Here is a 57,671-nt window from a genome sequence, read left to right on the forward strand (position 1 = left end):
AGAGCCTACGTTCAGAGTCAGTCAACGCCAGATTGATCTTTAAAGCCCTGCGGGCTTTTCGCCTTATATCCCCGCCCGCACTGGGCGAGGGTTTACGGCGTTTTTCGCTAACTGGCTTAGGTTACTTTTAGCTTCATGCATATTTGCTTGGACAGTCATAATGAGATTCCTATACTTGGCTAGATTAGCTAGGTATAACAAAAAACGCCGGTATAACCGGCGATTTTTTGCTACATAGAAAATGATGTTTTTAGCGCTATTGCAGAGCCATTACTCATTTTCTCTCTTCTTCTTTTTCCCACGCATCAGATTCAGTGTTTCTACTGCCATTGAGAAGAACATCGCAAAGTAGATATAACCTTTAGGTATGTGCACCTGTACGCTTTCCAGAATAAGGGTAAAGCCCACAAGGATCAGGAATGACAGCGCCAGCATTTTTACTGAGGGGTGACGGTCAACGAATTCGCCGATAGGACGAGCTGCCAACATCATGACAGCGACTGCTATGATAATCGCTGCCATCATAATAAACAGATGGTCGGACAGACCAACGGCGGTGATGACGGAATCCAGGCTGAAAATAATATCCAACAGCATAATTTGGATAATAGCGCCTAAGAAAGAGTGAACAGGGCGTTTTAAGCCTTCTTCATTGCCTCCTTCAATGGCTTCGTGAATCTCTTTACTGGCTTTCCATATCAGGAACAGGCCGCCAAAGAATAAGATTAGGTCCCGGGCAGAAACATCATGTTCAAAAACCGTTAGTATCGGGTAGGTCAGCCGGATAACCCAGGCAATGGATGCCAGCAGTCCCAGGCGCATTAGCATTGCGCCCATCAGCCCGATTTTGCGTGCTTTATTTTGTTGATGAGGAGGGAGTTTTGCCACAACAAGTGACAAAAAGATAATGTTATCAATCCCTAAAACGATTTCCAGAATTGTCAGGGTGGCAAGTGCCATCCAAGCATGAGGATCAACAATCCATTCTAACATTGCTTATTAAAACCTTAAGGTAAAGATTTAATTATACGCTTGATTGAATGCAAGGTAAGCATTTCAATGAAAAAACCAGTCGGAGATCAACGTTAAATCAGGAAATGGCGGGCTAGTAGCGGGGCCGTAAAATTCTTCCTCAGATAGAACCCCCGGGGCAGAGTCATAATAGGCTGTCCGTGTGTTCCGATGGCTTCTGTTAATGCTTTGCTGTTGGCTGCTTTAGGGCGTAACTGTAATACTTCACCATGACGGGCCGTAACGCTCTCTACTTTGCCAAGTACGATAAGATCCATCAATTCCTCCCAGTCATGACGCAGTAACTCTTCTTCTTCTTTATTGGGGCTCCATAACAAGGGGGAACCCACCCGGCGTTTAGCTAAAGGAATTTCCCGTTCACCTTCAACGGGTATCCATAGCACCCGCGATAATTTGCGCCTGACGTGACAGCTTTCCCAGGTAATACCACTGTTTCCTGTCAATGGCGCAACGCAGACAAATGTTGTTTCCAATGGATAACCCCTTCTGTCTATAGGAATAGTTTTAAGTTCAACACCGATATGCTCGAAATCCTGCTCTGGTTTACTGCCGGCACTGGCGCCGAGATAATATTCTAACAACATGCCTACCCAGCCTTTATCCCGTTTCAGATTAGGAGGGATGGGTAAATCTGCTTTTTCCGCCAATTCTCCCATTGATAAACCCGCCAGGCGTTGGGCGCATTCAAACAATTGTTGTTCATTATCCGGTGGAAGAGGAGGGGAAAAAAGTGTGTTCATTTGGGATATCCGCTTTTTAGGTTAAAAAATAGCCTTGCTCTCTGTGAATAATAAATTTAGGTTTTACGTAATAACTAATAAAGTGATAATAGCATGATATACAAACATTTTTTATTGCTGTTTCAAGTATTGTAAGATTGAGTGACTCTGTTGTTCACCTATTGCTGGTAATAATGAACAGGATCTTACACCATGTTATCCACAGTTTTATGGGATAAGTAGGCAAAAATGAGATCACTGGTTTGATTTACAGATTTGACTAACACTTTTTTCTACAAAAAACCTGTTTTTTGCTTAACTAAAAAGCATAACGTGTGGATAACATTGTTGTTGGTTGTTTTTTGTTCTCCTCAACTGATGTTGTTCATTATGGCGGTGATGGATGTTTGAAATAACGGGATAAATAGCGGCTATTTCAATGAAAAATAAATACTATTTCATTTTTTGTTTATAGATTGATAATTCATAACATAAAGCTATACTCGAATTACCCCTGCCTTTTTCACATAGATATCCACAGAAAAAGTGAATAAAAGTGGGTTTGTACACCTGTGTATGTTCATAACTCTGGCTTTTTCTGTGAATTACCCCTTATTAGCCAGCCTCTGGGAATCCTCTTCCTTTAGGAAGAGGGGTAGTCAAATGGGTTAAACCAGGCAGATTTGAAATCAAACCAGCCAAAGGTGTTCATTTTGACTCCTCGCATACTTCGCTGGCCTTGTAACTCAAGCCAGTGGTGGAACAGCGGATAGAGCCAATGTTCATCAACTATTTTCTCGCACCACTCTTCAAGCGATAATTCTTGTCGTCGCCATTGTGATACTTCTTTATTCAAGTTATCACCGAGGCATTTTTTCAATAATGGTATCTCATACAATGTAGCAAATAGCGAAAATTCCAGAGGATTATAAAAATTGGCGGTAGAAAGCCAGAGGTCGCTTTCGGCGTCGCCATTGAACCATGTGTCATAATCCACAATATTAATTTTCAATTCGACACCACATTTGGTCAGTATGGTCTGAAGGATCTGACTGATTGTGTGGTATTCGTGATGTTGATGATAAAGAGTGACGGTCAGATGAGTAATGTCCTCTGGTTTGCTCAACTCGAGTATAAGCTTACTGTGATGCCAGCGCAGTAACAGACCATATGCGGGTGACCAGTGGCGTTGATAAAAAGGGTCGCAATGCGCTAACAGATTTATTGGTGTTAACAGACTACATAGCCATTGGCGAACATCTTCTCGCCTGCATTGAGCCGAACGGCGGTCATGCAGCAGGAAATAACAACCTTCTTCCATCCTGCTTTCTAACGAATTATTACCCGCGCTGTCACTTTCCAGATGCAGGGTTGTACAAACCAGTTTCTCGGATAATTCTGGCAGAATCCATATATTCACCTCATCAATCAGCGCCCGAAAACCAAAGTAATTATCAAAGGCACGAATTTGTAGTTTCTGTGAGCTGTTTTTTATTACCTGGTAAGGACCGGTTCCTACTGGCGTACGAGAGAAGTTTGGTAGTTGCTGCCACTCTTGAGGCAAAATCATGGCGTGTGGGCTGCCAATCAATAAAGGGAGCCAGTGATCAGGTTCTGAAAGAAAAATATCAATCACATGTGGCGTGGGGGTGGTGACTTTGTCAATATGGGAGAAAAGAGGTAGATGGCGTAACCTTTGTATCGAAGTAATGACATCCTCCATCTGTAATTCTCTGCCGTGGTGAAAATGGATGGCCGGTCGCAGATAAAAGCGCCAATGATTTGGAGATAGTTGTTGCCAGTGATGAGCTAAATCAGCTTCTGGTTCCCCATTTTCCTCATTTATACGCGTCAGACTATTAAATATCTGCCTGACCAGATGAATTTCAGAACGGCGTAAAGGTGAGCCAGGTAACAGGTTAGGGAAAGGGCGATAGTAGAGTATCCGCAGTAAGTTTTTTCCTTGGCGGAAACGGCGTTCAATCTGGGATAGCACCATCTGACGAACGGTATTTTTATCGCCAACCAGCTGAACCAATTTCTCAATGTTCTGTTGCTCAAGCAGCTCTTCAGCCCGTTGTTGCTGGAGTTTCCTCCCATCTTGCAGGAAATTCAGTTGAGAACGTTTCCCCCGACCGGACTCTGCCTGCCACTGTAACCAGCCAGCTTTCTGCATGTTGTTGAGCAGTGAACGGATATGGCGCTTTGAACAGTGCAATACATTTGCTAGCTCTTGTAACGTTGTTTCAGCCTCTTTTCCTTGATGATGTTGCCATAATCGGATGAATTGTTGTTGTAAGCGTGGGCTGGGCATAAAAGAGGAACTCCGTAGTATTATTGATCAATTTTTGTTTCCTTATATTAAGCCGATAATTATCACTATTGAAAGTAGCTCAATAGGCCAGAACGAAATCTGGCTTCTCCCCCAATTTTCTTGAGTAATGGTGATTTGCCAGCCAGTAAGAAAGCTTACTGGCTTTTTTTCTTATTGTATATTGTGTGTACTGTTATTCTATACAGTCTCTTTTCTACGTATCAGCTTAAAATGAATCATAATCTGGTATTGATAGAGATTTGTCCAGCTACAGTTGCAGTTCTTGCCGGGTAATTTCTTTAATATGCTAGGCTAGCCTCTATTTCTGGGGGGACGCCGTAACGCTTATAAGCGTGTTTTTTGATGTACAGAGCCTTGTTGTACGCGAAACGTACCGCACCGAACTGGACGTTAAGAGACTCCGCCTGCTCAGCCCTAAAGCCCTTTGGGATTTCAGGTTGTTGACCAACCCATTTAAAAACATCCCCAAATACATAAGCAGAATGCCACACACCTGCTGGATTGGGGATGTAATACCATTAAAAAACTGAAAGTACTTTTGTTGACATAAAAAAGAGTATTTCCATCCTTATCGCCACTTTCTGGCATTTAATACATCGAATTCCCCATTATCAAGATTAAATAACTCGATCTTGATCGCATTTAATACTATCCATTCAGACAGGCAATTAATCACGCATTAGAATAGTTTTATTATGTCATTATTAAATTGTTAATATTTTCTATGGAAAGATGACCGTTTTATCACCGAAGCCAGATTAACTTAAGAAAAGAGAAAGTACGATGGATCAACGCAGCACCCCGGTGGTCAGGGCCACGAGTTATCTTTTAATTTACCTGACCGCCGTTTATCCCCTTCATCCGGCTATAGCTGCCGGAATAACGCCGGATAATCACCAAACGCAGGTACAACATCAGGGTAATGTCCCGGTGGTGAATATCGCCACACCGAATAACGCGGGAATATCTCACAACACCTATCAAGAATTTAACGTTGCCACTCAGGGCGCCGTGCTTAATAACGCCACTCAAGCAGCCCAATCACAACTGGCCGGGCAACTTAACGCCAACCCTAATCTGAAAGGCAACGCGGCGGAACTGATTATCAATGAAGTCACCGGCAACGGGAGCTCTGAGCTGCAAGGCCAGTTGGAAATTGTCGGCAATAAAGCCAACGTAATGATTGCCAACCCCAACGGTATTACCTGTGATGGTTGTGGTTTTATCAATACTGCCGGCGCCACCCTAACCACCGGGAAACCCCAGTTTGACAAACAGGGTGCGCTGGACGCGTTGGAAGTTAAACAAGGTCTGATTACCATTGGCGGCAAAGGCTTGGATGGTAAGGCGACGGATTATGTCGATATCCTCAGCCGGGCGACGGAATTAAACGGCAAGATTCAGGCCAACACCCTCTCGCTGACGCAGGGTGCCAACCGCATCAACCGGAAAGACGGCACGGTCAATCCTATCACCGGAGAAGGCGCTAAACCGCAATTAGCCGTTGATACCAAAGCATTAGGCGGCATGTATGCCAATAAAATCCGGCTGGTTGCCACTGAAGCGGGTGTCGGGGTTAATCTCACCCACCTGACCACAGCGCAGGACGCTATCAGCTTAACCGCTGAGGGTAAAATTATCCTGGGGGAGGTGCATGCCAAGACAGACATTAATATCAACAGCAAAGCCATTGAAACGGCGGCACAAAGCCATGTGCAAGCGGGCCAACATCTGATATTGACCACCGAAACATTGCGGAATCAAGGTCAAATCCGTGCGGGCGGGGATGTCACCCTTAAAGCGACTCAACTTGATAACGTAAACCCGACTAAGCAAAGCCACCCTATTATTACTGCGGGTAAAAACAACACCATTACTGCTAACGAGATAAATAATGTTGGCGAGTTAAGCGCGGGACAAAATCTCACCCTGACAGGCAAAAATTTTTCAACCAAAGCGATAAAAGACGGTCAGGATAATATCATCGGTAAACTGAGTGCTGGTGGGGATCTGACAGCGACATTTCAAGATGCATTTCGTTTTGATTTAGATAAAGAACATGTTAAAGCGGGAAAGAACACCACTGATCTGGCGTTAATCACCGGGAAAAACATTGCTCTAACTGCCCGAGATTTAGTGAATCGTGCGTCAATGAGGGCAGAACAAAACTTAACCGTTGACGCTGAAACAATCTATTTAGGTCAGGGGAATTTAAAAGCCGGGAACCATGTCCTGCTGGATGGCCGGTCACATCTTAATATGAAGGGCTACGATATTGCCGGTCGTGATGTGACCTTGCTTGCCAGCCGGGGACTGCTGTCTGTTGTCTCTGGAGACGACTATACCCCGGAAGGAATAAGGGTATTAACCACGCTTTCTGCTGATAACCTATTACGTATTATCGCCGAAGGTCCTATTAATATCGCCGATACCCTGATTAACCGGGCGAAAAATATCTTTTTGGCAACCAATGATAAGCTTGAGATTTATGCCTCGGGTGATTTAATTGATGAACAGAGTCCACTTAATGACAGCGCTAAACAAGCATTCATTAATCAGCGTCTGCGCCAGCTTAGCCAATTGCAAGCGGATGAAAATATTGAGATCCATGCAGGAAAGATTGTCGATCTGAGAAGCATTTCCTTGACGGCAGGGAAGGATATCACGCTGACCAGTGGCGGCACGCTTGATGTGAGTAAAATCACAGCAGAGGACCCCTATGAATATGAAGATGAACACGGAACGGGTTATGAGAAGCATTATGAATATGAAAATGCCGATGACGAGGAAGACGAACAATCTTACCCACAATTTCAATTACCCATAGCGAGCAGTATCATCACTGCCGGCAATAATTTAACCCTTAATGCTGGTGGTGACATTATTGATACTGAGGCAACTTTGTCGGCAAAAGGGACGACTGCTATCACCAAAAACAACGCAGAGTTGCATTCACCGGCAGGGCGGTATAACGCAGTGGAAGGGAAATATACGCCCGTCACTTCTGCGCTGATTGCACGTGCGTTAAGTCATGCTCCTCAACTGACCCTAAACGCCTCAGAAGTAGAAGTAGAAGGAGAAAGAGAAGGAGAAAGAGAAGTACCGGGGATTACATTGGCGGATAAACAAACCCGCCTCACCGCGAAAAACAATCTCCCGATTATCCATATTGCGGCCCCGAATGCCCGGGGCGTTTCACATAACCAGTATCAGGAATTTAATGTTGGTACATCGGGACTGGTATTGAATAACGCGACCCACGAGACTCAGTCTCTGCTGGCGGGGAAAATTGGCGCGAATCTGAACTTCACCGGTCAATCGGCTGAACTGATTATCAATGAAGTGGTGGGGACCTTAGCCTCAAATCTGCAAGGGCTGTTGGAAGTGGTGGGGCAAAAAGCCCCGGTTTTCATCGTCAACCCGAATGGCATGACCTGCAATGGCTGTAGCTTTGTGAATACCCCGGCGGTCACCTTATCCACCGGTAAACCGGTGTTTGATAAAGAGGGCGCGTTAGCGGCTCTGGAAGTGAAAAAAGGCCTCATCACCCTGGGCGAAAAGGGACTGGATGCCACGGCGCAAGATTCTCTCGATATCCTCAGCCGGGCCACTCAGCTTAACGGTACACTCCAGGCGAAGAACCTGGCATTGATACAAGGCCCCAATCAGGTTGATTTACAGCGTGGCGCCCTTGTCCCTATTGCAAAGGAAGGTTATACCCTCTGGAAAGTGATAGATACCGGGTTATTGGGGGGTATGTCTGCCAATAAAATCCGTCTGGTGAGTACCGAGCCGGACAAGGAAGTTAACCTGACCAACCTGACGGCAACGCAAGGCGACATCAATTTAACTGCGGATGGCAAGGTGACGCTGGGGGATGTACAGGCCAAAACGGATATCACCGTTAACGGTAAAGACATTGACATGGCGAAACAGAGTCATATGCAAGCCGGTCAACATCTGATATTGACAACCGATACATTGCAGAGTTGGGGACGAATTCGTGCCGACGGTGATGTCACCATTAAAGCGAAAACCTTGTCTTTAAATGGGGGAAATGTCACCGCCGGGAACCAGGTTCTGCTACAGGGAAAGAACAGTTTTACGGTGCGTGGCACGGATATCTCAGGTCATGACATGACCTTAATCTCCCGCGGTGGTGGTATTTCTGTTTCATCTGGAGGAGATAATTCCACTGCGGCAGGTACACAGGCACTATCTACTATTTCTGCGGCTAATACGCTGCGTATTCTGTCTGAACAGGGAATATCGCTTTCAAATACGTTAATTAACCGGGCAAAAAATATCTTTTTAGCGGGTAATCGTTGGGTTGATACTAATCAGCATTTGGCCGCGGATGAGAATATTGAACTCCATACTGGGGCAGGGGTAAATCTGAGGGGGATTTCCCTGACCGCCGGGAAAGATATTACCCTGACCAGTGATGGCTCGATTAATATTGGCAAGGTCACCGCTGGCAACAATTTAGCGCTGATTGCCCGCAGCAATATAACGGAGACAACATTATCGGCAGAAGGGACGACCGCAGTTGCCCAAAATAGCGACGCGTTGCACTTAGTCGACGGGAGATATACTCCGGTGACTTCTGCGTTGATTGACCTCGCATTAGGTAATGCCCCTCAACTGACCCTCACTATTCCAGAAATAGCCGGTGGCATACCCGGAATTCAACTGGCGGATAAACGCGCGCGGATTGCCGTGAGAAATAACCTGCCTATTATCCAGATTGCGGCACCGAATTCCTGGGGTGTTTCACATAACCGTTATCGGGAGTTTAACGTTGGGGCTGCCGGGCTGGTGTTCAATAATGCTACCGATGCTACCCAATCCGTACTGGCGGGACAAATTGGGGCAAACCCGCACTTCAACGGTCAATCGGCTGAGTTGATTATTCATGAAGTGGTGGGGACGTTAGCCTCAAATCTACAGGGCCTGTTGGAAGTCGTGGGGCAAAAAGCCTCTGTCTTCATCGCTAACCCGAATGGCATAACCTGCAATGGCTGTGGCTTTATCAATACCCCGGCAGTCACCTTATCGACCGGGAAACCGGTATTTGATAAAGACGGCGCGTTAGCGGCTTTAGACGTGAAAAAAGGCGCCATAACCTTTAATAAAAAGGGGCTGGATGCCACGGCGCAGGACGCTGTCGATATTATCAGCCGGGCTACAATACTTAACGGCAAAGTGCAGGCAAAAAACCTGACACTGACACAAGGGCCCAATTGGGTTGATGTCAAACACGGGACCCTGATTCCGATGACAGGAGACGGTTTTGCTCCCTGGAAAGCGATTAATACCGGGTTATTGGGGGGCATGTCTGCCAATAAAATCCGTCTGGTGAGTACCGAGCCGGGCAAGGAAGTTAACCTGACCAACCTGACGGCAACGCAAGGTGACATTAGTCTGACGGCGGATGGCAAGGTGACTCTGGGCAATATACAGGCCAAAACGGATATCACTGTTAGCAGTCAGGGCATTAAAACGACGGAACAGAGTCACGTGCAGGCCGGGAAAGATATCACGCTGGCCGCGAACACGCTGAACAACACCGGTCAGATTATCGCAGACGGTGACATGCGGTTATTTATCGATCATTTATATAATCAGAATAAGGGTCTGATTCAGGCAAATAATCATCTTTGGTTGCAAAAAGACGTGAGCGGTAACCTAAGCACTGAAATTAACAACACTTCTGCGACGCTGAAAACCCATCATGGCGATATCATCATTCGCACCAAAGCATTAAATAATGCCTGGGATGCCAACGTCGCTGCGGGAATGAACGCTTATATCAATGCGACAAAGCTGGATAACAGTCAAAGCCAGTTTCATGCGAAGAAAAATCTCATCTTAACCGGTCACGACTTTAACAACGGGATGGACGGTAAACTTTCAGCCGCGCTGAATGTGGTGGCTGACTTTATTCATCAATTCAGCGGGAGCGCGCTAATCTCAGCTAAAAATATTCTGCTTCATGCCGGTGACATTACCGGCATGGGGCACCTCGAGGCGGAAAATGACCTGTCAGTCATTGCTGAACGTAAAATTTATGTTAACAACAGCACATTGGCGGCAAAGAAACATCTGACCCTGATGGCGGGCAAAGGTATTGCCGTCCATCAAATCGGGCTGACAGGGGAAAATGTTGAGTTGCTCGCACGTGAAGGTGACATCCGGATAAGTGGTGACGATTCAAATATTTCGGCCAATAATCAGGTGCAGATAGTCGCGGGGAACACACTGGATCTCTGTGGGACATTGGCGGCAAAGAAACATCTGACCCTGATGGCGGGCAAAGGTATTGCCGTCCATCAAGCCGGGCTGACAGGGGAAAATGTAGCGCTTCTCGCACGCGAAGGTAACATCAATAATATAGGACGGAGCCCGTCCCGTATTTTGGCCGCTAACTATTTGCAGATGTTCGCGGGGCACAAATTGAACCTCCAGAGGATTTTATTCGATAAAGCCAGCAATATGACGTTAAACGCGGGTCACGAGATTGAGGCCCGCGAGGTTAAACTGGCGGCAAAGAAAAATCTGACCCTGATGGCGGGCAAAGATATTGCCGTCTATCAAGCCGGGCTGACAGGGGAAAATGTTGAGTTGCTCGCACGTGAAGGTGACATCCGGATAAGTGGTGACGATTCAAATATTTCGGCCAATAACCAGGTGCAGATGGCCGCGGGGAACACACTGGATCTCTGGGGGACATTGGCGGCAAAGAAAAATTTGACCCTGATGGCGGGCAAAGGTATTGCCGTCCATCAAGCCGGGCTGACAGGGGAAAATGTAGCGCTTCTCGCACGCGAAGGTGACATCAATAATATAGGACGGAGCCCGTCCCGTATTTTGGCCGCTAACTATTTGCAGATGTTCGCGGGGCACAAATTGAACCTCCAGAGGATTTTATTCGATAAAGCCAGCAATATGACGTTAAACGCGGGTCACGAGATTGAGGCCCGCGAGGTTAAACTGGCGGCAAAGAAAAATCTGACCCTGATTGCCGGTAAAGCTATCACCGCCGGTCAGGCAGAGTTAAAGGGGGAAAATGTTGAGCTACTGGTGCGTGAAGGCGACATCCAACTGGGATGGAGACAGTTTGAGGCATCATTACCCACCCTTTCGGCGGATAATCATTTGCGGATTTCCGCAGGCCGTGATCTGGATCTCGCCGGTACCCGGTTAGCTAAATCCCGTCATCTGACATTCAGTGCGGGCCGTCACCTGAATGCCGACCAAAGTCACTTGAACGCGGCGGGCAATATTCATCTGTTTGCAGGCCAGGATTTAGGTTTACAGAGAGCGCGGATCAGTGCCGGGCAACAAGTCACGCTCAGTGCGGGTCACGATATTGATATGTCTCGACCCGATACGCAGCAGGCGTCAGACAGTCTGTTTTATTTATCCAAATTATATGGATTTGACAAACTATTAGCCTTAAAAGAACGGCTGACCTCGGTTGATTTATCCGAATTAGGCACACAAATCACTGCGGTTGATGACCTGCAACTCAGTGCGGGGGGCGATATCGTGGGTAAGATTGCCAGATTAACCTCGACGCAGGGAAATGTGTCGGTTAACGCTGGCCGGGACTTCATTTTCTCAGCCCAAAAATATTCGCCGATTAATGATGGCGATAAACATTACCTGTATGCCACCGGCGCCATCAACGCCGCGCAAAACCTCACCTTAGCGGCGGCAGGCAACCTGCTGACATCCGGCGCCCGCCTGACATCCGGCAGGAATATGCGGCTTTCCGCGGGCGGGAATGTGCGTTTTGAATCATTACAAGAATTTATCCGCGAAGGGAATATTGGCCGCTTTACGCAACACGCCAGCCGGCTTAAGAGTGGCGGGGCATTAACGCTCCACGCGCAGGGCAGTATTTTATTCCAGGCGACAGAACTCATGGCTAAAGGCGTGATCGATATCGCGGCAACCGGCGGCTTTCTCTATGCGCAAGCCATGGAAGAAACCTATAAAAGTGAAGAAACGCGGAAAAGCTGTAAAGGTTTGGGCCCCATAAAATCGTGTAAAGTGTTTGGTTCTAAAACAGAACATAAAACACAAATCAGGAATACCAACAAAGTCACGGAATTGACGGCCGGCGGGGATATTACCCTGATGGCAAAAGATGACGTGACATTAGAAGCGAGTCGGATAGAAACCCAGAAAAACGCGAAAATCACCAGCCAGACCGGGAAAGTGAACTTTCGGGCCATGCCAAATACCGCTTTTGAGCAGACCATCACAACGTCAACCGGTTTTTTCATCATGCACCACGATAAAGGCCACAGTGAGACGACCTGGGCCATCCCGTCCGTGCAGGTTGGCGGTACGCTGACGGTGGAGGCAGCAGCCGGTATCAGTGCGGATGTGAAAGACGGGCAGTTACTGGAAGATACGCTGGCTGTACTCGGTAACACCCCCGGCACCGAATGGTTGAAAAATCTGCAAGGCCGCCATGATGTCCAGTGGGATCGGGTTAAGGACGCTTACCGTAGCTGGGACAAAAAAAGCACAAGCTTAAACCCTGTTGCGGGCGCCGTGATAGCGATTGCGGTGGCGGCGGTGACGGCGGGTTCGGGCCTGGCAGCCTGGGCGGGAAATGGCGTGGTCGGTGCGACAGGGGCCACGGGAGCCACGGCGAGCGTGGTTTATGGGGCGGCTTATGGCGGTATGATCGGGTTAACCTCGCAGGCGGCGGTGGCCTTAGTCGAAAATAAAGGCAATCTCACCCAGACACTGGCCGCCTTAGCGAAGCGTGATGCCGTCAAATCCCTCGTGACCCAAGTCGCGGTAGGTGGCGCATTAGGGGGAGTAGACCACACGATGGACTGGGGAAAATTAGTGGAGGGAAAAACCGTTGTCGATCCGATAAAAGCGCAACTGCCCTTATTGAGTCATCATAACTGGAGTCAGGTGGCCCAGCGTGTTGCAGCGCATTCCGTCGTCAGTTCCACAATAGGGACGGCGATTAACGGCGGCAGTTTTACGGACAATCTGCAAACCGCGTTGTTGAACAATGTGGGAAACCAGATTAATGCCGAAGGGGCCCGATTGATTGGTGATAACGGTCAGATTCTGGGTATCCCGGGTAAAGCGATTAGCCATGCCGCAGTGTCTGCGCTGGCGGCGGAGATTAGCGGCGGGGATGCCAAAGGGGCGGCGGTGGGCGCCTTAGCCGCAGAACTGGCGGCCATCACAATGGAAAGTAGGCTATTTGAACCGGCATATAAGAATGAAGCAGAGCGACAAATCCATAAACTTCAGGAAGCGCTGACGGGTAATGAAGCTAAGGCTCAGACGGCTAAATTTATCGGGGCGTTGTCAGGCGCCCTGATTAGCCATACCCCGGAAAGCGCTTACAGTGCGGCGAACAGCGCGGAGCTTGTCTATCGTAATAACATGACTGAGCATATGTTGTATCAGTTATCGGTAGATAATCAAAAAGACATCTTAGCGGCAGGAAAAGGGGATAAAGCGGCGGAAGAGCGCGTCATTGCGCGGCGGGATGCCGCGATAACCGTCACCGCTGTGGCGGCAGGTGGCTATGCGCTGGTTTATGGCGGTCAGATACTGATTGCGGGCTCGGCGGAAATGGCCACGGCAGGGCGTGTTGCGCTTGAAGGCTGTAAAACCAATCCGGCGCTGTGCCTGAATAACGTGGGCATTTTTGTCGCTGATGCGGTTGCGCCGGAGGCGGCTGTTGGGACTGGTGTTTTGGCGACGGGAGCCATAAAAGTATTAGGTAACACCCAGGAAGGTGCAAAAAATCTGGCAGGAGGATTGAATCATGCTGGTGTGCAGGTCGCTGAAGCACTGACACTGGGTAGTGTGGGTGTTGTGGGTAAAACTGCGGTGGAAGCGGTACAAACAGAAGCTGTAGCGGTTAATGCAGTTAGAAATTTGCTTAATAAGTCTGTTGCTCAAAAAATAGATGTAGGGAAATTTGGCAAATTAGGGTTAACCGAACTTGCTGAAACAGGAACTAAAATTGATCCGGCAGCTAAAGCTGGAAATTTCACTGTTGCTGGTAGAGCTTTGCAGAAGCATGGAAGCCGTGAGGGCAGCGCATTCCCTGTTGCTAAAGGAAATCCAGAAAAGGTTAATCAGCAAGGACAAAAAATCTTGGAGGAGATAATTAAAACACCGGGAGCTAAGGTTCAACAAGGTAATCGTTTTGGTGGTTTTGATATAGTAGCACCGGATGGTCGCGGGGCGAGATTTGATCCTCAAGGTAACTTTCGCGGATTTTTGGAGCCATAATGAATAATAGGTATCAACTAAAAATTGTCATAGCAAGCGATATAGATTACGAATGTTTGGTAGCTGAAATTTATTGTAATGGAGAGTTTTTTGCTCTTTTGCAACAAGAAGAGGGGGTTGAAAATATTAAGGTAGAATTTTCTCCTAGAGCCAGAATAATTGATCTTGATTGGCTTCAATATGCTTTATCAAAAGCCAAAGAACATTTATTGAACAACTGAACTCGCTCCTGCTTTGTGAACTGAACCTTAATTTTTGGGCAGTTTCATCGGCAGCTAACTTTGTTTAGGTCCAGATCAGATATAACTAACTGAGTGTATTAAGGAAAAAGCGTGTTTATGGTCAGATTTCATGATAGAGAACGTTGTCGCTGAAAATAATGCTCTAGGAGCGGCAACTGGCCCAGACTTGGGATTCTGGTTAAGCAAAACACTAGATTTATCGGGGCGTTGTCAGGCGCCCTGATTAGCCATACCCCGGAAAGCGCTTACAGTGCGGCGAGCAGCGCAGAGCTTGTCTATCGTAATAACATGACTGAACATATGCTGTATCAGTTATCGGTAGATAATCAAAAAGACATCTTAGCGGCAGGAAAAGGGGATAAAGCGGCGGAAGAGCGCGTCATTGCGCGGCGGGATGCCGCGATAACCGTCACCGCCGTGGCGGCAGGCGGCTATGCGCTGGTTTATGGCGGCCCTGCTATGACCATTTAAAAGCACGAAAACAGAGATATTAAATGTTTTATATAAAAGATGGATTTAACTATAAGTGTAATTTCTTTAAAAGAATATTGATTATATTTAATCAAAGTTTATTTATCATTAACGGAAAATTGAAAAAATCAGCAAAAAAAGATATTACTCGGAAAAGAATAAAAAGATATCTTGATACCATTAAGCTATTTGCTGATTGATTTATGAAGATAAAAGAATTATAAAAACTGTTTAGGATTGCCAGTAAAATAACGTCAGTAAAGATAAAAAGTGAGTATTAATAACATTGATTAAACTTAATAAAAACCAGACGTTAAAAGTAGTAAAAACAACGGTTAAAACCTTATTATTTTGATTGAAATCATAAGTTAAAAAATAACTTTTAATAACCATTTAAAATCTTTCCATCATAAATATATCAGTGAAAATGAGAAAAATAATTGGCTTTATTAATGCTTTATATATCACGAAGAAAAGGATAAATAAAAACAGGAATCGGTTTATCAGATAATCTATTTTCTAAAATGAACCGACTTTAATAACGTTTTCAACTGGTAAATAAACTTTTTCATAAGCCAGTTAAATAGTGATTCATAAAAAATAGGAATAACAAAACCCGTAAATAAATGATGCAATCGAACACGAGTTGGATTATTTGTAGCGTTATTATTTTGAGTTTATTATGCAACACTGCGATACATTAAATACATCCGTTTAAACTTGTTTTACACTATTTATCCCATTTAATAGCATTATTTTTCTACCGTTTTATTTAAGTCATGCTTCTTTTTATACCTTTAATGTGATTTAACGCAAAATAAATCCATGCTATTGTTTTTACAAACTATTTTGTGCAATCCGTTAACGCTTAAATATCCATTTGATCATTATAACCTTTCGGGCTAACTAATTCGCCAGACTTTTCACTATTGTTGATATAATAAGGCGTTATTAAATGAGTTTGCCGATTTATTTAAACATTATTTAAATAGATGTCGAACGGCAAGGCCGCTTTTTTTCTGTGATTAGTTAGCTAAGGGAAAAAACAGACGTCCATTAATGCCCGATTTTGAAAAGGGGCAGAGTAACTAAAACGGCTTATTCCGATCATGTTTAATGTATTTATCAACGACGTTATCCTCCGCTTATTTTACATTTACCTAATCTGCTATGACCATTTAAAAGCACGAAAACAGATGTATTAAACTTTTATATAAAAGACGGATTTAACTATAAGTACAGATTTTTAAATTGACGTTAATTAACTTTAATCTAAGGCTATTAACAGAAAATTGAAAAAATCAGCAAAAAAAGATATTATCTGAAAAAACACAAATGGGTATCTTTATGCCATAAGACTATTTACGAGTTGATTTATGGAGATAAAAGACTTATAAAAACCACACAACATTGCCAGTAAAACAGTGTCAGTAAAGATAAAAATTGAGTATTATTAACATTGATTAAACGTAAAATACAATACACCATGATGATTAAACTTAATAAAAACAAATGTTAAAAGCAGTAAAAACAACGGCTAAAACCTTATTGTACAAGTTAAAACCAGAGGTTAAAAAAGGTTTTTAATAACAGTTTAAAATTTTCCCATCATAAATATATCAGTGAAAATGAGAAAAAGAATTGGCTTTATTAATGCTTTATGTGCCACGCAAAAAAATAAATAAAAACAGGAATAACAAAACCCGCAAATAAACGATTAAACCGAACACAAACTGGATTACTTACAGCGCTTTTATGTTGAATTTGTTATGCAACACTGCGATACATTAAATACATCCGTTAAAACTTGTTTTGTACTATTTCATCCCGTTTAATAGCATTGCTTTTCTACTGTTTGATTTAAATCACGCCTCTTTTTATACCTTAAATGTGATTTAACGATAAAATTAACTCATATCGTTGTTTTTATGTGAAGCGTAAAAATCTAACGCGCCTTAATATCCATAGATCAGATCTAATAAAATCCCGCAGTACAAAACTACGGGATGAATAAATAAAGGGAAAGGTTAACGCAGGAAAACCGGTTGTTTCTGCTCGTAGGCGATTATGGCGTCCAGATGCTGTAATGTCAGGCCGATGCTGTCCAGACCATTCATCATACAGTGACGTCGGAAGCTGTCGATTTCAAAATCGTAGCTTTTATTGCCGGCGTATACTTTCTGTTGTGCCAGATCGACGGTAAAACGACAAATTGTGTTTTGCTGAACCAACTCAAATAGTTCATCGACCTCTTTATCATCTAATTTCACTGGCAGTAACTGGTTGTTGAAGGCGTTACCATAGAAAATATCCGCGAAACTTGGCGCGATAACAACTTTAAAACCATAATCCGTCAAGGCCCAAGGGGCGTGTTCACGGGAGGAACCACAACCAAAGTTTTCACGCGCCAGCAGGATACTGGCCCCCTGATAACTGGGCTGGTTTAATACGAATTCAGGATTAGGTTTTTGTCCCGCATCATCAAGGAAACGCCAGTCGTGAAACAGGTGCTGACCAAACCCGGTACGGGTAACTTTCTGCAAAAATTGTTTTGGAATAATGGCATCGGTATCAACGTTTGCAGCATCTAAAGGAGCGACCAACCCGGTATGTTGAATAAATTTTTCCATAATTCCTCCTTTATGACTTCTGTGCCGGATGACGTATGTCAATAAAATGACCATTAATCGCTGCTGCTGCTGCCATCGCCGGGCTGACCAAATGCGTGCGTCCACCACGCCCCTGACGTCCTTCGAAGTTGCGGTTACTAGTAGAAGCGCAACGTTCACCTGGTTGCAGACGGTCATTATTCATTGCCAGACACATTGAACACCCCGGTAAGCGCCATTCAAAACCAGCACTTATGAAAATCTTATCTAAACCTTCTGCTTCTGCTTGCGTCTGAACGGGGCCCGATCCTGGAACGACGATCGCCTGAACGCCTGGTGCAACTTTATGACCTTGTGCGATGACGGCAGCAGCCCGTAAATCTTCGATGCGGGAGTTGGTGCAGGAGCCGATGAAGACTTTATCGATCTTCACATCTGTTAATTTAATACCCGGTTTCAAATCCATATAAGCTAGTGCTTTCTCAGCAGATGCACGTTCAACAGGATCATTGAAAGATTCTGGCGCGGGAATGGCTTGATCAATCGCGATGACTTGTCCTGGGTTGGTTCCCCATGTGACCTGCGGCGAGATCTCTTCCGCGTTAATAGTAACAACGGTGTCATATTGTGCAGCAGGATCGGATTTCAATGTTTTCCAGTAAGCGACAGCTTGTTCCCACAGTTCTCCTTTTGGTGAAAACTGACGACCTTTTATATAAGTAAATGTGGTTTCATCCGGCGCGACTAAACCCGCTTTCGCGCCCATTTCAATTGCCATATTACATAAGGTCATACGGCCTTCCATACTCAGCGCTTCAATCGCCTTACCACAGAATTCAACTACATAACCTGTACCACCCGCGCTGCCTGTTTTGCCAATGATTGCCAGAACGATATCTTTGGCGGTAATCGCATCACCGACATCGCCAACCACTTCGATTTTCATCGTCTTAGCACGGGCTTGTTTCAGAGTTTGGGTTGCCAGTACGTGTTCAACCTCAGAAGTACCAATACCGAAAGCCAGTGAACCGAATGCGCCATGCGTTGCGGTATGGGAATCACCACAAACGATCGTCATTCCCGGCAGGGTCATGCCTTGTTCCGGTCCGATTACATGAACAATTCCCTGATAAGGATGGTTCAGATCATATAATGTGATACCGAATTCAGCACAGTTTTTCATCAACTCCTGCATTTGAATACGCGCCATGTCACCACAGGCGTTAATATCTTTTGTCTGCGTGGATACGTTATGATCCATTGTTGCGAACGTTTTACCCGGCTGGTGCACCGGCCGGCCTTTCGTGCGCAAACCGTCAAACGCCTGTGGGGAGGTCACTTCATGAACCAAATGGCGATCAATATAGAGTAACGGGGTTTCATTCGGGACTGCCCGGACAATATGAGCGTCATATAATTTCTGATATAAAGTCTTAGCCATGTTAAATACCCTCGGCTACATAACGGGCGATAATGCTGCCCATTTCATCAGTGCTGATTGCTTTGCCATTTCCGGCTAAATCTGTTGTGCGATAGCCCTGTTCCAACACATGATTAACCGCCTGTTCAATCGCATTAGCCGCATCATGATGACCTAAGCTGTAACGCAGCAGTAAAGCAGCAGACAGGATCTGGGCTATCGGGTTAGCAATGCCTTTTCCGGCAATATCCGGTGCAGAGCCGCCAGCCGGTTCATACAGACCAAAACTTTTTTCGTTCAGGCTGGCGGAAGGGAGCATTCCCATGGAACCGGTAATCATAGCGCATTCATCGGATAAAATATCACCGAAAATATTGGAGCACAGCAGCACATCAAATTGAGACGGATCTTTAATCAACTGCATGGCGGCATTATCAATATACATGTGGCTGATTGCTACATCTGGATACTCTTTTGCAATCTCAGTAACCACTTCTCGCCACAATACGGAACTCTGCAACACGTTTGCTTTATCAATAGACGTGACTTTATTACGGCGTTTGCGGGCTGATTCAAAGGCGATACGGGCAATACGCTCAATTTCAAAGCGGTGATAAATCTCAGTATCAAATGCACGTTCATATTTACCCTGGCCTTCACGTCCTTTAGGTTGACCAAAATAGATACCGCCGGTTAATTCACGGACACATAAAATATCAAAGCCTTTGGCTGCAATATCACTGCGTAAAGGACAAAATACTTCTAATCCGGCATATAAGCGGGCAGGGCGCAAATTGCTGAACAGTTTGAAATGCTTGCGTAATGGCAACAGCGCGCCGCGCTCAGGCTGTTCTGCTGGCGGTAAATGTTCCCATTTAGGCCCCCCCACGGAGCCGAACAATATGGCGTCAGCCTGTTCACAACCTGCTATGGTTGTTGCCGGCAGTGGACAGCCGTGACGATCGATAGCAATCCCACCTACATCATATTCACTGGTGGTGATACGGATAGTGAAACGCTTACGGATTGCGTCCAATATCTTATGGGCCTGCGTCATAATTTCAGGGCCAATACCATCACCGGGTAAAATTGCAATATGATAACTGTTCGACATGTTTACACCATTTCCTTTGTATTTTGCTGTATGCGTTGTTTCTCTTTCTGAACTTGTTCTGCGCGCCAGATACTATTGAGCACATGAATCATTGCCTTGGTTGAGGATTCAACGATATCTGTTTCGAGCCCCATGCCGTGGAAGCGACGCCCAAAGCATTCGACGACGATATTGACTTGACCCAGCGCTTTTTTCCCTTGCCCTTTCCCCGATAATTGATAAGAAACCAGTTCAATCGGGTATTCAGTTATTCGGTTGATTGCTTGATAGATAGCATCTACCGGGCCGTTACCGGTGGCGGCTTCTGATTTTATCTCTTTACCACATGTTAAACGCACCGCTGCTGTTGCTATCACGTTGGAGCCGGATTGGATATTAAAGTTATCCAGGCGGAAAAATTCTGGCTCTTGCTGTTGCAGATTGATGAAGGCTAACGCCTCCAAATCATAGTCAAATACCTGGCCTTTCTTATCTGCCAGACGCAAAAAAGCGTCGTATAAGCTATCCAGATCGTAATCTTTGTCCTGATATCCCATCTCTTCCATACGGTGTTTCACGGCGGCACGACCGGAACGGGAAGTCAGATTCAATTGAATTTCTTTCAGGCCGATGGATTCCGGCGTCATAATTTCGTAAGTTTCGCGATTTTTCAGCACGCCATCCTGATGAATACCGGATGAGTGGGAAAATGCATTGCTACCAACAACCGCTTTATTCGCGGGGATCGGCATATTACATAACTGGCTGACTAACTGACTGGTACGGTAAATTTCTTGATGATTGATATTAGTATAAACGCCTAACATTTGTTGGCGGACTTTAATTGTCATGATCACTTCTTCCAGCGAGCAGTTGCCGGCACGTTCACCCAGACCATTAATCGTTCCTTCTATCTGACGGGCGCCAGATTGTACTGCGGTGATAGAGTTGGCGGCAGACATCCCCAAATCATCGTGGCAATGTACGGATAATATCGCCTTGTCAATATTAGGAACACGTTCGATCAAGTTAGTGATGATTCCCCCAAATTGATAGGGCGTGGTGTAACCGACAGTGTCTGGAATGTTAATCGTCGTTGCACCTGCTTTGATAGCGTTTTCAACAATCCGGCACAGATTATCAATCGGTGTGCGGCCGGCATCTTCACAGGAGAATTCAACATCATCAGTGTAACGACGCGCCCGCTTGATTGATTGAGCGGCCATCTCCATAACATTTTCGAATGTTTTTTTCAGTTTGGATTCAATATGTAAGTTGGAGGTAGCCAGGAAAACGTGGATTCGAAAAGCCTCCGCAACTTTTAATGCTTCAGCGGCAACATCAATGTCTTTTTCTACACAACGGGCTAAGGCGCAAACACGGCTGGTTTTTATCTGTCTGGCGATCGTCTGTACAGATTCAAAGTCACCGGGAGAGGAAACCGGAAAACCAACTTCCATGACATCAACACCCATTCTCTCCAAAGCCAATGCAATCTGGAGCTTTTCTTTCACACTTAAACTGGCCTGTAATGCCTGTTCTCCATCACGTAATGTAGTATCGAAGATAATAACTTGCTGGCTCATATCATGCTCCTCTCGTGGTTATTTTTTGCGCCCAGCAGGTAAAAAAAACCCGCGCATGGCGCGGGTTCTTGTTTATGTCTGGTTTGGACCAACTCCGTTTTGAATCAACTCTGTTTTTTGTCCACCAGCATACCGCGCATATCAGATACGATTAGTAGTAGGCTTAGTAGACAAATTGAGTGAATCATACTGATCCAACCTTTCAATAGTATTAATGAGTGTTTGGTACTCGGATGCTTTTATTGATACGTTATCTTAAAAGTGATGTCAAGAATTCATTTAGGCATATGATTCTTGGTTTTGCTTTTTCAATGACTGTAAATTGAAGTGTTGATCTGTTTATATTTAAAAAGATTTTATTTTGTCCTTTTATGTTTGGGTTGGACTTTAGTGATAAACTCAGATTTATATAAAAAATAGCGCATTATACTGATTAGTTAAAATTAAGTATTTTTGTGCCGGGAGCTGGAAGTAGGTTTGTGTTTTTCTGAAAAACATCGTTTGTCATTGACAAATAGGTATAAATAGGAAGTTATGTTATATATCGTTGAAAAAATAATTTCATAATATAATGACTCTGATAAAATTGTTTAATAATAATAAATCAGCAATTTTATTATGAATTTAGTCATTCTTTGATTTATCATCACATACGGAATACCAGGGTGAATAAATTGTTAACATAATTGTACTTTTTTGTGAATGAATAATGAGCATCTACATTTTCTACTAACTGAAATTATATATTTTTAGCATTAATAAGGGGATGCGCTGGTTAGCTATGCGTATTCAGATTTGTACAAGGACGAGTCTTAATTATTTATCATCAAAATGATTAAGATAATTGATCTCGTTAATAGTAAAAGTCATCGTAATATCTGAGTAATGAATGAAGGTATTTTCGATGTTTTGTTATTAGCCGGGGTCATCTGAATGAGTTTAGTGGAGTTAAACAATGGCTGAATACACCTCAGTAACTGCAACCAAAAAAGATCCAAGTGAAATTCATTTACGTAATGTGGATCTCAATCTGCTGACTGTTTTTGATGCAGTGATGCAAATGCAGAATGTAACACGTGCGGCACAGATATTGGGAATGTCACAACCTGCTGTTAGTAATGCAGTTTCTCGCTTAAAGTTAATGTTCAATGACGAATTATTTGTACGTTATGGGCGTGGAATACAACCGACGGCAAGGGCTCATCAATTATTTGGTCCTGTCCGTCAGGCATTACAACTGGTATATAATGAGTTACCTGGGGTTGGTTTTGAGCCTGATAATAGCGACAGGGTTTTTAATCTCTCAATTTGCAGCCCTTTAGATATTAGACTGGCAGCAAAAATAGTGGAACAGGTAAAACAAAATACACCAAATCTGGGTGTTACGATTCGATCATATCTGCATGATAATATTGAGCATCAGCTCAGGTATCAGGAAACTGAGTTTGTCATTAGCTATACACAGCTGGAACGTATGGATTTTCATCATTACCCGTTATTCAATGATGAGTTGGTCCTGGCCGTTTCCAATAATCATCCAAGAATTGAAAATAGTATTAGTGAACAGCAATTGTATGAGGAACATCATGCAGTTGTATCATTGGATAATGTTGGTTCATTCAGTGCTCCCTATTATGAGAATGGAGAACGTCTGCGTTCTGTGGTTTATCAGGGAACTGACTTGAATAGCGTGCTGCATATTGTATCTCAAACCTATTTGGTTGCGGTTACTCCAAGATGGTTGGTTGAACACTACAGCGAACAATTAGCAATAAGAGCTGTTTCATTACCATGGGATAAGGTAAGCCGTCCGTGCTATTTGATTTGGCACGAATCTACAACAAAAGATAAAGGGCATCAGTGGATGAAATCGCTGTTGAGCCAACTTAGCGGCAGTTAATTAACTTGAAACTCACTACTGGATAAACAGGTAGTGAGTTTTTTATTTTATCACAAACTTATCAACTTTTGATAAATATTCTTTTCCTGTTGTTCAGGAATAGGTAGACTGAAAGGAAAATAGCTAACACCTGTAAGCTGAAAAGCGAATCAGTGATGTAAAAAAGCATTATCAGAGAATAAAGCCATTGTTTTTTCTCTGATAAGAGGAAAATTTTTCGAACAGGAAAAGAATTGTGATAACTGAAAATTTACATCCTTATCACGTGATAAACCGGTTGCAGCAACAAATCAAACAAAACCCAGAGAGAATTGCTTTTCGTCAATGGTCTCCAGATGAACAACTCGAATTAAGCTGGAATGATATTGACAAAAAGGCAAAAGCCATTAGCCGGGCATTGCTGGAGATGGGGGTTGATGTACAGGAAAAAATTGGCCTTTTTGCACATAACAGTATGGCGTGGTCACTGACCGATATTGCGGTATTACAACTCAGGGCAGTTACTGTTCCTTTGTATGCAACCAGCAGTCAGGAACAGGCTGGCTTCATTCTTAATGATGCCGGTGTGCGTATTCTGTTTGTTGGTGGGCAGGTGCAATATGATGTCGCGGTCACTTTGCCAGAACGGTGTCCTCAGCTAAGTCGCATCATAGTATTAGATGAATCAGTTGATTTGCGCGATTGTTCATTAGCACAGCATTTATCTGACTTTATGACTGACAATAAATCACAACATCAGTCTGAGTTGGAAACCCGTATTGCTAACCATAATCTGGACGATCTTTTTACGCTTATATATACATCCGGTACAACCGGCGAGCCTAAAGGCGTCATGCTTGATTACCGTAATTTAGCTTATCAGTTGTATTCACATGATCATCGCTTGACGTTAACTGATCAGGATGTTTCTTTGAGTTTCCTGCCGCTATCCCATGTTTTCGAACGCGCATGGAGCTTTTATGTGATGCATACAGGCGCGCAAAATGTTTATCTGACTGATACTAATTTTGTTCGTCAGGCTATGGCGGATGTTCGCCCGACAGTGATGTGCGCAGTGCCGAGATTTTACGAAAAAATTTACAGTGCGATTTTTGAAAAGGTTTCTCAGGCCCCCTGGCATCGGAGAAAATTATTTAACTGGGCGATTAAATGTGGTGAGCGTCAGTTTTTACGTCGGTTGCAAAGTAAAAAAAGTTGTCCTTGGTCAACTACGATGTATCAATTAGCCGATAAATTGGTGTTGAGCAAACTGCGTAATATCTTGGGCGGCCGGGTTCGTTTTTTACCTGCGGCCGGCGCACGTCTGGATGAAACGATTATCCTGTTTTTCCTTGCTGTTGGGGTAAATATCAAATACGGCTATGGGATGACAGAGACCTGTGCCACGGTTTCCTGTTGGCAAGAGCAAGGTTATGTGCTTGGCTCTATTGGTACGCCATTGCCTGGGATTGACGTCCGTATCAGTGAAGAAGATGAGATACAGGTGCGTGGCCCCATTGTGATGAAAGGCTATTTCAATAATCAGGAAGAAACTGACAGAGCATTCGCTCAAGACGGTTGGTTGCGTACAGGTGATGCCGGTAAGTTAGATGAAAATGGTAATTTGTTTATTACTGAGCGCCTGAAAGATTTGATGAAAACATCAAATGGTAAATATATTGCCCCACAAATGATTGAAGGTACTTTGGGGCAAGATCGTTTTATTGAACATGTTGCTGTTATTGCTGATGCACGTAAATTTGTATCCGCCCTTATCGTGCCTAGTTATGATGCGTTGGAAGAGTATGCAAAATCAATTAATCTCAAATATCATGATCGGGTTGAATTATTGTGTAATAGCCACATTATGGCTATGTTTGAACAACGTCTGAAAGAGATTCAGAAAAACCTTGCTCACTTCGATCAGGTAAAGCGTTTCACATTACTGCCAAATCCATTTTCAATGGAAACAGGGGAATTAACGCCAACACTGAAATTGCGAAGGAAAATTATTATGCAGCGTTACCATAACGAAATTGAATCCATGTATCGAGATTAATTTCTGGCGCTTTATATAGCGTAACCGGCTATTTAAGGGAAGTTTAAGGTGGTATTGCAGTAATATTCTACTTTAAATTTATCTCAGGAGTATCCGGTTTTAAAAATTTCAATATTAGATGAATAAGTTGTAGTTTAATTTTAAAAATTATAAATAAATTATATTCACTGGTATTATTCTGTGCCTAGAATAGAGCACTTGTTATGTGAATCTACCAAATGATAGTATTTTATACTTGTGCGCATAGAAATAAGACACGTTTTGTATAATGAGGTTAATTGATGAATTTTGATAATGTAGTTATTGTTCATGGCCTTATGGCGACTCCTGAGCATCATTGGTTTCCTTGGCTTAAAGGTCAATATGAACGGTTAAATGTTCATGTAATTGTGCCAGAGATGCCTGAATCTCATGCTCCTTCACCTCATTTATGGCAAGAAAAGTTGCAGGAGAGTGTACCTAATCCTAATGAAAAAACGCTTTTTATTGGGCATAGCTTGGGTTGTATTGCCGCACTCCGTTATATTTCATCTTTACCTGATAATGTAAATATTGGGGGGATTGTATTAATTTCAGGGTTTTACGAAAAATTATCGATTTTACCCGAATTAAGTATATTTACTGAAGAGAACTTGGATTTTTATCCGCTTATACACAGAATAAACCAACGAATAGTAATATTATCGCTTAATGATGAGATTGTACCTCCACAGTTTACATTAAATTTAAGTCAGCAGCTCCGGGCTGAATTGTATGGTTTTCCCGATGGAGGGCATTTTTTAGATAGCGACGGTTTTACTGTTTTTCCTAACTTAGAAAAGGTATTAAAAAACAATTCAATGTTGTAAATAAATGTCTTGTTGTTTTGTCGATATGCCAAGTTTACTTATATTCATGACTTGGCTATTTTAATCAATATGAATTATGATTAATAAAAAATAAATTTATGATGGAGTGAATTAAAGTTTAATTTAAATAATTCAAGTTAAATGGTTGTTTATAAAATATATATTCGGCACTGTGGGTAATGAATTTATATTTATGGTTTTTAGTGTGGTTCATTTTTAATATATTTCATGGGGTTTTCTTTAATGTTGAAATATTCTTTTCATGAGTCGAGTAAATAATTTTACTTATTTTAGATGATCATTTTTCTGATTATTATGTCGTGTTGTTTAATGATGAAAATGAATATTTATGTATCTGGATAATTATTGAATTCGTAGAATTGGTCTCCAAGGAAAAATAATAGTTTCTATTGTGTTCTATAATTAAAATGAGGTAAATAGATTTTACCTGAATGAATTATTCACAATAGCTATTCAGAAACGATGAAATTATGATTAAATTATCTGAGGTATTCGTCCGCACTTCCTTTATCAAATTTATGCTGTGGTGATTTAAACGATTTTGAAAACTGTTTTTTAGTTTTTTATCGTATATATACCGGATAATACCTATATGTTGTCGTTCTTTTCAGGTATAGCCAATCATATTCTACTTACTTTTAGCTTATTGATAGTAAGATAACGCTTACAGAAGGCATTTAGAATTGCCAGAAAGTTGCTATTCAGCCTTTACTCACATTGCTAACATCTGTTTCTAGCGTTATGTTAATTAACTCAGCATCAATATATCGCTGAGAGGCCATTCGCCTTACTAAAATAAAAGTGGAAGGAACTTCCGATTTATTAACTTGCAAACAGAGCCTGGAGGAAAACCTATGGAGATGTTATCAGGAGCTGAAATGGTCGTCCGATCGTTAATTGATCAGGGCGTTAAGCATATATTCGGTTATCCGGGGGGGGCAGTACTGGATATTTATGATGCCCTGCATACGGTTGGGGGCATTGAGCATATCCTGGTACGTCATGAGCAGGGGGCAGTTCATATGGCTGATGGTTATGCTCGTTCTACCGGGAAGGTGGGGGTGGTATTGATTACTTCCGGTCCGGGAGCAACCAATGCCATTACCGGTATTGCCACAGCTTATATGGATTCAATTCCGATGGTTGTATTGTCTGGTCAAGTCGCCAGTTCCTTGATTGGTAATGATGCATTCCAGGAATGTGACATGGTAGGGATATCCCGCCCGATCGTAAAACATAGTTTTTTGGTGAAAAAAGCAGAGGATATTCCGAAGGTACTGAAAAAAGCCTTCTATCTAGCTTCCAGTGGTCGTCCGGGACCGGTAGTGATTGATTTACCAAAAGACACGGTAAATCCGGCAGTAAAACACGCCTATATTTATCCTGAGCAGATAAGCATGCGTTCTTATAATCCGACGGTGCAAGGGCATAAAGGGCAGATTAAACGGGCATTAAGAAAACTGTTGAATGCGAAGAAACCAATCATATATGTGGGTGGTGGGGCAATTAATGCAGATTGTTCAGCAGAATTGCTGGTATTAGCAGAAAAATTCAATATTCCGGTTGTAAGCTCCCTGATGGGGCTAGGCAGTTTTCCGGCAACTCACCAGCAGAGCCTGGGAATGCTTGGTATGCACGGTACATTTGAAGCTAACAAAGCAATGCATAATTCCGATGTGATTTTTGCTGTTGGCGTACGTTTTGATGATCGTACAACCAATAATTTGGCGAAATATTGCCCGAAAGCAACTGTTTTGCATATTGATATCGATCCAACATCAATTTCGAAAACTGTTGCCGCAGATATACCTATTGTTGGTGATGCTAAACAGGTGCTGCGGCAAATGTTGGAACTGTTGGAGACAGAGGAAGACACACAGGACCCGGATGCGCTGAAAGATTGGTGGTTATCTATTCAGCAATGGCGTAGCCGCAAATGCCTCGATTTTGATCGCAGTGGTGAAAAGATTAAACCGCAAGCGGCTATCGAGGTTCTCTATCGTCTGACTAAAGGTGAAGCTTATGTCACTTCGGATGTTGGACAGCATCAGATGTTTGTTGCATTGCATTACCCATTTGACAAGCCAAGACGTTGGATCAGTTCCGGTGGTTTAGGGACGATGGGATTTGGCTTACCGGCTGCATTGGGGGTCAAACTGGTGAAACCGGAAGCAATGGTCGTCTGTGTTACGGGGGATGGCAGTATTCAGATGAATATTCAGGAATTGTCCACGGCGTTGCAATATGGGTTGCCGGTATTGGTTCTGAATCTGAATAACCGTTTCTTGGGGATGATAAAACAATGGCAAGACATGATTTATGCGGGCCGTCACTCTCAGTCCTATATGGAATCCTTGCCTGATTTTATCAAACTGGCTGAGGCTTATGGTCATGTTGGCATTTCTATCCAGAGTTATGACGAGCTGGAAGGTAAATTGGCAGAAGCCTTGAAAGAGGTGACTGAAAATCAGCGGCTGGTATTTGTTGATGTCACAGTGGATGAAACTGAACATGTATATCCTATGCAGATCCGTGGAGGAGCAATGGATGAGATGTGGTTAAGCAAAACGGAGAGAACCTGATTATGCGCCGGATTTTATCTATATTACTTGAAAACGAATCAGGGGCTTTGTCCCGTGTTGTTGGTCTGTTTTCTCAGCGTGGCTACAACATTGAAAGTTTAACTGTGGCGCCAACTGACGATCCAACATTATCGCGGATGACAATTCAGACTAAGGGCGATGCCAGGGTACTTGAGCAGATTGAAAAGCAATTGCACAAGCTGGTAGATGTACTACGAGTCAGCGAGTTGGCATCGGGTTCGCATGTAGAACGTGAGATTATGCTGGTGAAATTGCAGGCCAGTGGGTATGGGCGTGAAGAGATCAAGCGCAGCACCGATATCTTCCGCGGGCAGATCGTTGATGTGACTTCTACCTTGTATACCGTACAACTGGTAGGAACCAGCGATAAACTAGATGCATTTCTGGATGCCGTTCGTGATGTTGCTGAAATTGTTGAAGTTGCTCGTTCCGGTATTGTCGGTGTATCTCGTGGGGATAAAATTATGCGATGAAAAATCGCAAACTGCGGGGCAATATACATACATTTATGAGGCTCTGCGATAAAGTAGGGCCTTTTTCGGTGTCTATGAAGGAGTTAATGTGAAACTGGATGAAATCGCCCGCCTTGCAGGTGTTTCACGCACAACGGCCAGTTATGTGATTAATGGTAAAGCCAAACAATACCGTGTCAGTGATAAAACGGTAGAAAAAGTGATGGCAGTGGTCAAAGAGCATAATTACCATCCTAATGCTGTGGCAGCCGGTCTCCGTGCAGGACGCACTCGCTCTATTGGTCTGGTTATCCCAGATTTAGAAAATACCAGCTATACCCGCATTGCGAATTATCTTGAACGCCAGGCTCGTCAGCGTGGTTATCAATTATTGATAGCCTGTTCTGAAGATCAGCCTGATAATGAAATGCGTTGCGTTGAGCATTTGTTACAACGGCAGGTGGACGCAATTATTGTTTCTACCGCATTACCGCCGGAGCATCCTTTTTATCAGCGCTGGGCAAACCGCTCTTTACCTATTGTTGCGCTTGATCGTGCATTAGAAAATGAACATTTTATCAGCGTAGTGGGCGATGACTTTGAAGATGCCAAAATGTTGGCCCAAGAGTTTCGTCAATTCCCCGCTGAATCTGTGCTGTATCTCGGCGCATTACCTGAACTGTCAGTCAGTTTTCTGCGTGAACAGGGATTTCGTGAAGCATGGAAAGATGACCCTCGTCAGGTTATGTACCTTTACTCAAACAGTTATGAGCGTGATGCCGCAGCTGAAGCGTTTGCTAAGTGGTTGGAAACTCACCCAATGCCGCAGGCGTTGTTCACTACCTCTTTTGCTCTGTTACAGGGAGTCATGGATGTTACGCTTAAACACAGTGGCCGGTTACCCAATCAATTGGTCATTGCGACTTTTGGTGATCATGAATTATTGGATTTCCTCGAGTGTCCAGTGCTTTCTGTAGCGCAGCGTCATCGTGAAGTGGCGGAACGGGTATTGGAACTGGTATTGGCGAGTCTGGATGAAAAGCAAAAGCCAGGACCCGGTATCACACGGATACACCGTGACTTATGCCGGCGAGGAAGTTTGAGTCGGAAATGATGATAAAAGCTCCTCATTAATTCTTTGATGGGGCGCTTTTGCTACCAGATTTGTAGAAAGATATGTAAGGGCAACTTTAAGGCAATTTTTATCTGAGTGTTTCAGCGCGCTCAAATACAATTTCGTTCATACATAAATTATTTAGTAGAAAAAAGGGCAGGTAACAGCGTCTTTTCAGATTGGCGTTTGTCTATTTTTTGCTTTTTTTTTACTGCTATTTATACATTAAATTGATTTTAATAATATTTATCGTGTGGTGTTTTTATTACCAATTGGTTTTAACGTTTAATGCATTAAATGAAATGATAAATATTTATGTACATTTGTCGAATAGTAATGAAATGTAAATTATGTAAATAAATTAATAACACAATTATTTTTTCATTATTTTGTCATAAACATTTATTCTCCTTTGCTTGTAAAATTATTCAAAATTATCATGGCCTTAATTATTATTGATATTGCTAAATTTAATAATTATCCCCCTTAACTGCCAAAATTCTTCTGCAAAATATAGCTAAAGCGCATCGGCTCTGGCTTGACAAGGTTTTCGTCCCATCCGTAAACTCCTTATTGTGGGGATTAGTGGGATAAAGTGGTAATTTTTGATCGCCTAAGGCAACCTAGAAGATGTTTCGTGGAGCAACGCTGGTTAATCTCGATAGCAAGGGGCGGCTCGCCGTACCTACCCGATACCGGGTTATGCTAAACGAGGAATCACAAGGGCAAATGGTGTGTACCATTGACCTCCATCAGCCATGTCTGTTGCTTTATACACTACCTGAATGGGAAATTATTGAAGAGAAGCTCTCCCGCTTATCCAGCATGAATCCGGCGGAGCGCCGGGTACAACGTTTGCTCTTAGGTCATGCCAGTGAATGCCAAATGGATAGTGCAGGACGTCTTTTGTTAGCTAATACACTGCGCCAGCACGCAGGGCTAGCCAAAGAGGTCATGCTGGTTGGTCAGTTCAACAAATTTGAACTGTGGAATGAGCAGACTTGGTATCAACAGGTTAAGGATGACATCGCGGCTGAGCGATCTACTCAGGAACCTTTATCAGTACGGCTACAGGACTTATCACTATAAACATGGCAAACAGTCATTTTAAACATACCAGTGTATTGCTGGATGAAGCAGTCAATGGACTGAATATTCGTGAAGATGGAATCTATATCGATGGCACATTTGGTCGTGGTGGGCATTCGCGTCTAATTTTGTCGCAACTGGGGACGGCAGGTCGTTTAATTGCAATTGATCGTGATCCGCAGGCAATTGAAGCGGCAAAAGCGATCACAGATCCGCGTTTTTCAATAATACATGGGCCGTTTTCTGCATTGGCTCACCATGTAGAAGAAGCCGGGCTAACCGGCAAAATCGATGGTGTATTGCTGGATTTAGGTGTTTCCTCACCGCAACTGGATGACCCGGAACGTGGTTTTTCTTTTATGCGTGATGGACCGCTGGATATGCGAATGGATCCGACTCGTGGGCAATCAGCAGCCGAATGGCTAATGAAAGCAGACGCGGATGATATTGCGTGGGTGTTGAAAACGTTCGGTGAAGAACGTTTCGCTAAACGTATCGCCAGAGCCATTGTTACACGTAATCAGGAAGAGCCCATTACCCGGACAAAAGCGCTGGCCGATTTGATTGCTCAGGCCAGTCCGGTAAAAGAGAAGCATAAGCATCCGGCGACCAGGAGCTTCCAGGCTATCAGGATTTATATCAACAGTGAGCTGGAAGAGATTGAGCAGGCGCTGGCAGGCGCATTACAGGCGCTTGCACCGCAAGGGCGGCTTTCAGTTATCAGTTTTCATTCACTGGAAGATCGTATTGTTAAGCGCTTTATTCGTCATAACAGTCGTGGGCCACAAGTGCCGGTAGGATTGCCACTGACAGAAGAGCAATTGAAAGCGCAAGGTGGGCGTAACCTGAAATCTGTCGGCAAGATGAAACCGTCAGAGGAAGAAGTGGCTGATAACCCGCGGGCTCGTAGTTCTGTTTTGCGTTTTGCTGAAAAAGTTAGTGAATAATGGCAGGTGAACGTCACGGGTTAACCGGTATTATCGGCAGCGATTTGTTTAGGAATGCCAAAATACCGTTGATCCTTCTAATAGCTGTCATGATTTCAGCCATAGGTGTTGTAACCACAACACATGAAACCCGTTTGTTGACGGCTGAAAGAGAACATCTGGTATTGGAACGTAATACGTTGGATATCGAGTGGCGTAATTTGATCCTTGAAGAAAACGCCCTTGGCGATCACAGCCGGGTTGAACGGATAGCCGTTGAAAAAATGCATATGCAACATGTTAATCCTACACAGGAAAACATCGTTGTTTCACAGTGAGTTAATTTGATGATTATAAGGTAAGTGATGAAAGCAGCACGCTTCGCGAAGTTAAAACGGCAAGAAGATAAAACCAGTTTTGTCAGCTGGCGTTTTACTTTGCTGTGTGGAGGTATTGCCCTTGCTTTAGTTTGCTTGTTGCTGAGAGTGGCTTACTTGCAAATCATCAATCCGGAGCAATTGGTTAAAGAAGGGGATTTGCGTTCCCTGCGCGTGCAGTCAATTCCGACTGCTCGCGGTATGATCAGCGATCGTCTGGGGAGACCTCTGGCTGTCAGTGTCCCGGTAAATGCTGTCTGGGCAGATCCGAAAGAGGTATTTGAAAAAGGGGGAGTTACTGATGATACCCGATGGAAAGCCTTGTCTGATGCGATTAATCTGCCGGTTGAACAGCTTACCAGTAAAATTAACGCTAATCCTAAAGGTCGCTTTGTTTATCTGGCGCGTCAGGTTAACCCATCGGTTGGTGATTATATTCATAAACTGAAATTACCAGGAATTTATTTGCGTCAGGAATCCCGACGTTATTATCCGTCAGGTCAGGTAACTGCCCATATTATCGGTGTGACTAACGTTGATGGTCAGGGCATTGAAGGCGTCGAAAAAAGTTTTGATCGCTGGCTGACTGGTCAGCCAGGTGAGCGGACGGTACGCAAAGACCGTTTTGGCCGTGTCATCGAAGATATTTCCTCTGTTGATAGTTTGGCGGCGCACAATCTGGTATTGAGTATTGATGAACGTTTGCAGGCACTGGTTTACCGCGAATTAACCAACGCGGTCGCTTTTAATAAAGCAGAATCCGGTACAGCGGTATTGGTGGATGTTAATACCGGCGAAGTATTGGCAATGGCGAACAGCCCATCTTATAACCCAAATAATCGCATCAATACGTCAAAGGAAGCGATGCGTAACCGTGCTATCACCGATATTTTCGAGCCGGGTTCCACTGTTAAGCCTATGGTGGTCATGGCTGCGCTGAATGATGGTATTATCAAAGAAAATACTGTTATTAATACAGTGCCTTATAGAATTAGCGGTAAAGAAATTAGGGATGTGGCCCGTTACTCGGAATTATCGATCACCGGTATTTTACAGAAATCGAGTAACGTTGGTGTTTCCAGACTGGCGTTAGCGATGCCTGCTAAAGAGTTAGTGGATGTTTATTCACGTTTTGGATTGGGGAAAGCGACTAATTTGGGATTGGTTGGAGAAAGCAGTGGCTTATATCCAATAAACAGACAACGGTGGTCAGATCTTGACAGAGCCACTTTTTCTTTCGGCTACGGGTTGATGGTAACACCGTTACAGTTAGCGCGGGTCTATGCAACCATTGGCAGTATGGGTATCTATCGTCCCCTGTCGATTACTAAAGTTGATCCACCCGTGCCAGGCGCCAGAGTATTTCCTGAGCCAATTATGCGTACGGTCGTTCATATGATGGAAAGTGTGGCTTTGCCCGGTGGCGGCGGAGTAACGGCCGCGATAAAAGGTTATCGGATTGCAATCAAAACGGGTACTGCGAAGAAAGTCGGGCCGGATGGTAAATACATTAATCGATATATCTCTTACGCCGCAGGTGTTGCTCCTGCAAGTAATCCAAGATTTGCACTGGTTGTGATCATTAATGATCCACAAGCAGGTAAGTATTACGGCGGTGCGGTTTCTGCGCCGATATTTGGCGCCATTATGGGCGGCGTTCTGCGCATCATGAATGTGGAGCCGGATGCTTTGGCGGCAGGTGATAAAAATGAATTTGTGATTAATAAGAAAGAGGATACAGGTGGCAGATCATAATCTACGCGATTTACTCGCGCCATTGGGTATTGATGTCCCAGAGTGCGCATTACGCGAAATGACATTGGACAGCCGTAAATCGGCTGCCGGAGATCTGTTTGTTGCTGTTAAAGGGCATCAGGCAGATGGTCGACACTACATTTCTCAGGCCATCGCACAAGGTGTTGCGGCGGTTATTGCAGAAGCTCAAAGCGGGGCTGATAACGGGACTGTGCAGGTTATGCACGGTGTTCCGGTTGTTTATGTGAATGATTTGAATAATAAGCTATCACAATTAGCTGGTGAGTTTTATCGCCATCCTGGTAATAAATTGCGTCTGATTGGTGTCACTGGAACCAATGGAAAAACAACCACGACTCAATTGCTTGCTCAGTGGAGTCACGGATTGGGTGAAACCAGTGCAGTGATGGGAACTGTTGGTAATGGTTTACTGGGGCGTGTGGCGCCAAGTGAAAATACCACCGGTTCAGCTGTTGATATTCAACTCGATCTGCAACAACTTGTTCGACAAGGGGCGACCTGTGCGGCAATGGAGGTCTCTTCTCACGGGTTGATTCAGGGACGGGTGGCCGCGTTGCCATTTGAGGCGGCGGTATTCACCAATTTGAGCCGTGATCACCTTGATTACCACGGTGATATGGAACACTACGAAGCAGCTAAATGGTTGTTATTCTCTACTCACCATGTGAAACAGCAAATCATTAATGCTGATGATGATATTGGCCTGAAATGGTTATCCCGTTTACCACAAGCGGTGGCTGTGACGATGGAAAACCGTCTGCCGGAAAACTGGCAGGGGCGTTGGTTGGCGGCTCGTGAAATAAAATATTACGATAAAGGCGTATCTATTACTTTCGCGTCCAGTTGGGGAGGCGGTACAATTGATAGCGCCTTGATGGGAGCATTTAACGTCAGCAACCTGTTGTTGGCGCTTTCCACCTTATTAGCTTTGGACTACCCACTGGAAAAGCTGCTTGAAACTGCTTCCTGCCTGTCGCCGGTCTGTGGGCGGATGGAAGTATTCACTGCACCGGGCAAACCGGTTGTTGTTGTCGATTATGCTCATACACCTGATGCGCTGGAGAAAGCTTTAGCGGCTGCACGTTTGCATTGTAAAGGTAAACTTTGGTGCGTCTTTGGTTGTGGCGGCGATCGCGATAAAGGCAAACGTCCTCTGATGGGCGGCGTGGCGGAACAGTGGGCTGATTATGTGATTGTTACTGATGATAACCCGCGCAGTGAAGAGCCTCAGACAATTGTTGCTGACATTCTGACAGGTTTTATCGATCCGGGTCGTGCAATAGCGATTCATGGCCGTGTTGAAGCGGTAACCAGTGCCATTATGCAGGCAAGAGCAGATGATGTTGTATTGATAGCGGGTAAAGGCCATGAGGATTATCAATTGGTAGGTCATCGTCGCTTGGATTATTCAGATCGATTGACAGTTGCCCGGTTATTGGGGGTGATCGCATGATTTCCCTCACACTGCAACAACTGGCGCAAATGACTGATGGCGTACTGAAACAGGTTAATGAACAGCAGGCCGCAGGTATCTGTATCAGTGATGTTACTACTGACAGCCGTAAAGTTGGAAATGGCAGTCTATTTATTGCATTAAAGGGTGAGCGTTTTGATGCCCATGATTTTTCTGTTGATGCAGTAGAAGCGGGGGCTAGTGCTTTGCTGGTCAGCCGTGTCCTGGATGTTAATTGTCCACAAGTTGTGGTCAAAGATACTCGTCTGGCTATGGGGCAATTGGCAAGTTGGGTTCGCCGACAGAGTCACGCCCGTGTCGTTGCGCTGACGGGGTCATCTGGTAAAACATCGGTGAAAGAGATGACCGCTGCGATTCTGCGTCAGTGCGGTAATACGCTCTATACAGAAGGTAATTTGAATAATGATATCGGTGTGCCGCTGACATTGTTCAGACTGACAGAACAACATGAGTTTGCTGTGATTGAATTAGGCGCAAGCCATATTGGTGAGATTGCCTATACCACGGAAATGACCCGACCGGAAACGGCATTGGTAAATAACCTGTCTACTGCACATCTGGAAGATTTTGGTTCTCTGGCTGGTATTGCAAAAGCGAAAGGAGAAATTTTTTTCGGTCTTCCTGAAAATGGTACTGCCATCATCAATATGGAAAGCAATGATTGGGCGCACTGGCAACAGGTTATCGGTGACAAAACAGTACAGCGTTTTTCTATACAACAAGCATCAGACACTGATTTTTACGCTACAGATATTCAGGTCAAACAGCTGACTACTGACTTTTGCCTGCATACCCCCGCTGGCAATACAGAAATTACTTTGCCATTACCTGGAAAACACAATGTCGCCAATGCGTTAGCTGCCAGTGCGTTGGCAATATCTGTTGGCGCAACGCTAAAAGATATCCGTCTTGGCTTGTCCGGGCTGAAACCTGTACCAGGTCGGTTGTTTCCAATCAATCTGGCAGAAGGAAAATTGCTGCTTGATGACACTTATAACGCCAATGTCGGTTCGATGACCGTTGCGGCTCAAGTGTTATCTCAGATGCCGGGTTACCGGGTTATGGTTGTTGGCGATATGGGCGCGTTGGGTGAACAGTCAGAAGATTACCATCGTCAGGTTGGTGCAGCAGCAGCTTTGGGTGGCATCGATAAGGTATTCAGTGTGGGCGCGTTAAGTGTTCACATCAGTGAAGCAAGTGGTCGCGGTCAGCATTTTTCGGATAAAGCCGCGTTGGTTGCCGCATTGGTTCCACTATTACAACAACACAAAATAATTTCAGTTTTAGTTAAAGGTTCGCGCAGCACTGCAATGGAAGATGTCGTCAGCGCATTACAGGAGAGCTTCACATGTTAGTTTGGCTGGCCGAATATCTGGTCAAGTATCACACCGGCTTTAATGTCTTTTCTTATCTGACGTTCAGAGCCATTGTCAGCCTGCTGACTGCATTGGCTATCGCATTATGGATGGGGCCGCGCTTAATCGCTTTCCTGCAAAAATTACAAATTGGTCAGGTGGTTCGCAATGATGGGCCGGAATCTCACTTTAGCAAACGTGGTACACCGACGATGGGTGGTTTGCTGATTCTATTTTCAATTACGATTTCTGTACTGTTGTGGGCACGCTTGAATAACCCCTATGTCTGGTGTGTGCTGATTGTTCTGATTGGCTACGGCATTGTTGGTTTCGTGGATGATTACCGCAAAGTTGTGCGCAAAGATACTAAAGGATTGATTGCCCGTTGGAAGTATTTCTGGCAGTCCGCCCTGGCATTGGGTGTGGCATTTGCGATGTACAGCATCGGGAAAGATACCCCGGCAACACAATTAGTTGTGCCATTCTTTAAAGATGTGATGCCGCAACTGGGTGTGCTTTACATTCTGCTGACCTACTTCGTGATTGTCGGAACTAGCAACGCGGTGAATCTGACTGATGGGTTGGATGGTTTGGCAATTATGCCAACTGTTTTTGTTGCGGCTGGCTTCGCCTTGGTGGCATGGGCAACAGGCAACGTCAATTTTGCTAGCTATCTGCATATTCCTTACCTGAGCTATGCGGGTGAACTGGTTATCGTCTGTACTGCGATTGTTGGCGCTGGATTAGGTTTCCTGTGGTTCAACACTTATCCGGCTCAGGTTTTCATGGGTGATGTGGGTTCTTTGGCATTGGGCGGCGCTCTTGGGACCATTGCTGTGTTGCTGCGCCAGGAATTTTTGCTGGTAATTATGGGCGGTGTATTCGTGGTGGAAACCCTGTCGGTTATCTTGCAGGTGGGGTCTTTTAAACTGCGTGGACAGCGTATTTTCCGTATGGCGCCTATTCACCATCATTATGAATTGAAAGGCTGGCCGGAACCGCGCGTTATCGTGCGTTTTTGGATTATTTCTCTGATGTTAGTGCTGATTGGCCTGGCAACATTGAAGGTACGTTAATCATGGCAGATTATTTAGGTAAAAAAGTCGTCATTATCGGGTTGGGGCTGACCGGTCTCTCCTGTGTTGACTTTTTTATGGCGCGAGGTGTGATCCCCCGTGTGATGGATACCCGTTCAACACCGCCTGGCAGAGATAAATTACCTGATGATGTTGAGTGTCATAGTGGAAGCCTGAATGTTGGCTGGTTGATGAATGCCGACTTGATTGTTGCAAGCCCAGGGATTGCTCTGACAACAGTCGAGTTGCAGGCTGCGGCTAACGCAGGCATTGAAATTGTTGGCGATATCGAGTTGTTTTGTCGTGAAGCAACAGCACCGATAGTTGCAATTACAGGTTCTAATGGCAAAAGTACTGTCACCAGCCTAGTTGGTGAAATGGCGAAAGCGGCTAATTGGCAGGTAGGGGTGGGCGGTAATATTGGTCTTCCTGCATTAGCGTTATTGAAGAAACCCTGTCAGCTTTATGTTTTAGAACTTTCCAGCTTCCAATTGGAAACCACATATAGCCTGAAAGCCGCGGCAGCTGTTGCGCTTAATGTGACTGAAGACCATATGGACCGCTATCCGGAGGGTTTAGCTCAGTACCGGACAGCTAAATTGAGAGTTTATCACCAGGCGAAGAGATGTGTTGTGAATGCTCAGGATGCTCTGACATTACCTGAAACGGGTATGGACAGCCGTTGTATCAGCTTTGGCGTCGATTGTGGCGACTACCAGCTTGATAGTGAAAATGCACTTTTAAAAGTTCACAACCAATCACTGCTGGCGACAAATGAAATCAAACTGACAGGGCGGCATAACTACGTAAATGGATTGGCTGCACTGGCGTTAGCCGATGCAGTTGGGATTCCCCGTAAAGCCAGTTTAGCGGCATTGAAAGTTTATCCGGGGCTTGACCATCGTTTCCAACTTGTCCATATGAAGAATGGGGTGCGCTGGATTAACGATTCTAAAGCGACCAATGTTGGCAGTACAGAAGCGGCGCTTAATGGCCTGAAGCTGGATGGTACTCTCTATTTGTTGTTGGGCGGCGATGGTAAATCAGCAGACTTTTCTCCGCTCAAACCTTTCCTTAGTGGAAATAAAGTTCGGTTTTACTGCTTTGGCCGTGATGGGAAACGATTGGCGCAACTACGTCCAGAAATGGCGACATTGACTGAAACTATGGAACAGGCGATGCGTGATATTGCACCGCGATTGGTTGCTGGCGACATGGTGCTGTTATCTCCCGCTTGTGCAAGCCTTGATCAGTTTCGTAATTTTGAACAGCGCGGTCATGAGTTTGCCCGTTTGGCCGAGGAGCTGGGCTGATGTCTATTCCGGGGTTCAGTAGCTTAAAAGACTGGGTTATTGGTGGTCGTGAAACTGATGTCGCCAATAGGGTGTTGTACGATCGCACACTGGTTTGGCTGACACTCGGATTGGGGATTATCGGCTTTGTCATGGTGACTTCAGCATCAATGCCGGTTGGGCAGCGTCTTGCAGAAGATCCTTTCCTGTTTGCCAAACGTGATGCGATTTATCTATTGCTGGCTTTCGGGTTGTCATTAATCACATTGCGTATTCCGATGGATTTCTGGCAGCGCTATAGCAACCTGATGTTACTTATTTCCGTTATTCTGCTGCTGGTTGTGCTGGCGGTAGGAAGTTCAGTAAACGGTGCATCGCGTTGGATTGCTCTTGGGCCTTTGAGAATTCAGCCTGCTGAATTATCGAAACTTTCTTTATTTTGTTATCTCGCCAGTTATTTGGTGCGCAAAGTAGAAGAAGTACGGAATAACTTCTGGGGATTCTGTAAGCCAATGGGTGTGATGGTCGTGTTGGCTGTACTACTTCTGGCCCAGCCTGACTTGGGAACTGTGGTCGTGCTGTTTGTAACAACATTAGCCATGTTATTTTTGGCGGGAGCAAAACTATGGCAGTTTCTGGCGATTATTGGTTCAGGGGTATTCGCGGTGGTTTTGCTGATTATTGCTGAACCTTACCGTATACGCCGTGTAACTTCCTTTCTGGATCCTTGGGAAGATCCGTATGGCAAAGGTTATCAATTAACGCAATCTTTGATGGCTTTTGGGCGTGGGGAGTTTTTAGGACAAGGGTTAGGAAATTCAGTACAGAAGCTGGCATACCTGCCGGAAGCACATACTGACTTTATTTTCTCTGTTTTGGCAGAAGAATTAGGTTACGTAGGTGTGGTTTTGGTGTTGTTAATGATATTCTTCGTCGCTTTTCGCGCGATGGCTATTGGTCGCCGCGCATTGCAGATGGATCAGCGTTTTTCCGGTTTTCTGGCTTGTTCGGTTGGTGTCTGGTTCAGTTTTCAAGCTCTGGTTAACGTTGGCGCAGCTGCGGGTATGCTGCCGACTAAAGGGCTGACTTTGCCTCTGATTAGTTACGGCGGCTCAAGTTTGCTGATTATGTCGACAGCTATCGTATTGCTATTAAGAATTGATTTTGAAACACGTCTGGCAAAAGCACAGGCGTTTGTAAGGAGTCCACGATGAGTGGCAAAACCCGACGTTTAATGGTGATGGCAGGTGGAACCGGAGGACATGTCTTTCCGGGCCTGGCTGTGGCTCATCATTTAAAAGACCAGGGCTGGGAAGTTCGCTGGCTGGGAACAGCAGATCGCATGGAAGCCTATTTAGTGCCAAAACATGGCATTGAGATTGAATTTATTCAGATTTCTGGCCTGCGAGGTAAAGGGATCAAAGCACTGTTAGTCGCTCCGGTACGAATTTTCAAAGCAATTCGTCAGGCAAAGGTGATTATGCGTCGCTATCAACCAGATGTTGTGCTCGGAATGGGAGGATATGTTTCTGGTCCGGGTGGCATTGCTGCGTGGATGAGTGGCGTTCCGGTTGTCCTGCATGAACAGAATGGTATCGCCGGGCTGACGAACCGGTGGTTGGCGAAAATCGCGACAACGGTTTTACAGGCATTTCCCGGCGCATTTCCAAAAGCATCTGTTGTTGGGAACCCTGTTCGCGAAGATGTGCTGGCATTGCCCATGCCTGAGCAACGTTTGACAGGGCGTGAAGGACCAATTCGGATTTTGGTTGTTGGCGGCAGTCAGGGGGCGAGAATTCTGAACCAGACAATGCCTGAAGTTGCTGCCCGTATGGGTGATAAAATTACAGTTTGGCATCAGACAGGTAAAGGGGCTGAAGAAAGTGTCCGGAATGCCTATAACAATTCAGTTAAATGCGAACATAAGATTACTGAATTTATTGATGATATGGCGCAAGCTTATGCTTGGGCTGATCTGGTGATTTGCCGTTCTGGCGCGTTGACGGTCAGCGAAATGGCTGCGGCTGGATTACCTGGGATTTTTGTCCCATTTCAGCATAAAGATCGCCAGCAATACTGGAATGCATTACCACTAGAAAAGGTTGGCGCGGCAAAAATACTGGAGCAACCTCAATTTACGGTTGATGCAGTAATCGAATTATTAATTCAGTGGCAACGTCCACAATTGTTAAAAATGGCAGAGAAAGCCCGTTCAACAGCAATTGTTGATGCAACTGAGCGAGTATCGGCGGCATTAATCAATGCAGCAAAAAAGTGATTCAGATCGTCTTAAACAGGACGGTGAAGTAAACCTATACAGTGAAGAAAAAAACGTGAATACACAACAATTGGCGAAATTAAGAGCTTTCGTGCCTGAGATGAGAAAAGTCAGGCATATCCACTTTGTCGGCATTGGTGGTGCTGGCATGGGGGGGATCGCCGAAGTGTTGGCTAATGAAGGTTATCAGATTAGTGGATCTGATTTGGCGCCAAATCCGGTAACTCGGCAACTCACTAAACTGGGCGCTCAGATTTACTTTAACCATCGTCCTGAAAATGTACTGGATGCCAGTGTTGTTGTGGTTTCAACCGCAATACAGGTGGATAACCCGGAAATTATCGCTGCGCGTGAAGCCCGAATCCCGGTCATTCGCAGAGCAGAGATGCTGGCAGAATTGATGCGTTACCGTCATGGTATTGCTATTGCCGGTACTCACGGCAAAACAACAACAACAGCGATGATTTCCAGCATCTATGCACAGGCTGGCTTAGATCCCACTTTTGTTAATGGTGGTTTAGTTAAAGCCGCAGGAACACACGCCCGTCTTGGCAGCAGCCGTTATTTAATTGCGGAAGCTGATGAAAGTGATGCTTCTTTCCTGCATTTACAGCCGATGGTGGCGGTAATTACGAATATCGAAGCAGACCATATGGATACCTATCATGGTGACTTTGAAAACCTGAAACAGACATTTATTAACTTCCTGCATAACCTGCCTTTCTACGGGCGTGCGGTAATGTGCATTGATGATCCGGTTGTCAAAGAGTTAATCCCTCGCGTGGGACGCTATATCACAACTTATGGCTTCAGTGAGGAAGCAGACGTACGTATTACTTACTATGAGCAAAAAGGCGCACAGGGGTATTTTACTGTCAGTCGTCAAGATATGGCTGATCTGAACGTCGTATTGAATGCACCGGGCCGCCATAATGCGCTGAATGCAGCAGCAGCAGTCGCTGTTGCGACTGAGGAAGGCATTTCTGGCAGTCATATTCTGGCTGCGTTGGCGGATTTTCAGGGAACCGGGCGTCGTTTTGATTTTCTGGGGAGTTTTTCTCTGGAACATGTTAATGGCAAAGAGGGCAGTGCAATGCTGGTTGATGATTATGGTCATCATCCAACGGAAGTGGATGCCACTGCCAAAGCTGCCCGTGCAGGCTGGCCGGATAAACGTATTGTGATGGTATTTCAGCCTCATCGTTATACTCGGACCCGTGATCTGTACGATGACTTCGCTAATGTATTGAGTCAGGTAGATGTATTACTGATGCTGGATGTTTACTCTGCTGGCGAAGCCGTTATTCCAGGGGCGGATAGCCGTTCGTTGTGCCGTACAATCCGTAGCCGCGGTAAGTTGGATCCAATTCTGGTGTCTGATCCGGAAAAGGTGGCTGCTGTCTTGGCGCAAGTACTGGAAAGTAATGATTTAGTTCTGGTTCAGGGGGCCGGAAATATAGGCAAAATAGCGCGTAATCTGGCTGAAACAAAATTGCAGCCATCTTTGAATGAGGAAAAACACAATGGCTGAGAAAGTCGCGGTACTGTTGGGAGGAACTTCCGCTGAACGTGAAGTTTCACTGTTATCGGGACAAGCCGTGCTGGCTGGATTGAGAGAAGCCGGTATTAATGCACATCCGGTTGATACAAAGGACTTCCCTGTAACTCAGCTGAAAGAGGCGGGATTTGAGAAAGTCTTTATCGCGCTTCATGGGCGAGGTGGGGAAGATGGTACTTTGCAAGGCGTCTTAGAATTTTTGCAGCTGCCTTATACCGGTAGTGGTGTGATGGCTTCTGCATTGTCGATGGATAAATTACGGACAAAACAGTTATGGCAGGGGGTCGGGCTAACTGTTTCACCTTATGTTCCAATTAATTCTAAGCAATTTGAACAATTTACTGATTTGCAACTCAAAGAGTATGTAGCTGATTTAGGTTTGCCGTTAATTGTTAAGCCAAGCCTGGAGGGTTCCAGTGTTGGAATGACTAAGGTGAATGAGATTTCAGAGTTGCGTGGCGCTCTGGAAATAGCATTTCATTATGACACTGACTTGTTGGTAGAAAAATGGCTGTACGGCCCGGAATACACGGTAGCTATCCTCGGTGATACGGCGTTACCTTCTATTCGTATTCAACCCGCTGCTGTTTTTTATGACTATGATGCAAAATATCTATCTGAAGAAACAAAGTATTTTTGTCCAAGTGGCTTAAATGATGAGAAAGAGCAACAACTGACAGAAATAGCACTTAAAGCTTATAAATCTGTTGGATGCAGCGGTTGGGGGCGGGTGGATATCATGATGGATACGGATGGCGGTTTCTATCTGCTGGAGGTAAATACTTCTCCAGGGATGACCAATCATAGTCTGGTGCCGATGGCGGCGCGTCAGGCTGGGTTAAGTTTTTCACAATTGGTGGCAAAGATTCTGGAGTTGGCTGATTGATATGTCTCAAGCGGCCCTGAAAGTGAGGGAGCGGGATAACGAAAATAACAGTTCCCGCCCCAGTAACGGCTCTTATTTGGCTGGGCTTATTTTCTTTCTGATGGTAGTTGGGACCATTATTTGGGGTGGCCTGGCCGTCCTGAACTGGATGAAAGATGCTAATAGATTGCCTATTTCAAAACTGGTGGTAACAGGTCAGCGTCATTACACTACCAACGATGATATCCGGCAGGCAATTTTGTCATTAGGGCAACCGGGAACTTTCATGACGCAGGATGTGAATATTATTCAGCAACATATTGAACGGATGCCGTGGATAAGACAAGTCACTGTTCGTAAACAGTGGCCTGATGAACTGAGAATTCATCTGGTAGAATATGTTCCTTATGCGCGTTGGAATGATTCACAGATGCTGGATGCTGAAGGGCTGGTATTCAGTATACCAGTTGAATGGGAAGCTAAAGGCAATTTCCCGATGCTTTATGGTCCACAAGGCAGCGAGAAAGAGGTTCTTGATGGCTATCGGGCTATGGCTAAACTTCTTGCTGCCAATAAACTGAAATTGAAAGTGGCGGCAATGACTGCGCGTCGTTCCTGGCAACTGACACTGGATAATGATATCCGGCTGAAGCTGGGAAGAATGGATACTACAGGACGTATTAAACGTTTTATCGAGCTTTATCCGCTGCTACAGCAGAACACAGAGAAAAGAGTAGATTATGTGGATTTGCGTTATGACAGTGGTGCCGCGGTAGGTTGGGCGCCGTTACCAATTGATGCTCCTAATGCCCGGGTTAATGGGCAATAAACAGTTACTGGCAATAATATAGAGGCAGGCAGAACAACAATGATCAAATCGACGGACAGAAAATTAGTAGTTGGCCTTGAAATTGGCACAGCAAAGGTATCTGCCCTTGTTGGTGAAATTCTGCCCGATGGTATGGTTAATATTATCGGGGTGGGAAGCTGTCCATCCCGCGGTATGGATAAAGGCGGTGTAAACGACCTGGAATCGGTTGTCAAATGTGTGCAGCGGGCTATCGATCAGGCTGAATTAATGGCGGATTGTCAAATTTCTTCTGTTTATCTGGCGTTATCTGGGAAACATATCAGTTGTCAGAATGAAATCGGGATGGTTCCTATTTCTGAAGAGGAAGTCACCCAGGAAGATGTAGACAATGTTGTTCACACTGCCAAATCCGTTCGTGTACGTGATGAATACCGGATACTGCATGTTATTCCTCAAGAATATGCTATCGATTATCAGGAAGGCATTAAAAATCCAGTGGGGCTTTCCGGTGTACGTATGCAGGCGAAAGTTCACTTGATTACCTGCCATAATGATATGGCAAAAAATATTGCAAAAGCCGTTGAACGCTGTGGTTTGAAAGTCGACCAGCTTATTTTTTCCGGGCTGGCTGCCAGCTATGCTGTTTTGACTGAAGACGAGCGTGAACTGGGTGTTTGTGTGGTAGATATTGGCGGCGGTACGATGGATATTGCAGTGTATACCGGCGGAGCGCTGCGTCATACCAAAGTCATCCCTTATGCCGGTAACGTCGTCACCAGCGATATTGCTTATGCCTTTGGTACTCCACCAAGCGATGCAGAAACGATAAAAGTACGCCACGGTTGTGCGCTAGGTTCGTTGGTCAGCAAAGATGAAAGTGTGGAGGTGCCAAGTGTTGGTGGCCGCCCCCCACGTAGCTTACAGCGCCAGACGCTGGCTGAGGTTATTGAGCCGCGTTACATCGAATTACTGAATTTAGTGAATGATGAAATCCTGCGATTGCAGGAACAGTTACGCCAGCAGGGTGTTAAACACCATCTGGCTGCGGGTATTGTCCTGACCGGTGGTGGTGCTCAGATTGATGGTTTGGCTGAATGTGCCCAGCGTGTATTCCACGCTCAGGTGCGTATTGGTCAACCTCTTAATATTACTGGTCTGACGGACTATGCGCAGGAACCCTATTATTCAACAGCGGTAGGGTTGCTGCATTACGGAAAAGCCTCTCACCTTAATGGTGATGCGGATATTGAAAAACATGTTTCAGTGAGTCGCTGGTTTAAAAAAGTTAGTAGCTGGCTGAAAAAAGAGTTTTAATTTTATGCAGAGACTGCATCTGTTTTTTGGTCTCGATATAAAGGCACAAAGCGGAGAGAAACTATGTTTGAACCAATAGAATTAACCAATGACGCGGTGATTAAGGTCATCGGCGTCGGCGGTGGCGGCGGTAACGCTGTTGAGCACATGGTGCGTGAGCGCATCGAAGGTGTTGAATTCTTTGCAGTAAATACGGATGCTCAGGCATTGCGTAAAACTGCTGTCGGCCAGACTATCCAGATTGGTAATGGTATTACTAAAGGTCTGGGGGCTGGTGCAAACCCGGAAGTTGGTCGTACTGCTGCACAAGAAGATCGTGATGCATTGCGCACTGCTCTTGATGGTGCGGATATGGTATTTATCGCTGCGGGTATGGGCGGTGGTACTGGTACTGGTGCAGCACCTGTGGTAGCTGAAATCGCAAAAGAACTTGGGATTTTGACTGTTGCCGTCGTTACTAAGCCTTTCAATTTTGAAGGGAAGAAACGTATGGCGTTTGCTGAACAAGGGATAACTGAACTATCCAAACATGTGGATTCATTGATTACTATTCCTAATGACAAACTGCTGAAAGTTCTTGGCCGCGGCATTTCACTACTGGATGCTTTCGGGGCAGCGAATGACGTCTTGAAAGGGGCGGTTCAGGGTATCGCTGAACTGATCACACGTCCAGGTCTGATGAACGTTGACTTCGCTGACGTGCGTACCGTGATGTCCGAAATGGGCTACGCGATGATGGGTTCGGGTATTGCACAGGGTGAAGACCGTGCAGAAGAAGCTGCTGAAATGGCGATTTCCAGCCCGCTGCTGGAAGATATCGACTTGTCAGGCGCTCGTGGTGTTCTGGTTAACATTACAGCAGGCTTTGATCTGCGTTTGGATGAGTTCGAAACTGTGGGTAACACTATTCGGGCATTTGCATCGGATAATGCAACCGTCGTTATCGGTACTTCTCTGGATCCAGACATGAATGATGAGTTGCGTGTGACCGTGGTTGCCACCGGTATTGGTATGGATAAGCGTCCTGAAATTACGCTGGTTACCAATAAAGCATCTCAGTCAAGTGTAATGGAACACCGTCATCAGCAAATATCGGGCGGAATGTCTTCATTGTCAGAAGAAAATAAACCCGCTGCAAAAGTGGTGAATGACCAAAGCGCACAAATCAGCAAGGAGCCTGATTACTTGGATATACCTGCATTTTTGCGTAAACAGGCCGATTAATAGCTAAAAAATTGGATTCTCCGCTTTTTGTGCTAAACTTGCCCGCCAGCCATAGTGTATAGTGGTTGGCAGGATGGATAACATTGCGAGATAAAATGATGATCAAACAAAGGACACTTAAACGTATTGTTCAGGCGACTGGCGTCGGTTTGCACACCGGTAAGAAAGTCACGCTGACAATGCGCCCAGCACCGGCTAACACCGGGGTCATCTATCGCCGCACTGACTTGAATCCACCGGTTGATTTTCCGGCAGATGCAAAATCCGTGCGTGATACTATGCTCTGTACTTGTCTGGTAAATGAGCATGACGTGCGAATCTCAACGGTTGAGCACCTAAATGCAGCGCTTGCAGGGCTGGGTATTGATAATATTATTATCGAAGTTGACGCGCCAGAAATTCCTATTATGGATGGCAGTGCCAGCCCGTTTGTCTTCCTGCTGTTGGATGCGGGTATTGAAGAGCTGAACACATCTAAAAAATTCCTGCGCATTAAAGAAGCTGTGCGTGTGCAAGAGGGCGATAAGTGGGCCGAGATGACACCTTATAATGGTTTCAGTCTGGATTTCACTATTGACTTTAATCACCCTGCGATTGATTCAAGCTCTCAACGTTACTGTCTGGATTTTTCAGCAGAAGCGTTTGTTCGCCAAATCAGTCGTGCGCGTACTTTCGGCTTTATGCGTGATATTGAGTATTTACAATCTAAAGGCTTATGTTTAGGCGGCAGCTTTGATTGTGCGATTGTTGTTGATGACTATCGCGTACTTAATGAAGATGGCTTGCGTTTTGAAGACGAATTTGTCCGTCATAAAATGCTGGATGCAATCGGTGATCTGTTTATGTGTGGCTATAACATCATTGGCGCATTTACTGCGTTCAAATCTGGTCACGCGCTGAACAATAAACTGTTGCAAGCAGTTTTGGCTCAAGAAAGTGCATGGGAACTCATCACTTTCGAAGATGAAGCTGAAATGCCGCTGGCTTTTCGTGCTCCATCGACTGTAATGGCATAACGTTTTAGTGTGCCAGAGAATAACTCAATGATGCATTTCAGTGGATTATGCTATCAATGATTGGGTTTTCGCTAATGTTCTTTACTCAGCATTAGTATTTCTTCTTAGCTGTGCTGGCACTCTCTCCGGCTAGTGCAGCTAATCGCTCTAATTTTTCCTTCAGCTTTTTGGGACTACGATTCGCTAATATAATTAGTTCCTTAGCGCTTTCCTGGCTTAACTGACGTACCGGTAAGGTTTTGTGATTGTCATTCGTTGTTTTTGCGAAGCTCTGCGCACTATTGTTATGCTTAATCATGAGTGATGGATTAATCCTGATGTCGATGGAAGACAATGATGGTAGAATTTCGCTTCTTAACGCAGAGAGTAACGTTGGCAGCTCGTAACGTAATCTGGTCATCCAACTGGCGTTTCCTGCTTCCAGTACCAGAATTTGTTTGCGATAATTGGCAACCCGGCACCACGGATGTAACTGGGCGGGAAGTAGGCTGGTAACGGCCCGGTTAAGTTTTAACAAAGCGACGGCACGTTGCTGGACAATATGCAGCGGGCTTTTTTCAACGGCAGCGGCGTCTTCAAAAAGAACATCTAATGATTGTGGGCGGCTATCGCGCATAATAAAAATAGCTCCGATATGATGAAGGATTAATGGGTATTCTAAATCTTTGGCGACAATTTGGCAGACGTTATTTCTGGTCACATCTGTTATTAGGGGTGGTTGCGGCAAGTATTGGCGTTCCTTCCATTTTCTCGGGTGTTACGGATAATATTCCACAAGCTAATACGTCATCCAGCCAGAGTTGGCAAAATCAGGCTCTATCAGCGTTTGATAACCTGTTTTCATTGCAAAGTGTTCAACGTCAGCCTGCCAGTGGTATTAATTACTGGCAACAGCATGCTGTACGCAATGTTATCCGGCAGCTTTCTTTTGCTTTTTCTGTTTCCCAGCCTATGAGTAATGAAACAGCAAAACAAAGTACCCGGTTAAGCTCTTCTAGTATTCAGCAGCTTGTGCTGGAAACGCTGAATGCATTGTTAATTAGGGAACCTGTGCCGCCTGAGCCGGTTTCAGATATACAGTTTCTGACTGTTGCACCACAATCTTCTTATACCCAAGTGTTTTGGATTGCCAAAGCTCAAGGTATTCGTGCAGGCCCTGCTGCTGACCTCTGAATCTTCGTATTTTTACAAATTCCGAAATAAATAACTATTTGCTGGCTGCGAGATAACGGCCTTATCTGAGATGTAATTAACTATGCTGATTAAATTATTAACTAAGGTTTTTGGTAGTCGTAATGATCGTACACTGCGTCGCATGCGTAAAATTGTTGATGTCATCAACCGCATGGAACCCGAATTTGAAAAATTGTCTGATGAAGAATTGAAGGGTAAAACAGTCGAATTCCGTGCTCGTTTGGAAAAAGGTGAATTGCTGGAGAATTTGTTGCCTGAAGCATTTGCAACAGTACGTGAAGCGAGTAAGCGTGTGTTTGCTATGCGTCATTTTGACGTTCAGCTACTGGGTGGTATGGTTTTGAATGAGCGCTGTATTGCTGAGATGCGTACCGGTGAAGGTAAAACGCTCACAGCGACTTTGCCTGCTTATTTGAATGCGCTAACTGGGCGCGGTGTTCACGTAGTCACCGTGAACGATTATCTGGCACAGCGTGACGCTGAAAATAACCGTCCATTGTTTGAATTTCTGGGGTTGAGTGTAGGTATCAACCTACCAGGTATGCCTGCACCCGCTAAACGCGAAGCATATGCGGCGGATATTACCTACGGCACTAACAACGAATATGGCTTTGATTATCTTCGTGACAACATGGCATTTAGCCCGGAAGAGCGTGTTCAGCGTAAATTGCATTATGCGCTGGTGGATGAGGTTGACTCCATTCTGATTGACGAAGCGCGTACCCCATTGATTATTTCCGGCCCGGCTGAAGACAGCTCTGAACTTTATATCAAGGTCAATAAGCTGATCCCTAAACTGATTCGCCAGGAAAAAGAAGATTCAGATACTTTCCAGGGAGAAGGCCACTTTTCTGTTGATGAGAAATCTCGTCAGGTTAATTTGACAGAACGCGGTTTGGTTCTGGTTGAGCAATTGTTAGTGGAAGCGAAATTGATGGAAGAAGGTGAATCTCTGTATTCACCCACTAACATCATGTTGATGCACCATGTTACTGCTGCTCTGCGTGCCCATGCTCTGTTTACTCGTGATGTTGACTACATCGTGAAAGAGGGTGAAGTCATTATTGTTGATGAACATACTGGCCGTACTATGCAGGGGCGCCGCTGGTCTGATGGGTTGCATCAGGCTGTTGAAGCTAAAGAAGGTGTAGAAATTCAGAATGAAAACCAAACACTAGCTTCGATTACTTTCCAAAACTACTTCCGTCTGTATGAAAAACTGGCTGGCATGACCGGTACGGCCGATACAGAAGCATTTGAATTCAGCTCCATTTATAAGCTCGATACCATTGTGGTGCCGACAAACCGCCCAATGATCCGCAGTGATTTGCCGGATCTGGTGTATATGACTGAAGCAGAAAAAATTGAAGCTATCATTGAAGATATCCGCGAACGTACCAGTAAGGGGCAGCCTGTATTGGTGGGAACGATTTCTATTGAGAAATCTGAACTGGTTTCCCGTGAGTTGACTAAAGCTGGTATTGAGCACAACGTGCTTAACGCTAAATTCCACGCAATGGAAGCGGATATTATTGCTCAGGCGGGTCAGGCGAGTGCGGTAACTATTGCGACTAACATGGCTGGTCGTGGTACAGATATTGTGCTGGGTGGCAGTTGGCAGGCAGAAATCGCTAAATTGACGGAACCAACAGAAGCTCAGATTGAAGAGATTAAAGCTGCATGGCAGGAGCGCCATGATATCGTTCTCGCGGCGGGTGGTTTGCACATCATTGGTACCGAGCGTCATGAGTCCCGTCGTATCGATAATCAGTTACGTGGGCGTTCTGGTCGTCAGGGAGATGCCGGCTCATCCCGTTTCTATTTGTCAATGGAAGATTCACTGATGCGTATTTTTGCATCTGATCGTGTCACTGGCATGATGCGTAAACTGGGTATGAAACCTGGCGAGGCGATTGAACATCCGTGGGTAACCAAAGCTATCGCCAATGCTCAACGTAAAGTTGAAAGCCGTAACTTCGATATACGCAAGCAATTGCTGGAATACGATGATGTTGCGAACGATCAGCGCCGTGCTATTTATGCTCAACGTAACGATTTGCTGGATGTCAGTGATGTTAGTGAAACTATTAGCAGTATTCGTGAAGATGTATTTAAAGCGACTATTGATACTTATATTCCGCCTCAATCTTTGGAAGAAATGTGGGATGTAGAAGGTTTGCAGCAGCGTTTAATGGCTGATTTTGATTTGGAGCTACCGATCAAAGAGTGGCTGGATAAAGAGCCTGATCTACACGAAGAAACTTTACGTGAGCGTATCCTTGAACAGGCTGTTGAAGTCTATAAACGTAAAGAAGAGATTGTCAGCACTGAAATGATGCGTAACTTCGAAAAAGGTATCATGTTGCAGACGCTGGATATGTTGTGGAAAGAGCATCTGGCAGCAATGGATTACCTGCGTCAAGGTATCCACCTGCGTGGTTATGCTCAGAAAGATCCAAAACAGGAATATAAACGAGAATCTTTCGCCATGTTTGCAAACATGCTGGAGTCGCTGAAATATGAAGTGATTAGCACATTGAGCAAAGTTCAGGTGAGATTACCGGAGGAAGTCGAGGCTCTGGAGCAGCAACGTCGTGTGGAAGCTGAACGTTTGGCAAGACAACAGCAATTAAGCCACGAAGTGGAAAAAGGCGCTTTGATGTCTACAGCAGAAGCTCAGATTGCCAGTAGTGCCCGTAAAGTGGGTCGTAATGATCCTTGTCCTTGTGAATCGGGTAAAAAGTATAAACATTGCCACGGGCGCTTGCAGTAATGATAAAAAGGCGGGAAACCGCCTTTTTACTGTTAGTTTTAAGCGGGTAACTTTTGATGTGAACCTTGATTGTTGGTTGCTTAGTAACTGAAACGAATAAATAAAGATGATAGTAATATGGAAAAGAAACACCTGTATATAGCCGCTGGAATTATTAGAAACTCACAACATGAAATTTTTATTACTCAGCGTCATGCCGATACTCATATGGGCGGTTTTTGGGAATTTCCTGGCGGGAAAGTCGAAAAAGAGGAAACATCTGAACAGGCTTTAGTGCGTGAGTTACAGGAAGAAATTGGTATTACCGCTACTCATTATGAATTGGTAGAAACGGTTGAACATGATTTCCCTGACAGGCTGATTACCCTGTATTTCTTCTTGGTGGATGGATGGGAGAATGAGCCTTTCGGCAAAGAAGGACAACTTTCTCGGTGGGTATTACAGAAAGATTTAATTGCTGACGAATTCCCACCCGCTAATCGCAGCATTGTTGCATTACTTACTGCTTAAATTGCAAATAGCCGCATTATGATTAACGCGGCTATTTATTATTGTTCTGGTTGTTCACTCCAATCGTCACTATCGGAGTTGTCACTTTGGCTTGGTATCCGTTTCTCTTCATTTGCCCACTCGCCTAAATCAATTAACTGGCAACGTTTACTACAAAATGGGCGGTATGGACTTATTTCTCCCCAAACTACGGTTTTACTACATGTTGGACATTCAATCATTAATAATTCAGACATAATCACTCTCCTGATATGTTAGCAGCATGCTAATTCAAATGGTAAATGGACAGGTACGGCTCCTTTTTCACTATCCAATGGTAAAAAACGGATAGCGAAGCGGGTCTTGTGACCAGAAATTTGAGGAAATAGTAAAGGTTTTAATGGCAAACGTAACCTCAGTAAATCTGCCCCTTCTGCTGTATCCTGATGAAAACCATTTTTACTGATTTCTGAACGGAAGATAGCCGATTGGCGGATTAATTCTAAAATACTTTCCAATGCTTGCTGGAGTGGTAGCAAGCTATCAATCCAGAATGAAACTATTTTATCTCTTTCTGATTGCGGCAAGTGAAGCCATAAATGCAAGGTGGGTAGATCAAAACCACAACAGCCACTTGGAATGCTGAGGCGCTGACGCACCATACTGATAATTTTATCTTCTTTAAGGGATTGCCCTAGTCGTGGCGCTTTGCTTAATGCAGCAGCCCGCTCTTTCAATTTCAATCTGAAACTATTGACGATGTTAACATCAACATCAGGTATTTCAGCCCATTGTTTTAATTTTGCTTGTTGGCGTTCTAATTCTTTTAGCAATTCTGAACGCACCTCCCCGCGTTCCAGAACTTCAAGTAGTTCAGCAACTGTGCGGAAGAAAGCGAGGCTGCTTGCCAGCGAGTCTAAATGGCGTTGGCTGGTGAGTTGTTGCAGGGAGGATTCAATTCGCAACCATGATCGCATCTTTTCATTCAGTGGGTGTTCAAAAATGATTGTAGAAGTTGTGTCACTCATCATGATTATCCTGTCTGGCTGATTCAGCTAATCTTAAATATTGTTGATGTAGTTCGGTAACACGAGGAGCAATTGTCTGTGCGTTATCATGATTTGCGATAACATCATCGGCATAAGCCAGTCTCTCACTACGGGATGCTTGTGCAGCCAAAATATTTTCGACTTGTTGATGGCTAATACCATCACGGGCGGCTACCCGGCTAATTTGTACTTCAGGTGGAGCGTCAACGACCAGGATCCGATCTGCCAGATTCCTCAAATTATTTTCGACTAATAATGGAATAACCCAAATAACATAAGGTGCAATTATCTGTTCTAATTGCCGTCTGGTTTCTTGATGTATCAGAGGATGAAGAAGTTGGTTAATCCATTGTTTTTCTCGTTTATTTATGAATATTTTCTGGCGTAATAGTGCTCGGTTAAGGCTACCATCTGGTATCAATATGTCATGACCAAAGTGTTCTGTAATGGCTTGTAAAGCAGACGTTCCAGGTGCAACGACTTCTCTGGCAATAATATCTGCATCAACAAGAGGAACACCGAGAGCTGCAAAAGCGTTGGCGATAGTGGTTTTACCGCTGCCAATCCCACCTGTGAGTGCAATAATATAAGTCATCCTATCCCTTACATATTACTTGATAGTATTTTGGGATTGTAACCGAAAGGGGGCAGATGACCTAGAGGCAAAACCAGAGAATCGTTTTTACTTCAAGTCAGTACCGTACCTAGCTGAAAAATAGGTAAATACATTGCGAGCAATAGTATGGCGACAATAGCGGCTATTATGACTATAAGTATTGGTTCCAGTAACTGAGTCATATTATCAGAAATTTCCAATGCTTGTTGTTGGTACCAGTTGGCGAGATTTCCTAATAACAGTTCTAGATTACCAGACTCTTCGCCAACACTGACAAACTGTTGACACAATGCAGGAAAACAGGATTGTTGCTTCAGTGTTTCGCTCATTGGTATCCCTTGATTAATTTGGGCTCGTAAAAATTTAGTCGCTTTTAAAAAGACCGGGTGATTTATTGATGCAATAGCACTGTCTAACCCTGCGGTGAGTGTCAAGCCGGCTTTTTGTGTCATAAATAAAATATGAAAAAGTTGCCCTAATTGCTGACAGCTAATTAATTTTGCAATAACGGGTAAACGTAACATCAGATTTTTTTCACGGATAATCCATATCGTATGGTATTGGCGTAATTGCAGGTAAAATAGAAATAATGCTATTAACCCAATAGCGCTATAGACACCATATTGAATCAGCCAGTTTGATGCTATTAATAAAATGTGGGTTAGCAGAGGAAGTTGTGCATCAAATGAATGATAAATATGTTCAAATTCAGGTAAGACAAAAATCAGCATCAATAAAATAATGATGCTGGCAACAACAGTAATAATCAGAGGATAACGCAGTGCTTTTGTTATTTTTTTCTGCAACGTGTCTTGTTGTTCCTGTTGCTTAACCAATAATTGACAGCAGATTTCTAATTGCCCGGTTAGTTCTCCAACAGAAATGAGTTGGCAAAATAAAGGAGGAAAGAGAAATGGATAATTTTTTAATGAGGCGGAGAGTGATTCTCCCCGTGTAATTTTCTTACTGATATCTGACAATACACAATGCCATAATGGATTGCCACATTCGCGAATAAGAATATTCAGGCAATTCAGTAATGGCATTCCTGATGATAATAGTGTTGCCAATTGACGAATAAAATTTAGACGGTAGCCAATCTGTTGTTGGTGGTAAAATATCCATTTCTCACATTTTATATTATAAGGTTGCAATCCGGCATGGATAAGTTGCTGATATAAAACTCTACGGTTATCACATAGTGATTTACCTTTTAATATTTCGCCTTTGTTGTTAACTGCTTGCCAATTATAAAGATAATGAATTTTCATTACTCTTCCTGCCCTGTAACCTGATAAATTTCTTCCAGTGTAGTGATTCCTTGTTCTACTAATAAAATACCTGATGAAAGTAAGGTATCTTTTCTTTGAGTCATAATAATATTCTTTATATTTTGGGGATTCTGTTCTGATAATATTTGTTGAATTTCATGTGTTATTTCCAAAAATTCATAAATAGCGGTTCGACCATAGTAGCCGGAAAAACAATGTTCGCAACCGACGGCTAGCCATTGTCTGATAAGTAAAGAATTATTTCCAATATTAATAATTGTTTCTTCTGTTTGTTGATTGCGGCAATGAAGACATAATTTTCTGACAAGCCGTTGGGCGATAATTAATTTGATACAAGACGCTGCCATATAACCTGAAATACCCAGATTCTGTAGGCGGGATAATGTATCTACGGTAGAATTAGTATGTAGTGTAGATAGCACCAAATGGCCTGTTTGTGCTGCTTTTACTGAGATTTCGGCTGTTTCGCTGTCACGAATTTCTCCTACCATGATGATATCGGGATCCTGCCGTAATAATGCCCGTAATACTTTGGCAAAATTGAGTTCAATTTTACTGTTCGTTTGTGTCTGATTAATGCCGTTAAGTGGGATTTCAACGGGATCCTCTACACTGCAAATATTCTTTTTATTCTGATTCAGATATTGTAGACAGCTATATAAAGTTACTGTTTTTCCACTGCCCGTTGGGCCGGTAACTAAAATCATTCCTTGTGGTAATCCTAGTTTTTGTTGGAGCTGATTTAATAATTGATTAGGAATATCTAATTGATCCAGCGACAGTTGCCGCATGGTATTTAATATCCTGAGCACAACTTTTTCTCCGTGTATTGTTGGCAGGGTGGCCATACGGATAGCGTAGTTGTGCTGTGCGTCATACCAATCAAATTGTCCATCCTGAGGTAGTCTTTTTTCAGCAATATTTAATTTCGCCATTATTTTAAGACGTGCGGCAATACTTGCATTCATCTGAGGCGATGGAGAGGACAAGAGATGTAATGCGCCATCAACCCGGATACGAATACGATAACCTTGCTGGGATGGTTCAAAATGAA

At 44.4% G+C, this 57,671-nt stretch carries 41 protein-coding genes and 1 pseudogene (1 of these 42 running past the window's edge); 28 read left to right on the forward strand and 14 right to left on the reverse strand.

The features are described 5' to 3' along the window. Positions 1–270 precede the first annotated feature (270 nt). From ABR397_RS06675 to ABR397_RS06690, 4 genes and pseudogenes are all read right to left on the reverse strand, one after another. Entirely contained in the window at positions 271–993 is a 723-nt protein-coding gene (locus ABR397_RS06675; protein WP_350305029.1) for a TerC family protein, read from the reverse strand. Between the two features lie 92 nt (positions 994–1,085). Then, positions 1,086–1,772 (reverse strand): DNA mismatch repair endonuclease MutH, encoded by a 687-nt coding sequence (mutH, locus tag ABR397_RS06680; protein WP_350305030.1) that lies wholly within the window; start codon positions 1,770–1,772, stop codon positions 1,086–1,088. Between the two features lie 622 nt (positions 1,773–2,394). Further along, positions 2,395–4,065, reverse strand: a complete 1,671-nt coding sequence (sgrR, locus tag ABR397_RS06685) for an HTH-type transcriptional regulator SgrR (protein ID WP_350305031.1) — start codon at positions 4,063–4,065, stop codon at positions 2,395–2,397. Between the two features lie 332 nt (positions 4,066–4,397). Further along, positions 4,398–4,517 (reverse strand): annotated as a pseudogene (locus tag ABR397_RS06690) (helix-turn-helix domain-containing protein); the annotation flags it as partial. Between the two features lie 352 nt (positions 4,518–4,869). On the opposite strand from ABR397_RS06690, the gene ABR397_RS06695 reads away from it, so the two are divergent. The 3 genes from ABR397_RS06695 (at position 4,870) to ABR397_RS06705 (ending at position 15,089) form a co-directional block, all read left to right on the forward strand. Then, the gene (locus ABR397_RS06695; protein ID WP_350305032.1) at positions 4,870–14,376 is read left to right on the forward strand and encodes a two-partner secretion domain-containing protein; all 9,507 of its coding nucleotides are present in this window, start codon (positions 4,870–4,872) and stop codon (positions 14,374–14,376) included. After that, entirely contained in the window at positions 14,376–14,597 is a 222-nt protein-coding gene (locus ABR397_RS06700) for a hypothetical protein (RefSeq protein ID WP_350305033.1), read from the forward strand. Before ABR397_RS06695 ends, ABR397_RS06700 begins: the two co-directional genes overlap by 1 nt. 228 nt (positions 14,598–14,825) lie before the next feature. Then, positions 14,826–15,089, forward strand: a complete 264-nt coding sequence (locus ABR397_RS06705) for a hypothetical protein (protein ID WP_350305034.1) — start codon at positions 14,826–14,828, stop codon at positions 15,087–15,089. A 2,027-nt stretch (positions 15,090–17,116) separates the two neighbouring features. On the opposite strand, the gene leuD is transcribed toward ABR397_RS06705, so the two are convergent. From leuD to leuA, 4 genes are read right to left on the reverse strand one after another with little or no spacing between them, the layout of a single operon-like run. Next, positions 17,117–17,722, reverse strand: coding sequence for a 3-isopropylmalate dehydratase small subunit (gene leuD / locus ABR397_RS06710; protein ID WP_350305106.1), 606 nt, complete (start codon positions 17,720–17,722; stop codon positions 17,117–17,119). 7 nt (positions 17,723–17,729) lie between these two features. After that, positions 17,730–19,139, reverse strand: coding sequence for a 3-isopropylmalate dehydratase large subunit (gene leuC, locus ABR397_RS06715; protein ID WP_350305035.1), 1,410 nt, complete (start codon positions 19,137–19,139; stop codon positions 17,730–17,732). Between the two features lies 1 nt (position 19,140). Next, positions 19,141–20,232: a 3-isopropylmalate dehydrogenase gene (leuB, locus tag ABR397_RS06720; protein WP_350305036.1), complete on the reverse strand. Its 1,092-nt coding sequence runs from the start codon at positions 20,230–20,232 to the stop codon at positions 19,141–19,143. 2 nt (positions 20,233–20,234) lie between these two features. After that, complete coding sequence (gene leuA / locus ABR397_RS06725) at positions 20,235–21,797, reverse strand: 2-isopropylmalate synthase (protein ID WP_350305037.1); 1,563 nt, start codon at positions 21,795–21,797, stop codon at positions 20,235–20,237. 955 nt (positions 21,798–22,752) lie between these two features. Between leuA and leuO the strand changes: the two genes are divergently transcribed. The 22 genes from leuO to lpxC all read left to right on the forward strand — a co-directional run bounded on the left by leuO (position 22,753) and on the right by lpxC (position 49,204). Next, complete coding sequence (leuO, locus tag ABR397_RS06730) at positions 22,753–23,697, forward strand: transcriptional regulator LeuO (RefSeq protein WP_350305038.1); 945 nt, start codon at positions 22,753–22,755, stop codon at positions 23,695–23,697. A gap of 238 nt (positions 23,698–23,935) precedes the next feature. Then, positions 23,936–25,735, forward strand: coding sequence for an AMP-dependent synthetase/ligase (locus ABR397_RS06735; RefSeq protein WP_350305107.1), 1,800 nt, complete (start codon positions 23,936–23,938; stop codon positions 25,733–25,735). Positions 25,736–26,016: 281 nt separating this feature from the next. Beyond that, positions 26,017–26,583 (forward strand): RBBP9/YdeN family alpha/beta hydrolase, encoded by a 567-nt coding sequence (locus ABR397_RS06740; protein ID WP_350305039.1) that lies wholly within the window; start codon positions 26,017–26,019, stop codon positions 26,581–26,583. Positions 26,584–27,458: 875 nt separating this feature from the next. Beyond that, a complete protein-coding gene (ilvI, locus tag ABR397_RS06745) occupies positions 27,459–29,186 on the forward strand; it encodes an acetolactate synthase 3 large subunit (RefSeq protein WP_350305040.1) in 1,728 nt (575 codons plus the stop codon). Between the two features lie 2 nt (positions 29,187–29,188). Then, positions 29,189–29,680, forward strand: a complete 492-nt coding sequence (gene ilvN, locus ABR397_RS06750) for an acetolactate synthase small subunit (protein WP_350305108.1) — start codon at positions 29,189–29,191, stop codon at positions 29,678–29,680. Positions 29,681–29,768: 88 nt separating this feature from the next. Next, positions 29,769–30,773: a catabolite repressor/activator gene (gene cra, locus ABR397_RS06755; RefSeq protein ID WP_350305041.1), complete on the forward strand. Its 1,005-nt coding sequence runs from the start codon at positions 29,769–29,771 to the stop codon at positions 30,771–30,773. A 630-nt stretch (positions 30,774–31,403) separates the two neighbouring features. Next, entirely contained in the window at positions 31,404–31,862 is a 459-nt protein-coding gene (gene mraZ / locus ABR397_RS06760; RefSeq protein ID WP_021323947.1) for a division/cell wall cluster transcriptional repressor MraZ, read from the forward strand. 2 nt (positions 31,863–31,864) lie between these two features. Next, positions 31,865–32,809: a 16S rRNA (cytosine(1402)-N(4))-methyltransferase RsmH gene (rsmH, locus tag ABR397_RS06765; protein ID WP_350305042.1), complete on the forward strand. Its 945-nt coding sequence runs from the start codon at positions 31,865–31,867 to the stop codon at positions 32,807–32,809. Further along, entirely contained in the window at positions 32,806–33,126 is a 321-nt protein-coding gene (ftsL, locus tag ABR397_RS06770; RefSeq protein WP_350305109.1) for a cell division protein FtsL, read from the forward strand. The genes rsmH and ftsL overlap by 4 nt, the downstream gene beginning before the upstream one ends. A 27-nt stretch (positions 33,127–33,153) precedes the next feature. Next, on the forward strand, positions 33,154–34,920 hold the full coding sequence (locus ABR397_RS06775; protein WP_350305043.1) for a peptidoglycan glycosyltransferase FtsI: 1,767 nt from the start codon (positions 33,154–33,156) through the stop codon (positions 34,918–34,920). After that, the gene (gene murE / locus ABR397_RS06780; protein ID WP_350305044.1) at positions 34,907–36,394 is read left to right on the forward strand and encodes a UDP-N-acetylmuramoyl-L-alanyl-D-glutamate--2,6-diaminopimelate ligase; all 1,488 of its coding nucleotides are present in this window, start codon (positions 34,907–34,909) and stop codon (positions 36,392–36,394) included. Before ABR397_RS06775 ends, murE begins: the two co-directional genes overlap by 14 nt. Continuing rightward, positions 36,391–37,770: a UDP-N-acetylmuramoyl-tripeptide--D-alanyl-D-alanine ligase gene (gene murF, locus ABR397_RS06785; RefSeq protein ID WP_350305045.1), complete on the forward strand. Its 1,380-nt coding sequence runs from the start codon at positions 36,391–36,393 to the stop codon at positions 37,768–37,770. Before murE ends, murF begins: the two co-directional genes overlap by 4 nt. Then, positions 37,764–38,846, forward strand: coding sequence for a phospho-N-acetylmuramoyl-pentapeptide-transferase (gene mraY / locus ABR397_RS06790; protein ID WP_350305046.1), 1,083 nt, complete (start codon positions 37,764–37,766; stop codon positions 38,844–38,846). The genes murF and mraY overlap by 7 nt, the downstream gene beginning before the upstream one ends. Positions 38,847–38,848: 2 nt before the next feature. Further along, positions 38,849–40,159 carry a UDP-N-acetylmuramoyl-L-alanine--D-glutamate ligase gene (gene murD / locus ABR397_RS06795; protein WP_350305047.1) on the forward strand — a complete coding sequence of 437 codons (1,311 nt, stop codon included), beginning with the start codon at positions 38,849–38,851 and terminating at the stop codon, positions 40,157–40,159. Further along, the gene (ftsW, locus tag ABR397_RS06800; protein ID WP_350305048.1) at positions 40,159–41,352 is read left to right on the forward strand and encodes a cell division protein FtsW; all 1,194 of its coding nucleotides are present in this window, start codon (positions 40,159–40,161) and stop codon (positions 41,350–41,352) included. Before murD ends, ftsW begins: the two co-directional genes overlap by 1 nt. Further along, positions 41,349–42,416, forward strand: a complete 1,068-nt coding sequence (gene murG, locus ABR397_RS06805; protein ID WP_350305049.1) for an undecaprenyldiphospho-muramoylpentapeptide beta-N-acetylglucosaminyltransferase — start codon at positions 41,349–41,351, stop codon at positions 42,414–42,416. The genes ftsW and murG overlap by 4 nt, the downstream gene beginning before the upstream one ends. A 55-nt stretch (positions 42,417–42,471) precedes the next feature. Next, entirely contained in the window at positions 42,472–43,947 is a 1,476-nt protein-coding gene (murC, locus tag ABR397_RS06810; RefSeq protein ID WP_350305110.1) for a UDP-N-acetylmuramate--L-alanine ligase, read from the forward strand. After that, the gene (locus ABR397_RS06815) at positions 43,940–44,860 is read left to right on the forward strand and encodes a D-alanine--D-alanine ligase (RefSeq protein ID WP_350305050.1); all 921 of its coding nucleotides are present in this window, start codon (positions 43,940–43,942) and stop codon (positions 44,858–44,860) included. The genes murC and ABR397_RS06815 overlap by 8 nt, the downstream gene beginning before the upstream one ends. Position 44,861: 1 nt before the next feature. Then, positions 44,862–45,668: a cell division protein FtsQ gene (gene ftsQ, locus ABR397_RS06820; protein WP_350305051.1), complete on the forward strand. Its 807-nt coding sequence runs from the start codon at positions 44,862–44,864 to the stop codon at positions 45,666–45,668. A 39-nt stretch (positions 45,669–45,707) separates the two neighbouring features. After that, on the forward strand, positions 45,708–46,964 hold the full coding sequence (ftsA, locus tag ABR397_RS06825; RefSeq protein WP_350305052.1) for a cell division protein FtsA: 1,257 nt from the start codon (positions 45,708–45,710) through the stop codon (positions 46,962–46,964). 63 nt (positions 46,965–47,027) lie between these two features. Beyond that, the gene (gene ftsZ / locus ABR397_RS06830; protein ID WP_350305053.1) at positions 47,028–48,188 is read left to right on the forward strand and encodes a cell division protein FtsZ; all 1,161 of its coding nucleotides are present in this window, start codon (positions 47,028–47,030) and stop codon (positions 48,186–48,188) included. 98 nt (positions 48,189–48,286) lie between these two features. Then, complete coding sequence (gene lpxC / locus ABR397_RS06835) at positions 48,287–49,204, forward strand: UDP-3-O-acyl-N-acetylglucosamine deacetylase (RefSeq protein ID WP_036839045.1); 918 nt, start codon at positions 48,287–48,289, stop codon at positions 49,202–49,204. 91 nt (positions 49,205–49,295) lie between these two features. Here lpxC and ABR397_RS06840 read toward each other — a convergent pair whose 3' ends face one another. Next, entirely contained in the window at positions 49,296–49,820 is a 525-nt protein-coding gene (locus ABR397_RS06840) for a DUF721 domain-containing protein (RefSeq protein WP_350305054.1), read from the reverse strand. Between the two features lie 32 nt (positions 49,821–49,852). Here ABR397_RS06840 and secM point away from each other — a divergent pair, with 32 nt between their 5' ends. The 3 genes from secM (at position 49,853) to mutT (ending at position 53,681) form a co-directional block, all read left to right on the forward strand. Next, entirely contained in the window at positions 49,853–50,377 is a 525-nt protein-coding gene (gene secM / locus ABR397_RS06845; RefSeq protein WP_350305055.1) for a secA translation cis-regulator SecM, read from the forward strand. A gap of 82 nt (positions 50,378–50,459) precedes the next feature. Next, entirely contained in the window at positions 50,460–53,171 is a 2,712-nt protein-coding gene (secA, locus tag ABR397_RS06850; RefSeq protein ID WP_350305056.1) for a preprotein translocase subunit SecA, read from the forward strand. Between the two features lie 117 nt (positions 53,172–53,288). Further along, positions 53,289–53,681 carry an 8-oxo-dGTP diphosphatase MutT gene (gene mutT, locus ABR397_RS06855; protein ID WP_350305057.1) on the forward strand — a complete coding sequence of 131 codons (393 nt, stop codon included), beginning with the start codon at positions 53,289–53,291 and terminating at the stop codon, positions 53,679–53,681. A gap of 38 nt (positions 53,682–53,719) precedes the next feature. Here mutT and yacG read toward each other — a convergent pair whose 3' ends face one another. The 5 genes from yacG to gspE all read right to left on the reverse strand — a co-directional run. Continuing rightward, a complete protein-coding gene (gene yacG / locus ABR397_RS06860; RefSeq protein WP_350305058.1) occupies positions 53,720–53,917 on the reverse strand; it encodes a DNA gyrase inhibitor YacG in 198 nt (65 codons plus the stop codon). Between the two features lie 18 nt (positions 53,918–53,935). Beyond that, positions 53,936–54,688 carry a cell division protein ZapD gene (gene zapD / locus ABR397_RS06865; protein WP_350305059.1) on the reverse strand — a complete coding sequence of 251 codons (753 nt, stop codon included), beginning with the start codon at positions 54,686–54,688 and terminating at the stop codon, positions 53,936–53,938. Beyond that, complete coding sequence (gene coaE, locus ABR397_RS06870) at positions 54,681–55,304, reverse strand: dephospho-CoA kinase (RefSeq protein ID WP_350305060.1); 624 nt, start codon at positions 55,302–55,304, stop codon at positions 54,681–54,683. The genes zapD and coaE overlap by 8 nt, the downstream gene beginning before the upstream one ends. A 92-nt stretch (positions 55,305–55,396) precedes the next feature. Further along, a complete protein-coding gene (hofC, locus tag ABR397_RS06875) occupies positions 55,397–56,596 on the reverse strand; it encodes a protein transport protein HofC (RefSeq protein WP_350305061.1) in 1,200 nt (399 codons plus the stop codon). After that, positions 56,596–57,671 carry the 3' portion of a type II secretion system protein GspE gene (gene gspE / locus ABR397_RS06880; protein ID WP_350305111.1) on the reverse strand. 370 nt of this gene lie beyond the right edge of the window, so only the last 1,076 of its 1,446 coding nucleotides appear in the window; its start codon lies beyond the right edge, outside the window — the gene reads right to left on this strand; it ends in the stop codon at positions 56,596–56,598. Before gspE ends, hofC begins: the two co-directional genes overlap by 1 nt.

Source organism: Photorhabdus viridis (genome assembly GCF_040256935.1).
GTDB classification, from domain to species: domain Bacteria; phylum Pseudomonadota; class Gammaproteobacteria; order Enterobacterales; family Enterobacteriaceae; genus Photorhabdus; species Photorhabdus viridis.

Coding starts and splice junctions, on each gene's coding strand:
- ABR397_RS06675 (WP_350305029.1), bottom strand. CDS start 993: ATGTTAGAATGGATTGTTGATCCTCATGCTTGGATGGCACTTGCCACC.
- mutH (WP_350305030.1), bottom strand. CDS start 1,772: ATGAACACACTTTTTTCCCCTCCTCTTCCACCGGATAATGAACAACAA.
- sgrR (WP_350305031.1), bottom strand. CDS start 4,065: ATGCCCAGCCCACGCTTACAACAACAATTCATCCGATTATGGCAACAT.
- ABR397_RS06695 (WP_350305032.1), top strand. CDS start 4,870: ATGGATCAACGCAGCACCCCGGTGGTCAGGGCCACGAGTTATCTTTTA.
- ABR397_RS06700 (WP_350305033.1), top strand. CDS start 14,376: ATGAATAATAGGTATCAACTAAAAATTGTCATAGCAAGCGATATAGAT.
- leuC (WP_350305035.1), bottom strand. CDS start 19,139: ATGGCTAAGACTTTATATCAGAAATTATATGACGCTCATATTGTCCGG.
- leuB (WP_350305036.1), bottom strand. CDS start 20,232: ATGTCGAACAGTTATCATATTGCAATTTTACCCGGTGATGGTATTGGC.
- leuA (WP_350305037.1), bottom strand. CDS start 21,797: ATGAGCCAGCAAGTTATTATCTTCGATACTACATTACGTGATGGAGAA.
- leuO (WP_350305038.1), top strand. CDS start 22,753: ATGGCTGAATACACCTCAGTAACTGCAACCAAAAAAGATCCAAGTGAA.
- ABR397_RS06740 (WP_350305039.1), top strand. CDS start 26,017: ATGAATTTTGATAATGTAGTTATTGTTCATGGCCTTATGGCGACTCCT.
- ilvI (WP_350305040.1), top strand. CDS start 27,459: ATGGAGATGTTATCAGGAGCTGAAATGGTCGTCCGATCGTTAATTGAT.
- ilvN (WP_350305108.1), top strand. CDS start 29,189: ATGCGCCGGATTTTATCTATATTACTTGAAAACGAATCAGGGGCTTTG.
- mraZ (WP_021323947.1), top strand. CDS start 31,404: ATGTTTCGTGGAGCAACGCTGGTTAATCTCGATAGCAAGGGGCGGCTC.
- rsmH (WP_350305042.1), top strand. CDS start 31,865: ATGGCAAACAGTCATTTTAAACATACCAGTGTATTGCTGGATGAAGCA.
- ABR397_RS06775 (WP_350305043.1), top strand. CDS start 33,154: ATGAAAGCAGCACGCTTCGCGAAGTTAAAACGGCAAGAAGATAAAACC.
- murF (WP_350305045.1), top strand. CDS start 36,391: ATGATTTCCCTCACACTGCAACAACTGGCGCAAATGACTGATGGCGTA.
- mraY (WP_350305046.1), top strand. CDS start 37,764: ATGTTAGTTTGGCTGGCCGAATATCTGGTCAAGTATCACACCGGCTTT.
- murD (WP_350305047.1), top strand. CDS start 38,849: ATGGCAGATTATTTAGGTAAAAAAGTCGTCATTATCGGGTTGGGGCTG.
- ftsW (WP_350305048.1), top strand. CDS start 40,159: ATGTCTATTCCGGGGTTCAGTAGCTTAAAAGACTGGGTTATTGGTGGT.
- murG (WP_350305049.1), top strand. CDS start 41,349: ATGAGTGGCAAAACCCGACGTTTAATGGTGATGGCAGGTGGAACCGGA.
- ABR397_RS06815 (WP_350305050.1), top strand. CDS start 43,940: ATGGCTGAGAAAGTCGCGGTACTGTTGGGAGGAACTTCCGCTGAACGT.
- ftsQ (WP_350305051.1), top strand. CDS start 44,862: ATGTCTCAAGCGGCCCTGAAAGTGAGGGAGCGGGATAACGAAAATAAC.
- ftsA (WP_350305052.1), top strand. CDS start 45,708: ATGATCAAATCGACGGACAGAAAATTAGTAGTTGGCCTTGAAATTGGC.
- ftsZ (WP_350305053.1), top strand. CDS start 47,028: ATGTTTGAACCAATAGAATTAACCAATGACGCGGTGATTAAGGTCATC.
- lpxC (WP_036839045.1), top strand. CDS start 48,287: ATGATCAAACAAAGGACACTTAAACGTATTGTTCAGGCGACTGGCGTC.
- ABR397_RS06840 (WP_350305054.1), bottom strand. CDS start 49,820: ATGCGCGATAGCCGCCCACAATCATTAGATGTTCTTTTTGAAGACGCC.
- secM (WP_350305055.1), top strand. CDS start 49,853: ATGGGTATTCTAAATCTTTGGCGACAATTTGGCAGACGTTATTTCTGG.
- secA (WP_350305056.1), top strand. CDS start 50,460: ATGCTGATTAAATTATTAACTAAGGTTTTTGGTAGTCGTAATGATCGT.
- mutT (WP_350305057.1), top strand. CDS start 53,289: ATGGAAAAGAAACACCTGTATATAGCCGCTGGAATTATTAGAAACTCA.
- yacG (WP_350305058.1), bottom strand. CDS start 53,917: ATGTCTGAATTATTAATGATTGAATGTCCAACATGTAGTAAAACCGTA.
- zapD (WP_350305059.1), bottom strand. CDS start 54,688: ATGAGTGACACAACTTCTACAATCATTTTTGAACACCCACTGAATGAA.
- coaE (WP_350305060.1), bottom strand. CDS start 55,304: ATGACTTATATTATTGCACTCACAGGTGGGATTGGCAGCGGTAAAACC.
- hofC (WP_350305061.1), bottom strand. CDS start 56,596: ATGAAAATTCATTATCTTTATAATTGGCAAGCAGTTAACAACAAAGGC.